51 protein-coding genes and 2 pseudogenes (1 of these 53 running past the window's edge) are annotated in these 57,671 nt (G+C 47.9%); 26 read left to right on the forward strand and 27 right to left on the reverse strand.

The features are described 5' to 3' along the window. The first annotated feature begins 155 nt into the window (after positions 1–155). Positions 156–812, forward strand: a complete 657-nt coding sequence (locus ACXAG2_RS11975) for a LysE family transporter (protein WP_474867266.1) — start codon at positions 156–158, stop codon at positions 810–812. A gap of 33 nt (positions 813–845) precedes the next feature. On the opposite strand, the pseudogene ACXAG2_RS11980 reads toward ACXAG2_RS11975, so the two are convergent. Beyond that, positions 846–1,440: pseudogene (locus tag ACXAG2_RS11980) on the reverse strand (IS110 family transposase); the annotation flags it as partial. 121 nt (positions 1,441–1,561) lie between these two features. On the opposite strand from ACXAG2_RS11980, the gene ACXAG2_RS11985 reads away from it, so the two are divergent. From ACXAG2_RS11985 to ACXAG2_RS11995, 3 genes are all read left to right on the forward strand, one after another. Next, positions 1,562–2,086, forward strand: coding sequence for a DUF8051 family protein (locus tag ACXAG2_RS11985; RefSeq protein ID WP_474867268.1), 525 nt, complete (start codon positions 1,562–1,564; stop codon positions 2,084–2,086). A 96-nt stretch (positions 2,087–2,182) separates the two neighbouring features. Beyond that, a complete protein-coding gene (locus ACXAG2_RS11990) occupies positions 2,183–2,461 on the forward strand; it encodes a type II toxin-antitoxin system RelE/ParE family toxin (protein WP_474867270.1) in 279 nt (92 codons plus the stop codon). Then, positions 2,461–2,754 carry a HigA family addiction module antitoxin gene (locus ACXAG2_RS11995; protein ID WP_474867273.1) on the forward strand — a complete coding sequence of 98 codons (294 nt, stop codon included), beginning with the start codon at positions 2,461–2,463 and terminating at the stop codon, positions 2,752–2,754. The genes ACXAG2_RS11990 and ACXAG2_RS11995 overlap by 1 nt, the downstream gene beginning before the upstream one ends. A 501-nt stretch (positions 2,755–3,255) precedes the next feature. On the opposite strand, the gene ACXAG2_RS12000 is transcribed toward ACXAG2_RS11995, so the two are convergent. The 4 genes from ACXAG2_RS12000 to ACXAG2_RS12015 all read right to left on the reverse strand — a co-directional run bounded on the left by ACXAG2_RS12000 (position 3,256) and on the right by ACXAG2_RS12015 (position 8,729). Continuing rightward, positions 3,256–3,585: a hypothetical protein gene (locus ACXAG2_RS12000; RefSeq protein ID WP_474867275.1), complete on the reverse strand. Its 330-nt coding sequence runs from the start codon at positions 3,583–3,585 to the stop codon at positions 3,256–3,258. 212 nt (positions 3,586–3,797) lie between these two features. Beyond that, on the reverse strand, positions 3,798–6,140 hold the full coding sequence (locus ACXAG2_RS12005; RefSeq protein ID WP_474867277.1) for a TonB-dependent receptor: 2,343 nt from the start codon (positions 6,138–6,140) through the stop codon (positions 3,798–3,800). A gap of 588 nt (positions 6,141–6,728) precedes the next feature. Beyond that, positions 6,729–7,268 carry a hypothetical protein gene (locus ACXAG2_RS12010; protein WP_474867627.1) on the reverse strand — a complete coding sequence of 180 codons (540 nt, stop codon included), beginning with the start codon at positions 7,266–7,268 and terminating at the stop codon, positions 6,729–6,731. Positions 7,269–7,511: 243 nt separating this feature from the next. Beyond that, on the reverse strand, positions 7,512–8,729 hold the full coding sequence (locus tag ACXAG2_RS12015; protein ID WP_474867280.1) for an FAD-dependent monooxygenase: 1,218 nt from the start codon (positions 8,727–8,729) through the stop codon (positions 7,512–7,514). A gap of 154 nt (positions 8,730–8,883) precedes the next feature. On the opposite strand from ACXAG2_RS12015, the gene ACXAG2_RS12020 reads away from it, so the two are divergent. Continuing rightward, positions 8,884–9,807, forward strand: coding sequence for a helix-turn-helix domain-containing protein (locus tag ACXAG2_RS12020; RefSeq protein ID WP_474867283.1), 924 nt, complete (start codon positions 8,884–8,886; stop codon positions 9,805–9,807). Between the two features lie 159 nt (positions 9,808–9,966). Here ACXAG2_RS12020 and ACXAG2_RS12025 read toward each other — a convergent pair whose 3' ends face one another. Then, positions 9,967–11,385, reverse strand: coding sequence for a sulfatase family protein (locus ACXAG2_RS12025; RefSeq protein ID WP_474867286.1), 1,419 nt, complete (start codon positions 11,383–11,385; stop codon positions 9,967–9,969). A gap of 128 nt (positions 11,386–11,513) precedes the next feature. Between ACXAG2_RS12025 and ACXAG2_RS12030 the strand changes: the two genes are divergently transcribed. The 5 genes from ACXAG2_RS12030 (at position 11,514) to ACXAG2_RS12050 (ending at position 16,578) form a co-directional block, all read left to right on the forward strand. After that, positions 11,514–12,443 carry a LysR family transcriptional regulator gene (locus ACXAG2_RS12030; RefSeq protein WP_474867288.1) on the forward strand — a complete coding sequence of 310 codons (930 nt, stop codon included), beginning with the start codon at positions 11,514–11,516 and terminating at the stop codon, positions 12,441–12,443. Positions 12,444–12,696: 253 nt separating this feature from the next. Then, entirely contained in the window at positions 12,697–15,264 is a 2,568-nt protein-coding gene (locus tag ACXAG2_RS12035) for a TonB-dependent receptor (RefSeq protein WP_474867290.1), read from the forward strand. Positions 15,265–15,556: 292 nt separating this feature from the next. Further along, entirely contained in the window at positions 15,557–15,730 is a 174-nt protein-coding gene (locus ACXAG2_RS12040; RefSeq protein WP_474867292.1) for a hypothetical protein, read from the forward strand. Positions 15,731–15,883: 153 nt separating this feature from the next. Beyond that, positions 15,884–16,183, forward strand: coding sequence for a hypothetical protein (locus ACXAG2_RS12045; RefSeq protein ID WP_474867295.1), 300 nt, complete (start codon positions 15,884–15,886; stop codon positions 16,181–16,183). Between the two features lie 95 nt (positions 16,184–16,278). Next, positions 16,279–16,578, forward strand: a complete 300-nt coding sequence (locus tag ACXAG2_RS12050) for a hypothetical protein (RefSeq protein WP_474867298.1) — start codon at positions 16,279–16,281, stop codon at positions 16,576–16,578. A gap of 24 nt (positions 16,579–16,602) precedes the next feature. Here the strand turns inward: ACXAG2_RS12050 and ACXAG2_RS12055 are convergent, their stop codons facing one another. Further along, positions 16,603–17,946 carry a M14 family zinc carboxypeptidase gene (locus tag ACXAG2_RS12055; RefSeq protein WP_474867301.1) on the reverse strand — a complete coding sequence of 448 codons (1,344 nt, stop codon included), beginning with the start codon at positions 17,944–17,946 and terminating at the stop codon, positions 16,603–16,605. A 211-nt stretch (positions 17,947–18,157) separates the two neighbouring features. Here ACXAG2_RS12055 and ACXAG2_RS12060 point away from each other — a divergent pair, with 211 nt between their 5' ends. After that, a complete protein-coding gene (locus ACXAG2_RS12060) occupies positions 18,158–19,009 on the forward strand; it encodes a MurR/RpiR family transcriptional regulator (RefSeq protein ID WP_119502659.1) in 852 nt (283 codons plus the stop codon). Positions 19,010–19,019: 10 nt separating this feature from the next. Here ACXAG2_RS12060 and ACXAG2_RS12065 read toward each other — a convergent pair whose 3' ends face one another. From ACXAG2_RS12065 to ACXAG2_RS12075, 3 genes are all read right to left on the reverse strand, one after another. Further along, positions 19,020–20,165: an exo-beta-N-acetylmuramidase NamZ family protein gene (locus tag ACXAG2_RS12065; protein ID WP_474867303.1), complete on the reverse strand. Its 1,146-nt coding sequence runs from the start codon at positions 20,163–20,165 to the stop codon at positions 19,020–19,022. Further along, positions 20,162–21,097 (reverse strand): N-acetylmuramic acid 6-phosphate etherase, encoded by a 936-nt coding sequence (gene murQ, locus ACXAG2_RS12070; RefSeq protein ID WP_474867306.1) that lies wholly within the window; start codon positions 21,095–21,097, stop codon positions 20,162–20,164. The genes ACXAG2_RS12065 and murQ overlap by 4 nt, the downstream gene beginning before the upstream one ends. A 74-nt stretch (positions 21,098–21,171) precedes the next feature. Beyond that, positions 21,172–22,764 carry a sodium:solute symporter gene (locus tag ACXAG2_RS12075; protein WP_474867308.1) on the reverse strand — a complete coding sequence of 531 codons (1,593 nt, stop codon included), beginning with the start codon at positions 22,762–22,764 and terminating at the stop codon, positions 21,172–21,174. A 132-nt stretch (positions 22,765–22,896) separates the two neighbouring features. On the opposite strand from ACXAG2_RS12075, the gene alr reads away from it, so the two are divergent. Further along, positions 22,897–23,970: an alanine racemase gene (gene alr / locus ACXAG2_RS12080; RefSeq protein ID WP_474867310.1), complete on the forward strand. Its 1,074-nt coding sequence runs from the start codon at positions 22,897–22,899 to the stop codon at positions 23,968–23,970. A gap of 20 nt (positions 23,971–23,990) precedes the next feature. On the opposite strand, the gene ACXAG2_RS12085 is transcribed toward alr, so the two are convergent. Both ACXAG2_RS12085 and ACXAG2_RS12090 read right to left on the reverse strand, forming a co-directional pair. Next, positions 23,991–25,274 carry a DUF819 family protein gene (locus ACXAG2_RS12085; protein ID WP_474867313.1) on the reverse strand — a complete coding sequence of 428 codons (1,284 nt, stop codon included), beginning with the start codon at positions 25,272–25,274 and terminating at the stop codon, positions 23,991–23,993. A gap of 354 nt (positions 25,275–25,628) precedes the next feature. Beyond that, entirely contained in the window at positions 25,629–26,672 is a 1,044-nt protein-coding gene (locus ACXAG2_RS12090; protein ID WP_474867316.1) for a LacI family DNA-binding transcriptional regulator, read from the reverse strand. Positions 26,673–26,878: 206 nt separating this feature from the next. Between ACXAG2_RS12090 and ACXAG2_RS12095 the strand changes: the two genes are divergently transcribed. Next, entirely contained in the window at positions 26,879–27,760 is an 882-nt protein-coding gene (locus ACXAG2_RS12095; RefSeq protein ID WP_474867319.1) for a glucosamine kinase nucleotide-binding domain-containing protein, read from the forward strand. Here ACXAG2_RS12095 and ACXAG2_RS12100 read toward each other — a convergent pair. The 3 genes from ACXAG2_RS12100 to ACXAG2_RS12110 form a co-directional block, all read right to left on the reverse strand. Then, on the reverse strand, positions 27,757–28,404 hold the full coding sequence (locus ACXAG2_RS12100) for a YitT family protein (protein WP_349589563.1): 648 nt from the start codon (positions 28,402–28,404) through the stop codon (positions 27,757–27,759). The genes ACXAG2_RS12095 and ACXAG2_RS12100 overlap by 4 nt on opposite strands. A gap of 194 nt (positions 28,405–28,598) precedes the next feature. After that, on the reverse strand, positions 28,599–29,102 hold the full coding sequence (locus ACXAG2_RS12105) for an O-acetyl-ADP-ribose deacetylase (RefSeq protein ID WP_474867321.1): 504 nt from the start codon (positions 29,100–29,102) through the stop codon (positions 28,599–28,601). A gap of 354 nt (positions 29,103–29,456) precedes the next feature. Beyond that, positions 29,457–29,630, reverse strand: coding sequence for a DUF3012 domain-containing protein (locus ACXAG2_RS12110; protein WP_119503495.1), 174 nt, complete (start codon positions 29,628–29,630; stop codon positions 29,457–29,459). 222 nt (positions 29,631–29,852) lie between these two features. Between ACXAG2_RS12110 and ACXAG2_RS12115 the strand changes: the two are divergent. After that, positions 29,853–30,467 (forward strand): annotated as a pseudogene (locus ACXAG2_RS12115) (RMD1 family protein); the annotation flags it as partial. 140 nt (positions 30,468–30,607) lie between these two features. Here ACXAG2_RS12115 and ACXAG2_RS12120 read toward each other — a convergent pair. Next, on the reverse strand, positions 30,608–31,978 hold the full coding sequence (locus ACXAG2_RS12120; RefSeq protein ID WP_474867324.1) for an aminotransferase-like domain-containing protein: 1,371 nt from the start codon (positions 31,976–31,978) through the stop codon (positions 30,608–30,610). 113 nt (positions 31,979–32,091) lie between these two features. Between ACXAG2_RS12120 and ACXAG2_RS12125 the strand changes: the two genes are divergently transcribed. The 3 genes from ACXAG2_RS12125 (at position 32,092) to ACXAG2_RS12135 (ending at position 34,517) form a co-directional block, all read left to right on the forward strand. Then, positions 32,092–32,688 carry a LysE family translocator gene (locus tag ACXAG2_RS12125; protein WP_119502647.1) on the forward strand — a complete coding sequence of 199 codons (597 nt, stop codon included), beginning with the start codon at positions 32,092–32,094 and terminating at the stop codon, positions 32,686–32,688. Positions 32,689–32,720: 32 nt separating this feature from the next. Next, on the forward strand, positions 32,721–33,194 hold the full coding sequence (locus ACXAG2_RS12130; RefSeq protein WP_474867327.1) for an Lrp/AsnC family transcriptional regulator: 474 nt from the start codon (positions 32,721–32,723) through the stop codon (positions 33,192–33,194). A gap of 210 nt (positions 33,195–33,404) precedes the next feature. Then, positions 33,405–34,517: an acyl-CoA dehydrogenase gene (locus tag ACXAG2_RS12135; protein ID WP_474867612.1), complete on the forward strand. Its 1,113-nt coding sequence runs from the start codon at positions 33,405–33,407 to the stop codon at positions 34,515–34,517. Positions 34,518–34,911: 394 nt separating this feature from the next. Here the strand turns inward: ACXAG2_RS12135 and ACXAG2_RS12140 are convergent, their stop codons facing one another. Both ACXAG2_RS12140 and ACXAG2_RS12145 read right to left on the reverse strand, forming a co-directional pair. Next, positions 34,912–35,901: a substrate-binding periplasmic protein gene (locus tag ACXAG2_RS12140; protein ID WP_474867330.1), complete on the reverse strand. Its 990-nt coding sequence runs from the start codon at positions 35,899–35,901 to the stop codon at positions 34,912–34,914. A gap of 192 nt (positions 35,902–36,093) precedes the next feature. Further along, positions 36,094–37,428, reverse strand: a complete 1,335-nt coding sequence (locus ACXAG2_RS12145) for a M28 family metallopeptidase (RefSeq protein WP_474867614.1) — start codon at positions 37,426–37,428, stop codon at positions 36,094–36,096. A gap of 446 nt (positions 37,429–37,874) precedes the next feature. Between ACXAG2_RS12145 and ACXAG2_RS12150 the strand changes: the two genes are divergently transcribed. Both ACXAG2_RS12150 and ACXAG2_RS12155 read left to right on the forward strand, forming a co-directional pair. Beyond that, a complete protein-coding gene (locus ACXAG2_RS12150) occupies positions 37,875–39,722 on the forward strand; it encodes a hypothetical protein (RefSeq protein ID WP_474867333.1) in 1,848 nt (615 codons plus the stop codon). 67 nt (positions 39,723–39,789) lie between these two features. Then, the gene (locus ACXAG2_RS12155) at positions 39,790–40,716 is read left to right on the forward strand and encodes a hypothetical protein (RefSeq protein ID WP_474867335.1); all 927 of its coding nucleotides are present in this window, start codon (positions 39,790–39,792) and stop codon (positions 40,714–40,716) included. Positions 40,717–40,733: 17 nt separating this feature from the next. Here ACXAG2_RS12155 and fre read toward each other — a convergent pair whose 3' ends face one another. Beyond that, the gene (fre, locus tag ACXAG2_RS12160) at positions 40,734–41,429 is read right to left on the reverse strand and encodes an NAD(P)H-flavin reductase (RefSeq protein WP_474867338.1); all 696 of its coding nucleotides are present in this window, start codon (positions 41,427–41,429) and stop codon (positions 40,734–40,736) included. 235 nt (positions 41,430–41,664) lie between these two features. Continuing rightward, a complete protein-coding gene (ubiD, locus tag ACXAG2_RS12165) occupies positions 41,665–43,134 on the reverse strand; it encodes a 4-hydroxy-3-polyprenylbenzoate decarboxylase (protein WP_474867341.1) in 1,470 nt (489 codons plus the stop codon). A gap of 238 nt (positions 43,135–43,372) precedes the next feature. Here ubiD and ACXAG2_RS12170 point away from each other — a divergent pair, with 238 nt between their 5' ends. Both ACXAG2_RS12170 and ACXAG2_RS12175 read left to right on the forward strand, forming a co-directional pair. After that, positions 43,373–43,618: a TIGR02647 family protein gene (locus ACXAG2_RS12170; protein ID WP_119502642.1), complete on the forward strand. Its 246-nt coding sequence runs from the start codon at positions 43,373–43,375 to the stop codon at positions 43,616–43,618. 115 nt (positions 43,619–43,733) lie between these two features. Further along, entirely contained in the window at positions 43,734–44,363 is a 630-nt protein-coding gene (locus ACXAG2_RS12175; RefSeq protein ID WP_474867343.1) for a tetratricopeptide repeat protein, read from the forward strand. A 6-nt stretch (positions 44,364–44,369) separates the two neighbouring features. On the opposite strand, the gene ACXAG2_RS12180 is transcribed toward ACXAG2_RS12175, so the two are convergent. Both ACXAG2_RS12180 and ACXAG2_RS12185 read right to left on the reverse strand, forming a co-directional pair. Beyond that, on the reverse strand, positions 44,370–45,968 hold the full coding sequence (locus ACXAG2_RS12180; RefSeq protein WP_474867346.1) for a cisplatin damage response ATP-dependent DNA ligase: 1,599 nt from the start codon (positions 45,966–45,968) through the stop codon (positions 44,370–44,372). Continuing rightward, the gene (locus tag ACXAG2_RS12185) at positions 45,968–46,993 is read right to left on the reverse strand and encodes a ligase-associated DNA damage response exonuclease (protein ID WP_474867348.1); all 1,026 of its coding nucleotides are present in this window, start codon (positions 46,991–46,993) and stop codon (positions 45,968–45,970) included. Before ACXAG2_RS12185 ends, ACXAG2_RS12180 begins: the two co-directional genes overlap by 1 nt. Positions 46,994–47,135: 142 nt before the next feature. Here ACXAG2_RS12185 and ACXAG2_RS12190 point away from each other — a divergent pair, with 142 nt between their 5' ends. From ACXAG2_RS12190 to ACXAG2_RS12200, 3 genes are all read left to right on the forward strand, one after another. Next, the gene (locus ACXAG2_RS12190) at positions 47,136–49,613 is read left to right on the forward strand and encodes a ligase-associated DNA damage response DEXH box helicase (RefSeq protein ID WP_474867350.1); all 2,478 of its coding nucleotides are present in this window, start codon (positions 47,136–47,138) and stop codon (positions 49,611–49,613) included. A gap of 17 nt (positions 49,614–49,630) precedes the next feature. Continuing rightward, complete coding sequence (gene pdeM, locus ACXAG2_RS12195; protein ID WP_474867353.1) at positions 49,631–50,368, forward strand: ligase-associated DNA damage response endonuclease PdeM; 738 nt, start codon at positions 49,631–49,633, stop codon at positions 50,366–50,368. Between the two features lie 117 nt (positions 50,369–50,485). Beyond that, the gene (locus tag ACXAG2_RS12200; RefSeq protein ID WP_474867356.1) at positions 50,486–50,773 is read left to right on the forward strand and encodes a hypothetical protein; all 288 of its coding nucleotides are present in this window, start codon (positions 50,486–50,488) and stop codon (positions 50,771–50,773) included. A 33-nt stretch (positions 50,774–50,806) separates the two neighbouring features. Here the strand turns inward: ACXAG2_RS12200 and ACXAG2_RS12205 are convergent, their stop codons facing one another. From ACXAG2_RS12205 to folM, 3 genes are all read right to left on the reverse strand, one after another. Next, entirely contained in the window at positions 50,807–51,700 is an 894-nt protein-coding gene (locus ACXAG2_RS12205; protein ID WP_119502635.1) for a carbon-nitrogen hydrolase, read from the reverse strand. Then, positions 51,693–52,763 (reverse strand): agmatine deiminase family protein, encoded by a 1,071-nt coding sequence (locus ACXAG2_RS12210; RefSeq protein WP_474867359.1) that lies wholly within the window; start codon positions 52,761–52,763, stop codon positions 51,693–51,695. The genes ACXAG2_RS12205 and ACXAG2_RS12210 overlap by 8 nt, the downstream gene beginning before the upstream one ends. A gap of 78 nt (positions 52,764–52,841) precedes the next feature. Beyond that, the gene (folM, locus tag ACXAG2_RS12215; protein WP_474867362.1) at positions 52,842–53,555 is read right to left on the reverse strand and encodes a dihydromonapterin reductase; all 714 of its coding nucleotides are present in this window, start codon (positions 53,553–53,555) and stop codon (positions 52,842–52,844) included. A 131-nt stretch (positions 53,556–53,686) separates the two neighbouring features. Here folM and folE point away from each other — a divergent pair, with 131 nt between their 5' ends. Continuing rightward, a complete protein-coding gene (folE, locus tag ACXAG2_RS12220; RefSeq protein WP_474852884.1) occupies positions 53,687–54,373 on the forward strand; it encodes a GTP cyclohydrolase I FolE in 687 nt (228 codons plus the stop codon). Positions 54,374–54,428: 55 nt separating this feature from the next. Here the strand turns inward: folE and ACXAG2_RS12225 are convergent, their stop codons facing one another. Continuing rightward, a complete protein-coding gene (locus tag ACXAG2_RS12225) occupies positions 54,429–54,638 on the reverse strand; it encodes a hypothetical protein (RefSeq protein WP_119502631.1) in 210 nt (69 codons plus the stop codon). A 290-nt stretch (positions 54,639–54,928) separates the two neighbouring features. Beyond that, positions 54,929–56,878 (reverse strand): alpha-amylase family protein, encoded by a 1,950-nt coding sequence (locus ACXAG2_RS12230; RefSeq protein ID WP_474867365.1) that lies wholly within the window; start codon positions 56,876–56,878, stop codon positions 54,929–54,931. A 357-nt stretch (positions 56,879–57,235) separates the two neighbouring features. On the opposite strand from ACXAG2_RS12230, the gene ACXAG2_RS12235 reads away from it, so the two are divergent. Continuing rightward, on the forward strand, positions 57,236–57,671 hold the 5' end (the start) of the coding sequence (locus tag ACXAG2_RS12235) for an MFS transporter (protein ID WP_474846309.1). Its footprint extends 785 nt past the window's final position; only the first 436 of its 1,221 coding nucleotides appear in the window; it begins with the start codon at positions 57,236–57,238; its stop codon lies off the right edge, out of view.

The following is a 57,671-nucleotide window of genomic DNA, read 5'->3' on the forward strand; positions in this document are numbered from 1 at the left end:
CGGTAATTTCTTTTTGGCGATTGATCTGATCGCAGAAATCACACTGAGTTCCCCTATGGGGTGCTCTACACTTAAGAACAGTTATTTAGCATTTCACAGGGAGTCATTGTGTCTATATTTCTTAAACATCGCCAGATTGATAACTCGAGGAATCCATGGAATTTAGCTTGATAAATATCTTCATTACCGTAGCTATCGCTCATTTTCTTGCACTTCTTAGCCCCGGCCCAGATTTCGTGCTAGTGGTAAAAAGTGCTTTAAAAGGAAATCGTAAAAATGCAGTCGGCGTTGCACTTGGCATCGCAACAGCTAATGCTGTTTATATTGGTTTATGTCTTATTGGAGTAGGTGCTATTCTTTCTGCTTCTGTTTCGCTGATGATTACTTTAAAAGTTATTGGCGCCTTGTTTCTGATATATATTGCATTTCATGCACTTAAGGCGCCTAAAAATGCTTATCAAAATATGGCTGCGGCATTAGGACAGTCTGCGGGGTTTTCCTTACTTTCTTTTTCAAAAGAATTCATAACCGGCTTTCTATCTGGCATTCTTAATCCAAAAAATCTACTGTTTTATTTTAGCCTTTTTACTGTAGCACTTACACCAGATGTAAGTTTTCAATTCAAAATAGTGCTTGGCGCTTGGATGACTTCTATAGTGTTTTTATGGGATGTAGCCATTATATGCTTACTATCGAGAAACAACGTACGCAATAAATTCACTAAAGCGGCTTTCTACGTAGACAAAATCACTGGTTTAATTTTAGGCGCTATTGGGTTTGGTATTCTTAAGTCTGTTTGGTCCAAGCAGTAAAATATAACAATCAAATTAAGTCACTCGCTCCGCGGTTTGCAGCTGTTCCTGCAAAACGATTTGCTGAGCAGGGTGAGGTAATATGAGTTCGGTGAGCCAGCGTAGATGTTTCTTCGATCAGTTGGCCGTGCCTTCGTAACGAATATTGTTTCGAAGCAGTAAGGCTTTAAGCTGGTACTTGGCTTCTTTTAAATCCTTCATTGCTGCTTCGCGCGCACGGGATAAATCCCTAACGGCTTCATCTTCCGGCTCAGGGACATAAATGGGTGTGAGGTCTTCAGACTTTAATGACTTCACCAGTTTCAATGCATCCCGGCGGTCGGTTTTAATTCGCTCCCCCGGACTTTTTAGGAATAAGAGAAGGAGCAACGACGTAACAACAGTGACCCAGACTTGTGATGAGCCGGTAAATCCAGTAGCCACAAGAACCTGCTTCATAGACAACGTGCAGAGTCGCGCCAGGATATTTAGATTCAAACTGGCGAAGTAATTTTTTAACGCTGACTTTGGAAGAGGGGATGCGGCCATAATGAACCGGGCTCGCCCCGCGTTGTTCTTCACAATATGCCACTTCATGGAATTCTTTGTGCGTATCCAAACCGATAAAAATCATGCTATGTTTGTTCATGCTAGCCTCCAAATGATTTAGTCTTAAGCAAACTAATTATGGCACTGGCTTTCAGCTAACCCACGAGAATGCGGAGGCTAGCATTTCACAGGGAGTCATTGTGTCTAGGCGAGGAAAAACTATGGAACATTATCTCGGATATGCTGTGGCAAGCTTGCTTGGACTATCAGCAGTATTACTTGGAATTCTTATTCCTGGCGGTCCAATTGAAAATAGAAATTTCTCGCATATATCTCCCATGACACTGGGAGTATTCAATGTGCTTCTCACGGTATTGGGGATTGGCAGTTTTATATTGGTCTATTTTGCATTTGTAGGCTCCAAGCTTGCAGTCATCGCTTCAGCACTTTGTGGAATTTCGTATTTTTTTGTGTATGCGCTGGATTTGGGAAAAATATTTCCTGTCTCGCCAGACAAAATGCCGAGAGCATTATTCTGGATTGAGCTGGTTGGGCTTATCCTGTCGATACCGCTAACACTTTTCTCATTTATTTACCTATTCATGCCAAAAGTAGGTGAAAACGCATCCGGGATTTCATCTGGAATCACATTTTTGATAGTGGTTGCAGTGATCGCCCTTGGTGTTGGAATAGTCGTATTCGCTACAAAATCGGCAATGAAAAAGTCGCCTAACAAGGCAAATTAACTCGGATGCAAATTCCGCTGCGCTCCATTTGCACCGGTTATTTGCGACGTTAGGCGTCAAGTTGCACCGCGTTGCGCAATACGCTACACTCTTGCCATGGTTAAGTCATTTAAACATAAGGGCCTGAAGCTGTTTTTCGAAAAAGGGAAAACTTCAGGCATACAGACTAAGCACGCGAAAAAACTTCGCATGCAGTTAGCTGCTATCCATACCGCACAAGATATTGATGACATTAATTTGCCCGGGTTTTCTCTTCACCAACTCAAAGGAGAAAGGTCAAATATTTGGTCGATATCAGTCAACGGCAACTGGAGAGTAACTTTCGAGTTCACGGATGGTAATGCTTACATCTTAAATTACGAGGATTATCACTAATGAATATGCATAACCCACCACATCCCGGTGAATTTATTGAGTCCATCTACATGGAACCACACGGCATAAGTTGTAGAGCACTTGCGACCCATCTTGGTGTTGCCGCTTCAACACTAAATCGTGTCGTTAAGGGAAAAAGTGCAGTAACGCCAGAAATGGCATTAAGGCTGTCAAAGGTATTAGGTCGCAGCCCTGAAAGTTGGCTTAGTATGCAAGACAACTATGAACTTTGGCAGGCAAAGCAAAACATCAACTTGGATAACGTGCAGCCAATAGATCTGCATGCCGCCTAACAATCACATTAAGTCGCTCGCAGGCTCGCTGGGACAGTAACACGTGGGCTCTGTCGCTTCGCTCGGATTTTAGCCCACGTGTTACTGCTCCTTATGTGGGTGTTGGTATGACTCCCTTTGTCAACCCCGAACGAGCGCTTCCCTGACACTCTTGCAGTCCATAATCAGTTGTATTTCTCATTAAAATTAAATGAGCTAACGCACCGGATGAGGCAGTAAATTAGTCGGTTGGTATGCTGGTATTCGTAGGTTACTTATTCGAGGAATAAGCAGAGCTGACCTTACTCAATCCGCCGTGGCACCTTCTCATCAGTCTATGCTCGTGGGTCAATCACGGTTAAGTGATTGCCATCATCACACCCTCGTAGGTTGTGCCACTTTCCGCGGCCCGATCCGAATGCGTTAGCTCAAACTCGTTTATCATGCGGGTACTCTGCTTAATCTGAGTTTTGGATTAACCGGAGTGAGTACCACTTCTTTTGCGATTGCCCAGATGTAGAACTAAGTTGTTGTGCTAGAAATAAGTATGTTGTGCCCTCGAATTCTATCTCCGGCGTCAGCTTCTTCATGTAAGCTTAGTCGGTCTATAGCGAACGTCGTCCCTGCTGCTCCGGGTACCTTGTTTTGCGCAATGCCAACTTGAAGACCGCCATCCTCCGTGTCCATTCCCGTGCCTCGAATCATGCTAATTTTTTCATCAATCGTCATCGCGTTCACAATGTCATCAACTGGCGCATAGCCAAGTTTCAATTCCGCTTTGGAGTCAGCTACACCCAAAGATGGGAGTGCAAACAAAACGATGAGAACTGAACATTTTTGTAAAAACTTCATATGCATTGTTCCATGTGATATACGCGTTTCACAATCTCAGCAGAGCTGGACAGACGCGACATTTTCAAAAAATATTGAATTAAATTTAGCAGAATACGGTAAAGGAATCGAAGACAGAGAAATAGTTGATTATTCGAATAAGAGTGTATTGCTAACCCCGATAGTTGAACGGTCATAAAAGACGCGCTAGACCGAAGTCTAGCGCACCATTCTTAGTAAAACTCCTTGGAAACCCTAACACCAATTGTTCTTGTGGAGTTAAGTCCCCACGTTTGTAAGGTGGTAGCGAATCCATTATTGGCCTCACCTGCACTAAACGAAATTGAAGCGGGATTCTTTTCGTCTGTACAATTGTTGCAATAAATAGACACGTTTAGGCCTTCATCAGTTGAAATACCTGCACTCAGGTTAAAGGTCGTAAACGCGTCAAGCTCTCGCATTGGCGATCCGATACCGAAAGCCGTCTTCGAACGATAGTATGCGGCAGCATTGAAGTACCCATACATGTTGTCTGACAGCTCTTTTTCGTAGTTGGCCTGAAGCGTTGACGTTACGTCTGGCGCCAAAGGTAATGTAAACCCAGAAGCATCAAAAAACGAATCATCCGGACCACACACTAAAGAATCAGGGGTACAAGACGCACCTTCGAAACTATCAAACTTAGCGTCTAAGAAAGACGTATCCCACTGAAGCGTGAGGTAATCCGTCGCCATCGCTTTAAATGAGACTTCGGCACCACGAGATGTTACGTTTGCAGCGTTTTGCAGAATGAACGATTCGGCATCCAAATTAAATGACTGTGACTGATAGTTGTCAAAGTCGGTATTAAATATAGAAACATTCAAAATCACTTTGTTGTCTAACAGTCTGCTCTTCACACCAGCTTCAAACGTTGTCGATATTTCATCTTCAACAGCAAAAGGAATGTTGGGGTCGCCCAAATTAGTCGTGTTAAATCCAGGCGCCTTGTAGCCTTGCCCTATTGAGGCATACAACATTACCTTGTTGGTGTAATCGTAGTTAACACCAAGCTTCCAACTAAGATTTGTATTGTCTACGGTCTCTTCAAAACGACCGCGTGGACCACCAATGTTGTTGAAGTAGTTGCGCTGTGACTGCAGAACATCTGTAGACACTTCGTCGTGCGTGATCCGTGCACCCACAACAGCCGTTAGTCTGTCAGTTAAGTAAAAATCAAACTGACCAAATACAGCAATACTTTCTTGTGTTAACTCAGTTTCACTGTCGTTGCCCAAGAAGACATCGTTACTATATGGACACCCAGGCGGTGGTCCAGAAATTTCAGCACCCACGCAAAATGGGAAGCCTATAGCAACAAACGGCGGTGGTCCCTGAACGTCAAACGTATTGGTTAAATCAGAGGTAGAGTTAAAATAGAACAAACCCACCTGCCCTGAATAATCTTCTGTTCTCGGCACGACTAATCTGAGTTCATTTGAGAATTGGTCATAATCGTTTGTACTTGGGTTGGCAACAATGTTTTGACTGGAGACAAAATCGTTGTGCAAGTTCACGTCGCTTTCAAAATATCGCCAAGCAGCAATGTTGATAAGCTCCATACCATTGTCAAATTCGTAAGTAAGTTCAGCCTGCGCACCACCCGTTTCAATATCGCTGAACATCTCGCCGTCTGAGTTGTTAGTCATATTTTCAGGACCGGGAACGATATTATCCGGTGTGAGAAAGTCCCAAAGCTCACTGTCTGGGTCCACACTTCTAAACGTTCTGCTATAGCGTTCTGCTGTTCCGTCATTGGTGTTGTAATCGGCAATGGCATAAAAGCTCCATGGACCATCTTCGTATAAATATTTAACTTTTATACCTGATTTATCCTGGCCCAAGTCAGTTCTCACATCGTCGTTTGGATAAATGTTGTCAATTAACGGGTCCTGAGAAGATGACAAAAGGTTTATGCGCATAGCAGAGTTGTCTGATACAGGCACGTTGAGGGTTCCTCTAATCACATGCCCCTTTGCATCTGTAGGAGTGGTATCTCTAACGTTATATTCTAATGCCACTTTGCCTGAAAACTCATCGAACTCAGGTCTGGCTGTTGTGATATTCACAAGCCCTGCCGACGCATTCTTACCGAACAACAGACCTTGAGGACCGTTCAAAACTTCTACCGAAGCGATATCATTAAAGGGTTGGCCTGCCAAAGAATTACGCCCTAAGCTGACGCCGTCTATGGCTAACGCCACGCTGGGGTCAATAGTTTCAGCAAATACCAGAGTACCGATACCACGAATGGCAAATGTATTGTCTTGCCCAAGCTGAAGTGTTGGCGCAAGCGCTGAAAGCTGAGTCAGCTCATTGATACTCTGTTTTTGCAAATCATCGGAAGATAATGTTTGCACACTGACAGGCACCTTTTGGATATCTTGTGATGTCCGTTGTGCCTTAACCATAATGACTTCAAAACCCTCTGATTCAGAGTCTTCATTTTGCGCTTGTTGCGCTATTACAGGCTGCGCGAATATTGTAGCAATCAGAGTGACCAACGCAGACCGTTTAAATGTTGTAATACTTTTCATGTGTCCCTAATCTTAGTTTGTGATTCGAGTGTTTATTCCATGTAACTTTTTACAAATTGAATTGAATATTCACTACCTTCCAAGTGGTGCCTATTCCGTTTTTTGTGCCATCAATTCGAGTTACAAGATTTTAACCAAATTGAAACTTTTAGGTACTTTAGTTTTGTGATACCCAACTATCACAAACTAAAATACATAGTAAAACTTATTGCAAGGTCGCTTTTCAGCCCATGTATTACAAGACCTTCGTTGTTGAAGTAGGGCCTTAAATACAATGACGTATTAATCTATTGAATATGTTGAAACCTACTATTGATAATTTAGATTTTTGACCAAACGGTCACATTTTTAACGATCACGGTTATCAGAATGTAAAAGCAGTACGCGTGAGTTCGACTAAGTTCGGGTGCAGTGCAAGGTATAGAAGTGTCAGATGGGCTCAATAACAAAAGAGGGCTTATGCTAAAGCCCACCTAACAGCCAAAGGGATTAAACATGCAGCAAGACTATGCCGTCGATTTGTGTTCGCCCGTCTTTATGATTAAGAAAGCCAATGCAATAACAATTCATGCCACGATGCCATAAACGCTAAATGCTCCCAACACATTGTCTTTCCCGTTCTGTATAGGTCCAAGCAGCCCAAGTACAAACGCGAAGCCTAAGGTCGATAAAAATTGGCCAATAGCATATGTCGATTGCCATATCCCTGTGCCTTTGCCTCGATAGGAATGTTTGAGTTTTGACACCGCCAAGGTGAGGAGAGTTGGCAACAAGTATTTCCGGTGATGTTGACATTGACATACCCAAAAATCCGAGGCCTATCAGCAGGAACTCTATCATCACCAATTTTTTGGTTGAAAACTTGCCGTTGGCGAATCGAAATAATACGGCACCGATAATGACTCCAATGCTCGCAACAGATAAAAACAAGCCTGTTTTCGCTGGGTCGTCAATGTTAAATGTGCCAAGTGATCCCCCCAACTGAAACCGCAATATCTGAGCTAATTGTCCGTAGTGTTGTTCGTCTTTGGCGGGCAAGGTTTGTAAAGTGAATACTTTTTTGCCCATATCTGGCCCCACAGCAATGCGATAACTAACCGAGGCCGCTTGTGCAAGGGCAATAAACAAGCTTTTCGCCCCGGCCCTGCCGCGACCATCGCACCATTAGAATATACATCGTTAATTTGGGAGACCTTGCTTGGATGGCTTTTCTGGGGCGAATCAATCGCTTTTTTAACCTTAGTAGGTGCGGCAATTATCATCGTCAGCGGTGTTTATATTATTCGCCAAGGAAGCCATAACTAAAGGGCTTTGTAATATCAAAACCCTCTTCTAGCCTCTAAAATTAGGCACTCAAGTTAGACTCACAAATTAACGAGCTAAGTGCAGGTCTTTCATAGACAAACACATCGACTCTTGAGAACCAAGATAGTCTTTATTTAGTTGCTTACTTAATAAAGGCGTATGGTCATAGACAAAATCACGAACTGTCGCCAACGGGTAAGGCATTTTGTGGAAGAGATTACCCAGTGTTCTCGCAAATTCCACCTGATGATTGACGTAATCGACACGTTCTTCTTCGAAGCTGGTAAAAGCCTGACGTACGTTGTTTATATCCTTCAAGTCCATGCCGCCTAAAAATTTCGCTAAGAAGTAACCATCTTCAATCGCCATCCCCATGCCGTAGGCTGCATAAGGAGAAACCGGATGCACCGCATCGCCAAGACAAACGACTCGACCTTTTGACCAATGTTTTAGTGATGGGCGATTATAGATGTCCCAGGGAAATATCTGGGTTTTAAAGTCCGTTGCGTCAATAAAGCGCTGCATAGGCGAAGCAAAGTCTTTGGCGATATTACTTAGGTAGGCTTTTGCATCTTTAGGCTCAGGGTCATTCTCTTTTCTGTGCTCCACGAACCACCATTCGAAGCCTTTCTTACCATCGTGCAACATTGGGAAATAACTGGCTTGATACTTTCGAGAATGCGCAATCACGCCACGATCATGCGGTAATCCATCAATAGGGTCACACCATGCTAGCCAAACACGCAGTCCAACATGAAATATTTCGGGATCGCCGAACGCTTGAGCGGACACTTTCGAACGCACACCGTCTGCACCTATCAGAATATCGGCATACTCCACATGCCCTCCGTCAAAGTGCAATTCTACCCCATCCGCTTGTTCAACATAATGGGAAAATACTTTGTCAGGAACCAACACATCCGCTGGTAACTTTTCCATCATCTTACCGAAGGCATTTTTTCTTAATACGCCGTAATGCCAACCTTCAATACCAAACGCTTCTTCAACGCGCGGATTCCAATCCAGCTTCGCGCGTACTTTTCCCTTGTGGTTATGAAACTCGACTTTTGTTTTACTGCCAAAGCTCTTTATATCAATATCATAGTGACGTAGTACGGCAAGAACAGGAACGCTCAACAAAACAGCGCCGCCGAGAGGCTTAGGCTCTGGATTTCGTTCATAAACTTTAACGGAATAGCCTCGTTTAATCAGTCCTAAAGCAGCGGAAACGCCGCCAGGGCCAGCACCAACAATAGCAACCTGTTTACCTGCATTTTCTCTCATAATCACCTCGAATTATTTTTATTGTTTTGATCATTCAATGAACAGGTTTATTATTAATAAATAATTTAGATGGAATAGACTTATAAATCCATTTTTTCGGATGATTCATCCAAAAATCATCATCCCAATAATAAAAATAAAAGATATGTAAATTATGGATGTGCTAAGCGGCCTGTTAATGGGTTTAAAAATTCGCTCCACTACGGTGTCACGCTGGACTCTACACAGAGGCTACGGTGTTGATGTCTGTCAATTCTCCCCTGGCTATTTTCTTACCGTGACCGCCGGCGAACCAATGCAGTTTCGTTTTAACAATGCCATTTATACTTTATGCGTAGGAGACAGCCTAATCGCATTGCGCGGTGCTGACTGTCTGATCGGTGATGAGAGTGTCACTCAGTTTGAAAACATTAGTGACCTAGACTGGCAAGGAGTACACAATCACTATGACATTGAGCAACAATATTCTTCCATCGTTAAAGTCGATGTCGGTATTGGAACTAAACACTCAGAAATAATAGGCATTGCGTTTGAATTCGAATCAGACACGCTAACACACGAATTACCAGAGGTTATCTCACTTCCTAAAGGTGAACACTCTACTTCTAATCTACTACAACAATCGACAGACTTTCTCGCCAAAGAAGAACAACCTGGGTACTTTGCGTTAGCACTACAAATTGCTGAATTCACCGTGACCAGCTCCATTCGCCAATACATATTAAGTAACGAAGCCTATGCTCCCGGTGTGCTTAAAGGCTTAAAAGATCCACAGCTAAGATACGCTCTCAAAGCGATACATCATTCTTCAGAGCAACAGTGGACACTTGAGTCTTTAGCTCAATTATCAGCCATGTCGCGCAGTGCTTTTGCGGCAAAGTTCTCTGAAACAGTTGGCGTGCCTCCAATTAACTATCTAACTAAGGTACGAATTCAAAAAGCACAACACTTGCTTCTCTCTACCGAGTTTCCCATCGCAATGATTGCTGACAAAGTGGGATTCCACTCGGACAGAGTATTTAGAAGTGCGTTCAAAAAATGGTTAGGTTTATCTCCGATGAGTTATCGGAAGCTCTAACCGTAACGCCTCAAAGGTTCGGGTGGGTCTTGAAAATGCTAGACGCCAAATGCTATTTGGCGATAGTAAAACGTTTGCGGACATGCAGTTGCCAACGAGTCTAAACCAGTATTTCAAGCACAGAAGTAGTGCGAGCCGAAGTGTCTCGCACGGCAATATTCAATAGCGGTCAGAATAGATGAGCTTAACTCCAGAACTAAACGAGTCCTCTGGGTATGGCATCATTCGTTCATTCCATTGCGCATATTTAGCTCTTAACTCCGCCGCTTTAGCTGGAAATTTTCGAACCAGGTTAGCCTGTTCTCGCTTATCGACTGAAAGATCGAATAAATATTCTTTCTCGCCGATAGTTAAATATTTCCAGTCTCCGTCACGCACAGCTCTTTGAGCATTATTTTTAAAGCGCCAAAAGAGCGTTCTTTGTTTTGTGTCTTCCTTTCCTGAAAGTACTGAAAATAAATTTTGACCATCACTGCCAGATACTTCATCACTATTGACTCCAGCTGCAGCTAACAAGGTCGGCATCCAATCCATAGATATCAAAACTTGGTCAGATATGGTCCCGGCTTCTATCGCTTTGGGCCACTTAATAATGGCTGGTACGCGGATACCACCCTCTAGTAATTCTCCTTTTTTACCTAAAAAAGGCCAATTGTAAGAAAAACGCTCGCCACCATTGTCACTTGTAAACACAACTATTGTGTTTTCTTCTAACCCCAGTTCTTCCAATGTGCCCAGTATGTTTGAAATATTGTTGTCAAGACTGTTGACCATCGCACCATAGGTGGCAAAATTTCCACCATCATTGTCAAAAATTGTAGTTAGCTCTTTAGAGCGAAGAACGTCATTTGGACCTTCCCACGGCCAATGGGGAGAATTAAAATGAAGGCTCAAAAAGAAGGGGTTATTTTGTTCAGAGAATTGCTTGATTATTGCTTGTGCTTCTTTAGCAAAAATATCTGTAGCATAACCGCTAACAGCAACAGGCTCGTGGCCATCCGGGGTACTTCTCCACAATCCGTCTTGTGGTGGCGCTTTAAAACCAGGAATCTTAACTTTCCCGTGATAAACCTTATGTTCAAAATAGTCTATTCCCCCTGGGAAAAAGCCGAAGAAATGTTCGTATCCACTTTCTCGAGGTGTGTGCTCTGGAGCGTAGCCCAAATGCCATTTTCCAATGAGTCCTGTGGAGTAGCCAGCAGATTTAAAGGCTCTCGCAATAGTTAATTCATTTTCTGGAATACCCAAATCATCAAATTTGCCTAAAGGTTCCTCCAACCCTACGCGATACCTGTATTGATACCGACCCGTTAATAATGCGGTGCGCGTAGGTGAGCACACCGCCGAATTGGCATAAGCGTTGGTCAACATCAATCCTTCGTCGGCAAGGCTATCTAGCGTCGGCGTTTCATAGTCAGGGCGTCCATACTTACCTATATCGCCAAAGCCCAGATCGTCAGCCAATATAAAAATTATATTGGGTTGACTCGTATTGGCTTGCACATTTGTAGCGCATGCACACAAACTAAGTAACATTACTCTCCAGGCAAACTGATAGGAAATCAATTTAGTTATCATGTCGCGTCCTCAAGTTTAGCGTTCCTATATGAGATAAGTTTGCGATAACTAAAACGTTAAGTATATTGAAACTAAATCAACGATAAGTTAACTTTTGTTTAACCTGTTTGAAATGCGTGGAACTAAAGGTGAGAATCAAGCAACTTGAAATTTTTATCGCTGTAGTCGATGAGGGGAGCTTTGCAAAGGCGGCTGAAAAAATGAATATAACTGTGCCTGCTGTTACAAAAAGTATGGCTTCAATGGAAGTTGAAGCCGGCGCTTTGCTTTTTGATAAGTCGGGTTATCGTGTTCAGCCCAATGAAGCCGGGAGAGGCCTACTAAAGTATGCACGTGTAATTGTCTCGGATTTTAAGGAAGCGCTGCGATATACCCAGCGTATTAGCAGTAATCAAGCTCACCGTTTAAACGTTTACGCTGGACCTGCCATTATTAGAGAGTTACTGCCAGTCGTAAGCTGTGACTTTGAGACGCGATATCCCGATGTACAGATTGTCGAATCAGGTACTTTTCGAGTAGATGATAGATTGTTAGTTTTTGATCAAATTCGAAATGGTGATATAGACTTGGCATTGTGTCCTATTCGATTAGACACTGATACTCGCGGGCTTCAATGGGAGCCGCTACTTAGAATGCATTTGCAACTGGTGGTTCACAATACACATCCGCTAACAGAGATTGAAAATATTACGTTTTCACATTTGCTACCCTACACGTGGATCGTTCCCTCAACTCTCAATTTTGTATATAAAGAAATTGAAAAAATGTTATTTGAGTTCGGTGTCAATTCACCAGATAGTGTTAAAAAACGCCCAGTACTCGCGCGTGAGTCGGTATTGAAGATGCTGAAATTACAGCCTTTTGTAGCGGTTCTTCCTCACAATGACAAAATTTATGCCCTTGATACCAGCGAGTTTACGATCATCGATATAGATGTAAGTAAATTTGGTTGGACAGTGTTTGCGATCACTCGAGAAACACGCGTTCATAACGACCACATTACTCATTATATCGAGGCAACAAAGCGCATAATCCAATCTGGCAGTTCAATCATTTAAACCCAAAAATACCCTGTAAGTTACCTAATTATTCGTAAGGTATTTCTGTTTTCGATTACTTATATTAAGAAAATTAATTTTTTCAATATTACTAATTCTCTTATCGTAGCCCCATTGTAAATGAAATGTTTACATAAAGGGTCCTGTCTTTACGAAGTATTAACACTTAAGTTATCAAAAATAACACTGTGTAGATAATATTTTAAGGCCATGGAAACTCACTGTCTCCCACTTAAAAATTTGGTAGCACACAATGAAACTTAGAAAACTCACCCTATTTTTCCCCGTACTTACAATGACTACGCTCTCGTTACAGTCGTTTGCTCAAGAAACGACAGTAGAAAATGACGAAAATAGTGACAATACCTATGGTATTGAAGTTATTAATGTTACTGCACAAAGAAAATCGGAGTCGTTACAAGATGCGGCTATTCCTATCAACGCAGCTTCTGGTGCTCGTTTAGAGCGACAAGGTATTGCTGACGCAGTGGGGCTTAATAAAATTGCACCAGCATTGTCAGTAGCCAATGGTGGGGGGGCAAATACAGCATTCTTTATTCGTGGTGTCGGTAATTTCACAAACAATGGTTTTACTAACCCTGCAGTATCTTTCAATATCGATGGCGTATATATAGGTCGTCCGTCCTCGACAATTTCATCTTTCTTAGACTTAGATCGCGTTGAAGTACTCAAAGGACCCCAAGGCACCTTGTATGGTCGAAACTCTACAGGGGGAGCGATTAATGTTATTTCAAAAGCACCCGTACTCGGTCAAAATAGCGGAAAAGTAACGCTGGGTGTTGGCAATTATTCAGCTTATAGCCTTACTGCGATTGGTAATTTTGAACTAACGGACGACTCTGCCATACGTATAGCAGGTATTGTCTCAGACAGAGATGGTTATTTCGATGACGGTACATCGGATGCTGACGACACCGCATTCAGATTGTCATACTTAAATGAAGTGAATGCTGATTTGTCAGTACGTGTTACCGCTGATTATTCATCTCAAAAAGGCGTCGGTGCTGGAACAAAAATTCACGGATATTACAGTTTTGCTCCGTTTCAAGGTGATTTACCCGTTCCTAACTGGGCATTTAATGAGCTTTCCGATTCGATCAACGGTGACTTTGTAGGGTTACACAATCCAGGGGTGCTTGACTACATTGCTGAAAACGTCGCTGGAGCGCCTGGCCATATGCCGTTCGAAGGTTACGCATATCCTAGTCGAAATGATACATTTTGGGGGATCAATGCCGAAATAAATTACGATTTAGACTGGGCTGAGCTGGTTGTTATTCCTGCTTACCGTGTATCAAATTTGGACAATATCTTTAACGGACCTCCGTTTAAAGCGGCAATAAACGAAGACGAAGCAAAGCAAACCAGTATAGAAGCTCGCCTTTCTGGAGAATACGAAGATATAGATTGGATTCTTGGTACTTTTTACTTTGATGAAAGCGTCGAAGGGGTTAACGCTTATAATCAATTCACTACGCTTACGTCAAACGCCTGGAAGTCGGGTACGCAATCAAGTTCGCTCTTTGCAAGAACAACGTATAATGTAAGTGAAGATTTGCGTTTGGTTGCAGGTATTCGCTATACAAAAGACGAGTATAGCCTGGACGCGTTACAAACTTCCACTGCGGCTGTATGTCTGGAAGCGCCTGAGGGTAGGCCACCATCATGTACGCAAATACCTTCCCTCCCTGTTGGTTTAACACTGCAAGATACTCTCGCAGCGCTTGACCCTGAACTGTTTCCAACAGGCTCTCCGCTAAATAGCGACGGCACTATTACCTATGGTGCACGCCCTTTTGGTCCGATCAATTATTTCGCCCCTGATCAGTTCGGCCCTGGTGCAATTTTAGCGATTACTCCAACCGCCACTGACCAAGAAGAAGATGATAGTCAAGTCACCTATCGTGCGGCGATAGAGTACGATGTTGCGAAACGCAATATGGTTTACGCAAGCTTTGAGTCAGGCTTCCGCGCGGGAGGATTCAACCAAACGCGAGGTAGGGAAACTTACGAACCAGAGCACATTGACGCTTATACAATAGGTTCCAAGAACCGATTCCTTGACAATAAACTCGAACTAAACTTTGAGGCATTTTATTGGGAATATGAAGATCAACAATTAGCCGCTTTGGGTCTAGATATAAATGGAAACAATGGTTTCTACACGCGGAATGTTGGCTCTTCAACTATCAAAGGACTTGAGGTCGATTTCCAATACGCGTTTTCTAACGAAACATTGCTAAGAGGTAATTTCCAGTTCCTCAACGCGAAGTACGATGAATATGAGTATGATCAAGTTGATTTATCAGACGCAGGGATTGATCCCCCTAATTTCCTAACACCGCTAAACACCTGTGAAAATACATTGGGAATATATCAGGGAGACACCCTTGTTCCTTATGATGCGGCGCTTGATGTCGTGGGGGCCAAGCGCGGCTTCACAGTTGATTGTTCTGGCAAAGATGCACTCAATGCGCCTGATCTTACCGTAACGATGGGCATTCAGCACACCATGGAATTTGACGGCTTTGCTGTTATTGGGAACCTGGATGCTCGCTATCGTGATGAACGTGAGTTAGGGTTCAACTATGTACCTGGAGGCCGTGTAGATAGCGATTTAACCTTGGATGCTACGCTAACATTTGTTTCAAATGACGGGTATTGGACGGTAAATGCTTACGTACGTAATATGACAAACGAAGCGATGGCCGCTACCTATCAATTGGGGGCAGGCAGTGTGGCAGGTTCAGCATATGAACCCCCGCGAACTTACGGCGTAAATGTAACTTACGAGTTCTAAGCCTGTATTCAGCGCCAACTAGCAAATAGAACCCCGGGCGTGTCCCGGGGAGTCTATAGCGGCCAGCGAATATACTTAAATCCTGAGCCTGACCACTCTTATGTCTAATACTACGCCCTAATTCGCAGTTTTCCATACCAAGATCCTGAGGTTTATGCCAATAGAATCAGGTTGCATGTCGATAAAACAGTAATAAGCCTAAGTTTATTGTTACTTGTCTGAATACCTCATTTATTTGACTCATCGGAGAGATGTTATTGCTATTTCCGTAACTGGTTACGGAGTTTTGAGTGTGAAATCATATAATCAATTAGGGCATATTCCGCTGGGAACGATGTTGCGACAGATGGCTGCCCAGGTATCTAAAGATGCTGAGAACACTTATCAGAAGTTTGATTTTGATATTGAACCAAAGTGGTTCCCTGTATTTTTCGTGCTTGCACGCTATAATCTGGCGGCGGTATAAAGGCGCGTATAACAATCACATTAAGCCGCTCGCAGGCTCGCTGGGACAGTAACACGAGGGCTCCCAGCGTTTCGCTTAATATTGTTGCCCAAGTGTTTTTTGCCCGCATGCGGGTTTTAGCTGATTAGTCCAACCGTTTATAAAGGAATATATATGCAAGATGCCATTCTAAAATCGATTACAGCCACAGTTCAAAATGGTGTTGCAAAAGCTGATGGGAAATTTTGGATTACTGAAACTGATGTTCATTTTACCCCATATAATAAAGATTTCGGGCCCAGGCCTCTCAAAATTGAAAGGAGCTCTATTTCAAAAGTAGAAAAATGCTCTGGTAAAGGCGCGGGTATTCTTCCTATCACATCTGATGCAATCGAAGTTTCATTACATGATGGCAGTACATACCAGTTCATAGTGTCAAATCCTGACGAGTTAATTGTACTCCTGAGCCAATAATCAGCTAACAAGGTGCTCAAAACTATAACAACAGGGACGGTCGCCGGGGCATAAACACGAGAGCTGAAAATGGATATGAAAATGGAGTTTCAACATTGAAAGAGATAGTGATAGACGTATTGTTTGTGGGCTTACTGATAATTCCTGTAGCGCTGTATTCCTCTGCGAACCTTACCAACAGAGTCGTTACTTACTGTGAAAAATCAATTGTCAAAAGCAAAAAACAATTACTGACTTTACCTGTATCGGTGTATCTCATTTATGAGCTACCATCGAAGGATAACTGGGCTGCACAAGCGGGTTTAGTCTTTGCGTTTTTTCTGTTCTTTATGATTTACGCCGCTGCAATATCTCAGTTAATTCAGCGGGCGGGCGCAGAAAGCAAATCGCTGTGACCGGCCATGTGCGCCCCCATTTGTTCAAAGAACAATCCGCTCACCAAGAATCACGGCCTCTTTGATCTCACCCATAGCCACATGCTGAAGAACAAAGTTGGGCACTTCCCCGGGCATAATTGCGGGGGCATTTTCATCGGTGTCTGACACCTGCACTGGCAGGGTTGTGTCGATATTAAGTAATGCCTTTTCATCGATAAAGTAACTGTAACCTTGTGACAGCAGGGCTTTATAACTCTGATTAGTCAGCGTCAGAGGTGACTGGACTTTGAAAGCTTTTGGCGGAAGGGTTGCCAGTCCTGTTGCGTCAATGTTTTCAAAGCCGTAAACCGTGCGCAAATCACCGATGGCTTCTATGCGGCTTTTTCCGGTTTTACGGTCGGTCACTATGCTGATGTCAGCTACATAAGGCTTGTCATACCCCAGCGTCACGTCATGTATTTTTACGTCGCACAGGCCGTCCTCACGGTTGTCCGGAATGCGGTAATAGTCTGCCAGCGAATATTGTGTGAACTGGTTGGTGAGCAGGCTTTCCAGCGCGGTTTGCAGTCCGATGACGTTCATCTTCCTTGCAATCTGCCGGTTGGGGTCGTTCATTGCTGCGCCGCTTTCTATCAGAATTGTGCTGGCGCCGGAAGCGGCGATATTGTCACCGAATGAGCGGAAGGAATAGGTGTCGTCATAGCGGCCTATGCACTGAGGAATAAAGTGTGAGAGTACACCGGCCATATGGGCGATAAGCTGTTTGGCACGAAGCCTCGGCCCGTCTACATGTTTATCTTCATGATACGCCGGGGCAAGAAATGCTATGGTTGCCGGGTTCGATGATACCCCGGTGGTGTAATAGGGGTTCTGATCATGCAGGTTAAAAGCAATATCCGGCGACAAGGTGGCTACCTGCTGTTGCAGGATCTGACCTTCAGGACTTTGCAGTGATCTGGCATCCCTGTTGATATCAATTCCCTGAGCATTAATCCGGGTGCGTCGCTGCGCGCCATCGGGATTAAGCATGGGAATGACGTGCAGGGTAACCTGAGATTGCCAGTTTGCCGGCAGCCCGTTTAACTGCCCGTTCAGTAAGATATGCAGCCAGTCGAGAACAGCGGCAGTGGCGGTAGCCTCATCGCCGTGCATTTGTGTCCAGGCCAGGATGACGCATTTTCCGGAGCCCAGCGTAAAGCGGGAAACCGGGCGACCCTCATAAGATTTACCTATCTGCGTCAGTGCAATACCGGATTGTTCCGCTATCTGGTTGATGACCGGCGAAATATCCTCTGCTGTCAGATGGGCTTTGTTCAGAGACGGCCAGTGCATTTCATCAAATTTTGCCGCTATGTCAGCAACTGGCAGATGAGGGTGTGCGGTCATGGTACGTCCTTATTTGTCGGTGAACTGAAGCATCTTACCCGTGGTCAGATTGATTCAGAGATAGCTATTATTTAATGGTATTTTGATATTCGCTTCAACTGGTTTATATTTGAATAATTAATTCTTTGAGACGAATGGCAACGTTCCTGATGCCCGTTTGTCGCCCTGTAATTCAAAGGTCAACAGACCCTGTTAAGAAGTGAAACTCCGGATGTCTGCATTTACTAAAATTAAGGCGATTAAACACGCGCTCTCTTCCAGTGAGTCTAAGCTGGCAACGTTTACTCTGGACTCGCCCAATGCGGTGCGGGACTTATCATCACAGGAACTGGCTAACGTCGTGGGTGTCAGCCAGTCAAGCGTGGTGAAGTTCGCTCAAAAGCTGGGTTACAAGGGGTACCCTGCATTCAAGCTGGCGGTGATTGATTCGCTGAATAAAGAAACGCCGAATACGCAAATTCACGGCAAAATCACACTATCCGATGGCTTTGAGCAAATGGCGGATAAGCTGGTGGCGAGTAAAATCAGTGTGCTTAATGAAACCCGCAATCTGAATGAAATGCTGGCTTTTGAGCGTGCTGTCGAGCTGCTGAAGAATGCGAGAAGGGTAATGATTTGCGGGGTAGGTGGTTCGGCGCTGGTAAGCAAAGATTTTGCTTACAAACTGCAGAAGCTGGGGATCTCTGCTATTGCCGAAGCTGACGGACATGTTCAGCTTGCTCTGGCTGCCACGTTTGGTGAAAACGACGTGGTTGTGGCGATCAGTGAATCCGGCACGACCAGCGAAGTGGCCAATGTGGTTACTGAAGCAAAACGTAATCACACCCCGGTTATTTCCATCACAAAGTACGGTCAGAACACCATCGCTGATCAGGCAGAAGTAAAACTGTATTCGGTGGCAGAAGAAGCTTCGTTACGACTGGCGTCGATTCTTGCCCGTACTGCGCAGGAGCTGATCATCGATATGTTATTTATTGCACTTACCCAGGCATCACGGCAGGGAAGAAAGCTGCTGGAGAAAACCAACGAAGCGGTGTCTGAATTTAAAAAGCAGCAGCACTGAGCGCTTTAAATTATTCGTCAGGATAAAGCAGATACGGACGTCTTTGTTGCTTAAACTCTGCTAACGCAGGCTGCCACATTGCTCTGATCTCCTGCTCAGAAAGGCCACTTTCAATGGCTTTTCTTAATGCGTCAGTACCGGCCAGCTTGTCAAAGAAATCTGGCCGGTCGATAAAGGTTTCGTCCTGTTGTTCAAACTGCTTTTTCGCCTTCAGGAGCAAAGCAATATCAAACCCCTCCGTATCAGAAGAACGTAAGTCCAGCCCCTTCAGTGTTTTGCCTTCCAGTTTCGGGTGAGGCGCGCTTTCGGGCAGGCTTTGCGGCGTGAAAGTAAATGTACCCAGCACCACCCGGTCATGTCCGGCAACCTGAAACGGAAAAGGTGTTCCGCGGCCGATACTGACAGTTGTTGCTTCAAATAAACACAGTGAGGGATACAACCGGATTGCCGTATCGTTTGGCAAGTTCGGGCTGGGAGGCACAGGCAGGTGCCATGGCATGGACTTCCGGTAGTCTTTAACGGGTATGACGTGCAAATCAAGTGACTCAGCCTGCTCAATCCAGGCTTCCCCTTTGATCATCAGTGCCAGTTCACCTGTGGTCATACCGTGCAAAAGGGGGATAGGATCCATACCTACAAAAGAGGTAAAGGCAGCTTCCCGCACAGGGCCATCCACAAATTTTCCGTTCGGGTTAGGTCTGTCGAGTACGATGACCGTTTTGCCTGTTTCAGCAGCAGCTTCCAGGACCAGATGTAACGTACTGATATATGTATAGAAACGTGCGCCTACATCCTGAATGTCGAAAATCAGCACATCCACATTTTCGAGCATGGTGGCCGTGGGCTTTTTGGTGCTGCCGTATAAGGACAGAATGGGCAGGCCGGTTCGGGAGTCCACGCCGTCGCTGATGGTTTCGCCGGCGCCGGCATCACCACGAAATCCATGTTCCGGCGCCATAACTTTGGTGATGTTTATGCCACGGGACAGCAGGTCGTCTACCAGGTGCTGACCTTTGGAAACCGACGTCTGGTTAACGACCAGCGCAACCTGTTTGTCTTTCAGTAATCCGAGGAAAGCGTCGGGTTGCTCAGCCCCTGTCGTCACCGCCAGTGCCTTTACAGAGATGAGACACAGCAGAAAAAGAACCTTCTTCATTGTTGCTCAACAGCGCGGCGTAAAAAGCCATTATGATCTGACAACATGGACTCTGCGCTGGCGGCATCGTTACCGGTGAGGATCATCATGATCGCCACTTTGGCTTTATGTCCGGCGGCATCGAGTGCAGCTGATGCCTCTTCCCCGGAGCAGTCTGTAGCCTGCATCACTATGCGGATAGCGCGGGCTTTTAATTTTTCATTGGTGGCGTTAACGTCGACCATCAGGTTCTGATAGGTTTTACCCAGGCGAATCATGCTGGCAGTGCTCAGCATATTCAGCACCAGCTTTTGTGCCGTGCCGGATTTCATCCGCGTGGAGCCGGTGAGGCATTCTGCACCAACCACCGGGCAAATCGCAATTTGTGCGGTGGTGAGCACCGGCGCGCCCGGGCTGCAGGCGATACCTGCGGTGACCGCGCCCAGTTCATTTGCATATTCCAGTGCACTGACCACATAGGGCGTCCGTCCGCTGGCAGACAAACCTACCAGTACATCCTTTTCACAAAGGTTCACGGCCTGTACGTCTTTGATACCCTGAGCGCTGTTGTCTTCTGCGCCCTCTACAGCATGCTGTATAGCTATTTCGCCACCGGCAATAATGCCCATCACAAGTGTATCGGGCACGCTGAAGGTCGGGCGACACTCTACAGCATCAAGAATACCCAGACGGCCGCTGGTGCCGGCACCGATGTAAATTAACCGTCCGCCCTGTTGCAGTTTTTCCACTATGGCATCCACTGCCCGGGCAATTTGGGGGATTTCAGTTGCCACTGCTGCGGCTACTTTGGCATCTTCCTGATTGATTTTATGCAGGATGGATTCCGTCGACAGCAAATCGATATCCATCGTGGCGGGGTTTCTGCCCTCTGACACAATTTTATTTAACTGTGCCAGTAAGTCTGACGCCCCGGTGATTGTTTTTGCCTGCATAATTTGCCTTAGTTCTGTTGCTCTGCTTTATTGCTTTGGAATGTTTTGTTGTTATTTTTAACGGCAGCGTTCTGTTACTGAACCGGTTCCGGTTGCTGTGTATCTTTATTATAGCCTGCGGGTGTATTACCCATAGCACAAATAAGCGTGGATATGAGCGTGCCGGCGACCAGTTGCCATGTGAACCCGAGTTCAAACTGCAGGCGGGCCGGCAAAATACTCTCAATAATATAGGGTTGCATGGACAAGGGTACCAGAAAACCGGTGATCAACGCTGCTATCACCGAACGCCGGCTTCCACGGCGGGAAAATAGCGTGACGAAATAAACGCCAAGTAAACCACTGTACGAGAAAACCATGACGCCAAGTGCAAATTGCAGCAGCGGCATGTCGGTATGTTGTTGCCAGTAATAGCACAGACACGCCATAAATCCTAATGACAATGCCATTAATAACATGGCGAAGCGTCCTGCTTTGACAAAGTGAGCATCGTTCTTTTGTGTATTCCGGCGGGCCAGCCAGGGGCGGTACATGTCCTGGATCAGAACACTGGACATGGAGTTCAGGCCGGAATTTAATGTAGACAGTGCGGCAGCCAGAATACCCACGGTGACCAGGCCGCGAACACCATCAGGAATTTCGCTGAGCACGTAGTACATGAATATTGTGACCGGTTCGCCGGCAAATACCGGAACGGGGTTTTCACCACTGCCGCCGGCCATTAAATCGGGACGCTGATAGTAAACGAACAGCAATAAACCGATGATTAAAAACAGGCACATCACCGGAATCACCATCACCACCGAAAGCAGCATGGCTTTGCTGCCTTCTTTGGCACTTTTGCAGGTCAGCACCCGTTGCGTCATATCCTGGTCGAGTCCAAAAGCGGCGATGTTCAGAAGCACAAATCCGGTAAAAACAGAGAACAAACTGAAAACGCCGGTGTTTGTGAAATCAAGCCGGGTATCAAACAACCTTAATTTTGAAGGTGTATCCGGTGCAGGATGCTGAAGGGCGTTAACGATATCGGCCAGAGAAGCCGGAATTGCATTTAACAGTGCGATAATCACGGCTACCGCGGCACAGATATACACCGCAGCCTGTAACACGTCAGAATAGATAACTGTGCGGATCCCGCCATAAACCGTATACACAAGCCCTGCGACTGTAATAATGACGGTGGCAAGAATGACGCTGGATGCATCAATGTTGCCGAACAGAATCATGGCGACAGCCAGTGCTGCCATATACAGCCTTGCGCCACTGGCGAACACGCGGCCGGAAAGGTACATGGCACCGGCCAGTTGTTTGGCCTGTTCACCAAAGCGCTGTTCCAGCAGTTCGTATACCGTGTAGACATTGTGTTTATAAAACCGCGGGATAAGAAAAGCGGCAACAAAGAAAGCAGCGATGAATGCGCCGATGTTGGTTGACAGGTAGGTCAGATCGCCCCGGTAACCCTGATCAGGGCCTCCCAGAAACGTGGCTGCAGACTGGGACGTTGCCAGTACAGAAATCGCCACAACCCAGACCGGCATGCTGTTTCCACCGAGGAAGTAATCTTTGGCTGAGCGGCTGGAGCGGTTAAACAGCCAGCCACTGGCGATAAGAAGCAAACCGTAAGCGGCGAAAACCATTAAGTCTGCTAACGCGTAATGCTCTAACATGCGGCCCTGTTACATTATTTTAATTCAATTGAAATCCAAGAATAGATTATTCCAATTAATTTGTATAGCTGGAATTATCCCGTCGTTGTAAGATAGCTTTCAGCGCAAATTTTAGATCAGGAGCCCCCGCCGTTGAGCAGACAAACCCAGGCTGTTATCCACGCCGACGCACTATTGCATAATTTCCGTGTACTTTCCTCTCTGGCCGGTGAAGGACAGAATATGGCGGTGGTGAAAGCTGATGCCTACGGACACGGGGCAGTCAATGTGGCGCGGATATTACGTAAAGTCTCTCCTGCGTTTGCGGTTGCTATTACAGAAGAAGCGCTGGCGTTACGGGAAGGCGGCATTCAGGCTCCTGTGGTTATCCTTGAGGGCCCTCACCAGGCGACTGAATGCGCTGTGGCTGCGCGGGAAAATTGCATTGTGGTTGTTCACAGCGAAGAGCAACTTCGCTGGTTAAAAGCGTGCCCTTCTGATCGTCGTCCCGCGATATGGTTAAAAGTGGATTCGGGCATGCACCGTCTCGGGTTTGCCTGTGATGAAGTATTACCCATGGTGGCGAAATACCGGGATATGTTAACTGACGATACCGTGCTGGTTACGCATCTGGCATGCGGTGATGAAACGGGCAGTCAGTCGGTACAAAAGCAGCTGGATGCCTTTGAGCAGGTTCGGGCAGCTACCGGATTTGCAGTCAGCATTGCCAATTCTCCGGGAACTGTGGGCTGGCCGCAAGCGCGGGGAAACTGGAACCGCACCGGTATTGCCATGTACGGCGCCGAGCCTCTGGACACACCCTGCGGGCTGGATCTGCGACCGGTGATGACACTTCAGGCAAGTATTATTGCACTGCGCACTATAGAAGCCGGTGAAACAGTGGGGTACGGCGATACCTGGCAAGCGAAGCGCCGTTCTGTGATTGCCACAGCGGGTATCGGCTATGCCGACGGGTATCCCAGACAATGTCCCAACGGTACGCCGGTATTGGTTAACGGACACCGTGCGGCACTGGCGGGCAGGGTGTCGATGGATATGATTACCATTGATGTGACTGATATTCCGGCTCCGGCGCCCGGTGACCGGGTGGAACTGTGGGGACATCAACTTTCAGTGGATGAAGTGGCCCGCCACGCCGGGACAATTTCTTACGATCTTGTCACCCGCTTATCCCAGCGGGTGCCCCGCATTGTTAAACACGTCTAGTGAATACCCGCCGGCGTCACTCAGGCGCCGGCAATCACTGACAATACCTTACCCACGGCAAGTCCTCCGGCGGTACCAACAATGTACCCCAGCATTGCCATCAACACGCCAACCGGAATGAGTGCTTTTGAGTATGAGGCTGCAAGCACGGGGGCTGAGGCAACACCACCAATATTCGCCAGTGACGCCAGGCCGCAGGTAAACAAATCCAGCCGGAAGAGTTTCGCCGCAATAACCATAATCACTCCGTGAATCAGTAAGATACAACCGCCGGCCAGTATATACACCGGCGCTTCCAGCAATTCTGAAAAACTGGCTCTGGATGCAATAAGCGCAATAATCAGGTTCAGCAGTACGGTAGCCACCACATCTGCACCGCCCACGCGGCGAAGGGGAGTGACAGCACCGGCGATCCCGGCCAGGGTGACCAGTGCAACAGTCCAGGCGGTAGTAGAAAAATAAGCAGAGGCCGGCAACATCGCCGCGAGCCACTGGGACAGTGATGAGACAACGCAGGATAAGGCCAGCAGCATCAGCACATTGCCGCCTGACACCTGAGTTTGGTTCGCCTTCGATTCTGCCAGCCTTGCACCCACATCATCCAGCGCACGGCTGTCGGCTTTTACCCAGCGGTTGAAATGAGCTGCATAGGGCACCAGTGCCAGTAATGCCATTACCCATATGGCATAATCAATGGAGTCAATCAGCAAGGTGTATCCCATAGCGGAGTCGGGCACATCCAGCGCCAGTTGTATGGCTGCGAGGTTACCTGTTCCCCCCATCCAGCTGCCGCACAACGCGGCGAAGGTTTTCCATGCGTTATCTGCCAGCCCGTGCTGAAACAGAGCAAACGTAACAATGAAGCCGGCGGCAATACTGAAACTGGCAAGCAGAAAGGCGAAAATCATCCGCCAGCCCAGCCGCTTAATCTGGCGCAGATCGGCTTCCAGCAACATCAGGAAGATCATCGCGGGCAGCAGGTTGTTCCTGAGCATTTTATAAGTATCATTGATGGCTGCGGTTTTTCCCCATAACCCGGCACTGGCACACACCATTACCACAAAGTACAGCAGCACAATGGCAGGCAGATACCTGAAAACACGCCACTTTCTGAAGGCTTCAAGATAGTAAAGCACGCCGGCGATAGCGAGCAGGGCACTGACGTATCCGAATGCGCCGGTGATCATAAAGAACCGGCTTTTGTTACCCGGCGATAATTTAAGCGGGTTGAACACATAGCGCTTGTGTTTGCTTCTGTTTGGCTGCAATATACCTCTGATATCGCAAGCAGGTAGTGATTCCACATTTTCATTTCCATCTTCCGGACTGCTTTTTTATTCTAATTATCTCCATTCTTTAGAATAAAGTATTTAAGATTCGTTGCAAGTTCTGTCTATTCTTCCTGCGGGTTGCGGTGTCAGCAAGGTTAGCCGAAAGGATTACGGCCAGGTTTGTTATCACATCGTATAGTTTATTTTCGATACATGCCGGATGCCTTGCTGGAGAAGGAGTCTGTTTCTGACCAATTAAGAGGTAAGTTATGAGGACAGGTTATAGTAGAGCGAGAGTGAACAGAGGTGCGTATTCACGTCCCGTTAATCAACAAGGATCTGCGCCAAAGTCGACGCCGCCTAAAGCGAAATGACACAAAGCCCGGCTCAGTTGCCGGGCTTTTTCGTTGTGGAATCTCTGATAATCAATTCCGGACAATAAAAAATACTGTCCGTCTCTTCAAACACCGGCTTAGCGTGTCGTTTGCTTTGTGAAATGGTGTCGATGAGCAAGCCGGCGGCCTTACGGGCTATGGCCACGGTATCCTGTTCTGCAGTTGTTATGGCCGGAGAAGTTTGCCGCGAAAAGGGACTGTTCTCAAAACCTGCTATCGCCATGTCCTGAGGGACCTGAATATTATTCAGTCTTGCTTCCAGCAAAGCGCCGGCGGCGAGTTCATCATTACAGGCAAACACTGCTGTCGGCGGGTTCTCCAGCGCGAGAAACTGCTTCATAGCCGATACACCACTTTCGAAATTGTACTCGCCGTCTATTCTAAGTTCCGCACTGGTATCCAGGCGATAATTTTCCAGTGCATCCAGATAACCCCGTTCCCGTTCCAGTGTAGAGCGGTGATTTCTGTTGCCTGAGATAAAGCCAATGCGTTTGTGGCCCTGGTGAATCAGGTGATTCACGATATCGCAGGCAGCCTGAAAATCATCAATACACAGCCATTTCCCCTGAATGCCGAAAGGGGCTACGCCTGAAACAATACCCACAAACGGCAATCCGGAATGAACTATCTGATTAAGTAATTCCGGCATTTCGGATAATGGCGGAGACAATATCAGGCCAGCCAGGTTTGAGCGGGTTGCCATTTGAAGAATATCGCTGACGACATCCTCATTTGAGGTTTCGCAAGGATGGATCAGCAGGTCGTAATCATTGTTTCTACATTCTCTTAACAAGCCCTTCTGCATATCAATAACGTAATAAGCGTTCGGATTGTCATAGACGTAGGCTATAGAATAGGACTTATCACTGGCGAGGTTTCTTGCAGCCGGATTGGGACGGTAATTCAGCTGCCTGATAGCAGCCTGCACTTTTTCAACGGTTTCTTCGCTCACGTTGGGTTCTTTGTTCACAACCCGTGAAACGGTTTTAAAGGATACGCCTGCGAGTTCAGCGACATCCTTGATCGTTGTTTTCAATCAGAAAATCCTGTCAGTCCGTTGGACATGAACGCCATCATGCCATAAAAAACGTTGTTGTATTGTTCTATAATGAAATTTAATCCTGAACGGGAACCTTGCAGTGACATTGATTAACGATAAATGGTAAATATCAAACCCAACCTTTAAATATTAGCCGTGGTGCCGGATTTCAGCGACCAGTTGTCAGGAGAATAATAATTAAAATGAATAACCAGCAATATATTGCCGGAGTCGATGGCGGCGGCACCAAGTGTAAGGCCGTTGTGTTTGATGAAAACGGTGAACCGGCAGGTGAGGGAATAAGCGGTCCTGCTAATGTGGCCAGGATTGGTAAAGAAGCCCTGCCGGCCATTATCCGGTCGGTTTTACTGGCCCTGCAAAATGCAGACGTTGCGATTAATGAGAATGACGCTGCGGTGCTCGCAAAGTGTCATGTGAGTGCGGGTCTGGCCGGTGCAACGGTGAAAGAAGCCGCAGAAATGCTCAGTCAATGGCAGCATCCTTTTGCATCATTTCGTTTCACCAGTGATTTGCATACTGCGCTGGTGGGGGCGCACGGTGGTGAGAGCGGTGCAGTTCTGGTTGCCGGTACCGGCTCCTGCGCAGCCGCACTGTGTGGCAAAGACTGTATTCAGTATGGTGGCCACGGTTTTAATATCGGTGATAAGGGCAGTGGTGCCTGGTTCGGTCGTGAAGCGGTGCGGCACACGCTGGAAGCGCTGGATGGTGTGTTGCCGGCCTCACAGCTGTCTGAAACGATCTGTGCACATTTCAGCGCAGGCACCACCCGGGAACTCGTGAACAAACTTAATTATGCGCAACCGGCTGAGTTTGCCGGCGCCGCCGGACTTGTGTTTGACTGTGCGGCCAAGGGCGATGTGTATGCTTCAGATATTGTCCGCTCCGGCACGGACTATTTATCATCAATAGCCCGTATTGCCATGGAAAAAAGCCAGGGAAAACTGGTACTGGCCGGCGGACTTGCCGGTACTGTAAGACCATTCCTGCCCGAAGATATCCGGACGAAGATCATTGAAGCTAAGTATGGCCCTGAGTGGGGGGCGGTGCACGTCCGCCAGGACTAACTGGCTTCGCCGGCCCCCGGCAGTTTATCATCCTGTTTGGATAATGACGGCAGAGTATACCTTTCCGGCCGGTGATTTAAGGACAGCACCATGTTCAGACAGAACGCCGCCAGCACCGACATCAGTACCAGACGCCAGTCGAGTACCAGCAGTGAAGACAGCAAAATAACGGTGTCTACTGACAGCTGAAAAGTACCGGCACGGATGGAGAAACGTTGCTGAAGATAGAACGCCAGAATACCAAGACCGCCCAGACTTGAGGTATGACGGAACATGATTAGCATGCCTACGCCAATGAGGATCCCGCCGAATATTGCCGTGAAAACCGGATTAGCACTGCTGACATCCACAAAGCGGGGGATAAGATCAGTAAGTACTGAGACGGTAGACACGGAGATAAACGTGTTTATAGTGAAACGTTTGCTGATGTGGGTCCACGCAAGGGCATAAAACGGCACGTTGATCAGGAAAAACAGCACCCCGAAGTCTACAGGCAACGCATAAGTTCCCAGCAGCGCAAGCCCTGCAGCGCCGCCGACCATCAGGTCCTGCGACTGAAATAAATAAACGCCAAAGGCAACGAACAGCCCTGCACTGACTAAAGCAAAAATATCTTCAACCACACTGTGTTTTGGTTTTTGCATGTGAAAGCCCTCCGTTTTTGAAGAGCGCGTATTATACGGAGGGGGAAAAGGGAAGTAAGGGGTTGTTTGTTATTTGTACAGTCTGGTGGGGCTGGTGCTGGTGCGCAATCTTTACGACTTTTAGCATTTGTGTGAATGCAATGTTACCACCGCGTGTTTTCCCCGGCGATTTTAGTCATACCAGCCAGTCAGGGTCAGCCCAGAAGCTGACGGAACCCTGATTTAACTTCTTCACCAAAACAAACCAGATAAATAGTGTGAGGCAGTGCTGTTCCGCTGGCATGAAAGCGGATGGAACCCAACGCAACTTCGCAGGCTGAATTCACCGGATATCCGTAAATGCCGCAACTTATCGCCGGAAAAGCAATGGTTTGAATGTTATGCTGACTCGCCAGCCGTAAGCTGTTCCGGTAGCACTTGGAAAGCAAGTCACTTTCATGGTTCACGCCGCCGCGCCATACCGGCCCCACGGTATGAATAATATACGGAGCCTTAAGATTAAAACCCGGTGTCAGCACTGCCTGACCGGTTTTACATCCGCCAACTGCTTTGCAATACTCAAAAAGCTCCGGCCCTGCAGCATGGTGGATTGCACCATCAACGCCGCCACCGCCCAGCAGCGACGGATTCGCTGCATTTACGACGGCATCCACTTCCAGTTGCGTAATATCGCCGTCAATAACCCTGATCCTTGCCATCGTGTCCCCAAATACCGTTCGCGGTGCTGTTTCCGTTCTGACGTTGTCGGTGTTTAGCGACACATGTCAGACAAACCGGAAAAAGATCTGCGCCGGTTACTGCAAAATATAAATTGTGATGCATAAGGCTAAGCCTTTGATTGGAATAAATAGTTTTCCGGAATCTGGTAAAAACGGTATTCAGAAATACTCATATTCCGGAGTAAATAGTCCACGAATCGTGCCAGAGTTAAGCATAGACAGAGAATGTAAGCGCAGGGGATAAGGCCGGACAGTGTCAGATACCGGCCCGGCAGGATGACATCGGATTGCCGGAGACCGCTCAGCAATCCGCTGGTTAAAGGGGATTAATGATTAATCGTCGTCGCTGAACAGACAGTGTTTGGCAAAGTCGCCGGCTTCGTTTGCCGTCCAGTCGCCTTTAGGTTTTTCTTTCATATCAGCACACCAAGCTTTTGAGCCAACTTCCGGGGCGCAACCGGCCAGGGTAAAAGTTAATGCAATCAATGCGAAAACAGCTTTTTTCATAATTAACACTCGTAATTTTTCAGGTATTTCATAGTAAGTCAGTGGCGGTGACAAAATCAATTATCTGAGAAAAAGGTGACCGTGCAATGAGGAGCCAGAGAAAGCATGCCAGATATGAGTTGTCATTATCGTAACTTTATGAAAATTAATGATTTATATTTCTAGGTGACAACTGAAATCAAGCGCATAATCAGCCCGTTTTTTAACCTGTCGGAAGCCAGTATGGATTTCTCAAATGATCGGGTTTCAGTGTATGTATTATCAGAATCTGACGCCACAACAATAAGCCAGTCTCAGCACGGAACACGCTACCGGGATGCTGTGCATTTGCCGCTGCCGGGTGGAGAAGGATGGCTGTTTGACTACGGCGTGCTGGTATTTTGGGGCGTGGACGAAGACGAACGTCTGGCGTTCTTGCATCGCCTGCAAATCAGCAGTGATGCCCTTTCCTGTGAGCATCAGGAGCATGTGCGTTTTAACACCGGGGCTGAGTCACTCAAATTGCAGGGCGACCTGATTTCCCTTCCGGCCGGTGAGGCATTGATGCGACTGGCTGTCAGTCATGCGCTGGCGCAGTCGACCAAACTGAATCAGTATGAATATCAGGCGGAAAAGACTATTCAGCAATATGCATATTTGCCTAAGGCACTGGCTGAATCAGGTAAAATTACTCTGAGCAGACAGAAGCTGGCCAGTATTCGTGGTCATCTTTTCAGTACCAAAAGCGATATTTTTCTGCACTATGGTTTGCTGGATACGCCGGAATTTTTCTGGGAATACCCTGAGTTCGAAGACGCCTATAATGCCACAATGAAATATCTGGATATTCGTCCGAGAGTCGATTTACTGTCGAACAAACTGAATGTGATTCATGAATTGTTTGAGATGCTGGCGGGTAACTGCACTATTTTGGAGCCCGGGAAAGTCCGGGGAACAAACTGGACAATACTGGCCAGTGATGCTACTGCAAACGGCGATCAGATGATTGCCCGTTCCGGCAAGGACGGGTTCAGCTCTCTGGCAATAATCTCCAGACCTTGTTGTAAGTTCTCAGGATTGAGATTGCCCAGACAAAGACGTAAATGCGCCGAAGACGTTTCTGTCACATGGAAGAACACCGATGGCAGTGCATCTACACCCAACTGGTTCAGGCGGCTGATCACGGCGGCATTATCAAGCCGCGGAGAATGTTTCAGCCAGATGTGCAAATTCACCGGGTCGTACTGAATACGTCTTTCGCCCAGAATCCCTTTGGCCAGCGCAATACGCTCTATGCAGTCTTCCCGCCTGGCCTGCTCAATGGTAACGGCATCGCCGCTTGCATGAAGCCTGTGAGCCAGTTCGGTAGTTACCGGTGGTGTAAACCAGTTCTGTGCCTGTATCACCCGTGCCAGACTACCGGTAAATTGTGGCGGGCAAACCAGCATGCCGGCCCTTAACGCCGGTGCGACACACTTGGAAAACCCCGATACGTGAAAAGTGCGCTCAGGCGCAAGCTGTTGCAGTGACAAAACCGGTTCTGCATGCAAATAAATATCGTCTTCCACCAGATAAATGTCGTATTTACGGGCAATTTTCACCAGCTTTTCCCGGTGACTTTGAGAGAGGGTCTTTCCGGTGGGGTTGTGCGCTGTCGGCAGAATAACCAGCACCTGGCTGGTGGCTTGCTTGCACCGTGCTTTGAAGTCGCTGAGATCGAGTCCGCACTCATCCATGGCCACTGGCTGCAATTGCAATCCAAGCAGTGTTGCCACAGCACGGATCCCGGGGAAAGTGGTTTCCTGAACCATGACCGTGTCGCCCTTATTGCATAACAACATCAGGGAAGACAACAAGCCCTGCTGGGCTCCGGCAAGGAGGAAAAGATTCTCCGGGTCAGCGTTATTTCCCCTCAGATTCAGCCAGTCCGCCATACTCTGCCGGTGTTCCGGCAGTCCGCGGGTATCGCCATACACCGACCACAGGCGGGGATCATTTTGACGGGCAAGGTTCTGAAGGTGGGTTGAAAGAATGGGTTCAATGTTCAGGCAGGCCGGCTGATTCAATGTGAAGTCGAAAACATCTTTGCGTCCGGGCAGCATCGCTGCACTGATCGTCCGTCCTTGTTTTTGCTGTTTTACAAACGTCCCTTTTCCCTGTGTTTTCTCAATGATTCCCCGCTGCACTCCTTCATCAAAGGCACGGTTTATGGTTCCCGGTGTAACATTCAGCAGCGCTGACAGTGCCCGTACGGTGGGAAGCTGCTCGCCCCGCTTCAGCTCTCCGCTGACAATAGCCTGTGCCACACCGTCGCAAATTTGCAGGTAAAGCTTTTTGTCGCTGGTGGCATCAATTGTCGGTTTCCACATTTTCTGCTCTCACATTGATAGGGTAACAATTCATATTTTTGTGTTTATTGATTGCTCAATCAGTATATCAATCACGTTGGTAATGTTAAGTACGTTGTTTAAGAGAAAAGAAAATGGAATTGCAGAATCTGAGTTTGCTGGTGGTGTTTGCTGTCAGTATGACGTTTACCCCAGGACCGGCTAATCTGACCTTGCTGGGCACCAGTGTGCAACTGGGCATACGCAGCACGCTGCCGCTAATGGCAGGGGTGGTAACAGGGTTTGTGATTAATGCTCTGGCGATTTGCGTCGGGTTAGGCAGTGTTTTTCAGCAGTTTCCTGTGATGGTGACGTTCATTAAAGTGGCCGGTACGTTCTACATTCTTTATCTTGCTTACAGCTTATGGCGTGTCAGACACGCCGAAGCCCGCAGGGCCAGCGCTGTTGCCCCCGGATTCTTTAAAGGCATACTGGTGCACCCGCTGAACCCCAAAGCCTGGCTGATGTTGATCACCGCCTACAGCCAGTTTGTGTCACCCGACCGTGTGGTCACAGACAGTCTGGCCCTCATCATTGTGTTTTGCTTAAGCGGACTGGCAGCAAACAGCTTGTGGACGGTACTTGGCAGCGTGATCCACGAATATCTGCAAGTCCCGAAAATGCGCTACAGCTTCTTTACTTCACTGGCAGTGATGCTTTCAGGCTTGGCAATTGCGCTGTGGTTGACATAATAGGCGAAAGCAGCGCATACGGGACGCCACAGATGATAAAAGCAGTACTGGATAAAACCGACAAGGCCATTTTAGCGGCGTTACAGAATAACAGCGAAACACCGGTAAGCGATATTGCAGAACAGGTGGGGCTGACGACGACACCGTGCTGGCGCCGCATCCAGAGACTGCAAAACGACGGGCTGATCAGCAAGCGTGTGGCACTGCTCAGTGCTATGCATCTTGGCTTAACCATGACAGTGTTCGTGCAGGTAAAGGCATCCCGTCACGATGCGCAGTGGCTGGACAAGTTTGCCCGCCATGCTTCCTCTTTTGAAGAAGTGGTCGAATTTTACCGCATGTCCGGCGAGTATGATTATCTGCTTAAAGTGCTGGTTACTGATATGCAAAGCTTTGATCACTTCTACAAGCGGCTGGTATCCGGCATCGATTTGAGCGATGTCACCAGCAGTTTTGCTATGGAACAAATCAAATATTCCACTGAAATGCCCCTGACTCATCTGTGAGCGTAGGCTGACAACGTGCAATACTTTGTGTTGTATCAGGTTGACAGCAATCAGATCCTTCTTTCATTTCACAGGTGATCCGTTGCTGTCAACCGTGTGATACTGTGTGCAGGTTCAAATGCACAACAGGAATTCACCGTGACAGCCTCTGCCAATCCTCACTGGAATGATATTTTTCATCTTGAAACGCAGTTAACCGGCGAGGAGAGAATGCTCCGTGATGCAGCAAGAGATTTCTGCCAGACGGCACTGATGCCGGGCATTGAAAACGCAAACCGCACTGCTACTTTCGATACGTCAATCATGCGTCAGTTCGGTGAGATGGGCCTGTTAGGTGCAACCATAGATGGCTATGGCTGCGCCGGGGTGAATTATGTCTCCTATGGATTGATTGCCAGAGAAGTGGAGCGGGTCGACAGCGGCTACCGCAGCGCCATGAGCGTGCAGTCTTCGCTGGTTATGCATCCCATTGCGACATTTGGTACCACTGAACAGAAAGAAAAATATCTGCCCAAACTGGCCACCGGTGAATTTATCGGTTGCTTTGGTTTAACCGAGCCGGATGCGGGTTCGGATCCGGCGGGAATGAAAACCCGCGCGGAAAAAGTGCCGGGTGGTTACAGACTGACAGGCAATAAAATGTGGATCACTAATTCACCGGTAGCCGATGTCTTTGTGGTATGGGCTAAAAATACCGGTGAGGACAATGAGATTTGCGGTTTTGTGCTGGAAAAAGGCATGGCTGGTTTGTCGGCACCGGAAATCAAGGGCAAGTTGTCACTGAATGCCTCTGTTACGGGGGAAATCGTTATGGACAACGTATTTGTGCCACAAGAGAATATGTTTCCTGAAGTGCGTGGCTTAAAGGGGCCATTCAGTTGCCTGAATATGGCCAGATACGGTATTTCCTGGGGAGCCATGGGGGCGGCAGAGTTTTGCTGGCACGCTGCGCGGCAGTATGGCCTCGACAGAAAGCAGTTCGGCAGGCCACTGGCACAGACTCAGCTTTTCCAGACCAAGCTGGCGGATATGCAAACGGAAATTGCGCTGGGCTTGCAGGGGAGCTTGCGGGTGGGGCAACTGATTGACGACGGCGCATTTGATCCCGTGATGATTTCACTGGTTAAACGTAATAACTGTTCAAAGGCGCTGGATATTGCCCGTAAAGCCAGAGATATGCACGGAGGCAACGGGATTGCCGGTGATTTCCATGTTATGCGGCATATGCTGAATCTGGAAACAGTGAATACTTATGAGGGCACTTACGATATTCACGGGTTAATTCTGGGCAGGGCGCAAACCGGACTGCAGGCGTTCTTTTAATTTTTTCCGGCACAAATAAAAACAGGCCTTGTGAACAAGGCCTGTTTATCGGGTGTTGACGCTAGTGATTTGAGTCAGCGAGTAGCTTGGATTTCTTCTTGATCTTGCAATCAAAAATCTTCTCAGCATTTTTCCTTCCAATATAGTATGCAACTGTATATGGATGGCTCCGCTCAAAAAACCGCGTAAATGACTTGGTTAATGCATGCATATTCATGAGCCCTCCTGTGGTTTACCCGTCACTATCATATAATTATGACAGTAATATGTCTAACGTGTTACGGAGAAATTTAGTTCACCACGATAAAATAAATTTATCGGGTGACTCCCTTTAAATATAGGCGTTCCGTTAGAATTTGCTAGTTTAATTTTTTATAGAATAAAATGTTTCTTACTACCACTGCCGGATAATTTTTTTGTATATATCGGCATCAAGCAGGCTGAGCTGCGTCGCCGCCGGTGTCAGTGACTGTAACACGTTTACTGCATCCTGCCAGTTATCGTAACGGTTGCCGTCAATTATATAGACACTGGCAGCGGCGGGGCGGGTTGAGTCCAGTGGATACGCCGTTGCGGCTGAGGGCGGGGTGGTATCGTGGAAAACCGATTCTGACGTAATGTAATCGGCAATGCCGTCGTTGTTGATGTCTTTACTCAGCCAGCTCTTTCCTAACAGCGTGTTGTAGGTACCGTCAGATTGCATGTGTGAAATGGTGTCGTTAAATGTTGAGATCAGGCCTCTGTTAGCGGCTGTATCCTCTGCCAGCATCAGGTGGAAGCCGCTGGTGATGAGGGCGTCAGCCGAGCGGGAGACCAGTTCCTCATTATCTGCCAGCAGTAAAAGGTTAAATTCATCAATCAGTAAAGCTGAAGTCATCAGCAGGGGCGTACGATCATCAGCAAATTGTTTAAAGGCATCGAATGTAGTGGGCGTACGGGACCATTTCACCTCGCGCACGGCGCGGATCTGCGTGGTATTAGCAAAACGGTTCTCAATAGCAATGCGGCTGTCCTGCAACTGAGGCAGCAGTTTAATTTCTTTTACCGCGGGACGTTTGCTGGCTGCATACAGATATAATGGCAGATACGGAGTTGAATAGAGGGCATTACTCTGTTTGTCATCAAGACTGATAAACGCATATTCTCCGTCAAGCTGGCCGGTAGTCAGTGCACCGCCTAAAAAGGCCCTGCGCATCACTTGCAATGTCACGTCCGTATCCATACGCCTGAAGGCCTCGGTGACAATACTGTTCAGCCTGGCAGGCTCACCTTCGTTATCAATGTAAGTGGCGAGAGGAGAGGCGCCCAGTTTGATTTCTGCCTGTGCCGGGGTCGTCAGACAAAACAGGCCCGTCAAAATTAAACCGCTAAATACCTTTATCATCAAATACTTCCTAAATACGTCTGCCAGTACGGAGTATTTCGGGCAGAGTCGTCTACCGTAACCGGCTTTGTTGTAAAAGTGTAGCGTCCCGGGGGGATTAATACAGAAAAAGCGTGACAACCTGTCACGCTTTTAACCTGAGGATAGTGTGCGTACAGCTTGCAATGACGGGTGGCAAGCTGTGTTTCAGGCTTATTCGCCGAAACTGCCGGCTGCGCCCGGGTAGACCACCGGACTTTCAATGCCGTCCTTGCTGACACTGGCAACACCAAAGAAGTAGTTGTCGATGACAATATTTTCCAGAGTGGCTTCAGTGACATCACCAACAAATTTGCTGTATTGCCACTGCGGTGCATCGGTGTAGCGCCAGTACACCTTATAACCGGCTAACTGAGGATTTTGTTTGCTGTCGGCGGCTTTCCACTTCAGCGTGGTGGAAGGTTTTACCGCTCCTTCAATGGATACCTCTGCCGGTGGTGTCGGTGCCCAGGACATAGCAGCCAGACTCACTGCATTCAATCCGGTCAGTTTGGCTGCATAGTCGAAGTCAACGCCGTCAAGGGTGTCGCCGTATACAATGCCGTCTTCCGTGCGTAAGTCCTGATGCTGGCGGGTGTAATTCTCGTTGGTTTCCATGATGCGGATACCGGGATAGCCTAAATCATTGAATGGCCGGTGGTGTCCGCCGCGGCCGAATCTGTCGAGCCGGTAGATCACCATGGTGTCTAAATTTTCGATGTATTGATCAGCAATTTTATCAATATAACGGGCGAGATTACGGCTGGGAGAATCCACTTCTCCGCCGGTGAAGCGCCGGGTACGGGCTTCTGACTCAGTTTCAGTGACTCTGGTACCTTCAGCGAACAGGCGGGCGGTACTGTTATTGATCACGCCGTTCACCCCTTCGATATTGCCAATCATATCGTTATTCAGCACCGCCTTTATGCGCCAGCCTTCTTTCTGTGCTTTTGCGGCGAGAATTTTACCGCCGAATAAACCCTGTTCCTCACCGGAAAGTGCGGCGTAAACAATGGTGCCGTTAAACTTGTACTGGCTGAGTACCCGTGCTGCTTCCAGTGTACCGGCAACACCTGAGGCGTTGTCGTTTGCGCCGGGACTGTCTGATGTGAAATCCATCACATCTGATACCCGTGAATCAATGTCACCGGACATGATCACGTAGCGGTCCGGATCGGTGGTTCCCCGTTGAATAGCAATAACATTGACCACCTCCACCGGATCGGGAATTCGCTTTTCACCACTGATAGTGTCTCTGACCGTAATAACCTCAAGGCAGCCGCCGCATACAGCGGAGATTTGTTCGAATTCTTTCTGGATCCAGCGACGGGCCGCACCAATGCCACGGGTGTCTGATTTGGTTTCAGACAATGTGTGACGGGTACCGAAATTCACTAGTGTAGTGATGTCTTTTTCAATGCGGTCTGCAGAAATTGCTTTAGCAATATCGTGCAGGCGCGGATCGTCGTTAGCGGTGGGGGCTGCTATCGCTGAAGTGGACAGCAGCATGATAGTAGCAACCAGTGTGCGTGGTAGCATAAACACTCCTTCAAGCCTGTTGTAAGTGCCACGCTTATGGTTGCATGGCTGTCGGGATATCGGTTTTACATGCCCCGATACTTTTAACTCTTATTCATATTGATTCTACTATGTAACTGAAAAGGTAACACAATGCACGACCGTCTAAGCCTTTAATTCATCGAATATTTTGGTAAGGCAACTTAAGCTTATCTGGTTCAGTCGGGTAAGCCACTCTGTAATCCTGAGGAGCGGGAAACCACTTGAGTCCATCAGTCTATTTATGTAAAGAAGCGAATTTACAATTTTATTGATGAATTAAATACATTGAGAATCACGATTTCATACTTTTTGTCACTTCGATAATAGTAGTTTTGCGATTAATTTTTACGCGAAATTAACTTTTTATTAAAGAATGGTATTGCGGAGCGATAATAATGAAACACTCAATTCATCGATACACGGCAGTATATATTTCCACACTTCTGGCTCTTTCTGCATGCGGCAGTGATTCTACCGAAGATAATAATGAAAACACTGTCGAAGACGTAACTTTGACAATAGCTAGTGGGGAGTCCGTGGAGATTACCAAAAGCACTTCATACGATGTGCTGATAATAGAAGAGGACGCAAGTGTAACTGCGCCTGAAGGAAAGTCGCTCACATTAACGGTAGATTCTGTGGAGACAGCAATAGCAAGCGGTGAGTATTCCGGAGACGTTGTTTTAAGTGTTACAGACTCAATTCCGGTAGTTTACAGTGACAGCATTACCAATTATTTCAGAACAGCTGTTTATATTGAGGACGGCGCTTATGTAGCTGAGAAATCTGTATTGGCAGCTCTGGCTCAGGGGGAAGTTGATGACGCAACTGCAAGTGACTTGGTTATCTCATCTACCGGAGCAAATTTCAATGGCATTGTGGTGACGAGTAGTGCTGAAAGTACAGATTCTTATGACTATCTGATAGATAGCCCGACTATGGATTTTACCGGAAACGGTGGTAACGACTTTTCCGGATATGGCGCAGCTATTATGTCTTCAGGCTACGCCAATGTGCAGGTAAACGATGCTGTGATTACAACTAATGGTGCGATACGTACCGCAGTGTTTGTTGGCGGAAATAGTACAATGACAGTCAACAATGCGGTTATAGAAACCTATAACGGCACGCTACCCGAAGATTATACGTTCAATGTGGATTTGGGACGGATGATGGAAGCGCCGTGGATGCTTGGTATTACCGGCAATGTCAGATCAACGAACCTCGTAGGAAATGGTACTGCTTACTACATCAATTCTGTTATCACATCACAGGGATGGGGAGTGCTATCGACCGATGATACCAGTGACAGCCGGCTTTACTGCATTAATTCAGACATCAAAACTATCGAGAGCGGTTACGGTGCTTATTCCATCGGTAATAATCTGGATTATTTCAGCGGTTGTAATATGGATGTTGTGGACTATGGCGTCATTATGGCTGCTCCCGGTGACACTACATTCACAGATAGCTCCTACGTAAAGTCTGCCAGAATTGGTGTCATGTTGCATAGTGGAACTGGTGAGCTACGGATTGAGAACGGTACTGTATTTGAAACACAGGAAGCTGTCATTCAGGCAAAAAGTTCGTTTCCCACCATTGTTATTGATAACGCTACATTAGTTGCTTCAAATAATGTTCTTCTGGAAATGATTGAAAACGACGATCCCTACGGTGCCTACCTGCAAAGCCTGAATACTGGTAGCGAGAGCGGAGGTGGAAATCAACCTCCTGAGGGTGGGGATGCTTCTCAACTCAATGATGGAGGAGCATCATCTGAACTTGTTGCAACGTTATCGGACGTGACGCTAACGGGTGACATTATCAACGGTAACGCTGCGAACGGCTCGCTTTCGCTGACATTAGAAGGAGCGACATTAACTGGTGCAATTACAACATCTGAAGCGACGCCGGGTTATCTGGAGTTTTACGATGATGCGGTTTCTTTCTTTACCGATGTTCTTGAATCTGACGGTTACGTCAATTACAACCTGATTGGAAAGGTTGTTCATGAATATACAGAAGTGGAAGCTGAAGATACGATCTCAGTTTTCATGGACAGCACATCCAGTTGGACAGTGACAACTACCTCTTATATTTCATCACTCAACATAGAGGACGGCGCAACACTAAGTGCACTGGATGGTATGAATTTAACTTTGCTAGTAGATGGTGTGCAAGTTGATATTGAGCCCGGTATGTATAGCGGTAAAGTGACTTTACAGGTAACCGACAGCGAATAATTTCTATGAATATGGGCGTCTTTTGTCGCCCATTTTTATGACATATGCGGAGGTTTGGAGATTTAGTGTGAATTCATTGTGTAAAATTTTAGCGTTCTTTATTTTTATACAGGCCCCATGCCTGGCTGATGATCAGGAGAATAGTAAACCCGTAATAACTATGCTTGGGTTGCCGCTCTACCAACCCGAATATAGTTTCTGGCAGCGCTATGTGAGTAGAATAATGAAAAGTAACGGTCAGGAGATTAGTGAGGAGCTTGTCCGAACGGAAGCATTAGCTCTGGCTTGTTACGAAAGAAGTGTTAATGTTTATGCTGAGTCATCAGGAATATCATTGACGGACGCTGACAGAAACTACCTCTCGGAAAAAAGGGAAGCGAATATTCGAATATACGGGAATGCTACGGAATATCTTCGCATCATAGCAAGGCATTACGTGAACGAGTCGGTATATAGCTATCTACAGGAAACGGAGCTTAAAGCTGCACAATTGTTTAATTTGTGGTTCGGAGAAAAAGGTCAGAACCTGAAAAACAAAGATTTAAAAAGCTATCTTGCCGAAAACCCTCTGTACAGCGGTTTCTATTTAAAATTGCCTAAGACTGTAAACGGGCATGATCAGTACAAAAAGATTGCAGAGTTGAGAAATTCTATACTGCAATCCAAAGACAAATATCAAAAAATTCGAGAATTTATCAGAAGTGAAACACGGGACATAAAACAAGCCAACATGCGCCAAGGACGACAATTCGTTCAGGGAACTTTGCCTTCAAATGTGGAAAGTGCTTTTTCTGAAGTTGCCGTAGGAGAATTGAGCAGTGTAGTGACTACCAATGATGCTTATTTCGTCATATTACCAACTTCGCTGGGAGCAGATACACTTATAAATAATACAGGAAAAACACTTCGGTACTGGGTGGCATATGACGGGCTCTTCAAAGCTAAAATTAAAGCTCCCTGTAATGAGGAGCTTCTGAAACATACGTTGGCTTGATGAGAAGGCCCGCGTCTTTATATGAAGGCGTAGGCGTCACCGAAGAGTTTACCGGTGGACAGGCCACATGCTGCAAAGTCATCCCGTGCCACTTTGGCCATTTCGAAACGCCCTGCAATATAAACCTGTTTGTCAGATAAATCCGGATAGTCAGTCATCACAGCTTTGTGAACCCAACCGGTTTTACCCTGCCAGCCTTCTTCAGGAAATTCTACTACCGGAGCGAAGGTGAAATTGTCATGCTTAGCCGCTAATGCTGTCAGTTCATCGAATAGATAGAGATCTGACTGATTGCGTCCGCCCCAGTAAAGGGTCACCGGCGTGGTTGCATGATCTTTCAGTGCCTGCTGCAAAATAGACCAGGTATAAGAAAAACCGGTACCACCGGCGATAAGAATCATGTCTGAACCATCACTTTGTAATGATGCTTCTCCGTGACCGCCACTTAAGGTGACTTCACCTTCATTACGCATTTTGTCGAGGACTTCGGTGGCGTAAGCGTTTTTCTCATTTGCACCAATGTGCAATTCGATTCGGCCATTGTCATAAGCCGGATTAGCGATGGAAAACGGACGCTTATCTTTTCCGCCCATATGCACCATGATGTACTGACCGGCTTTAAAATCCACCGGCTGCGCAGGCGTTAACTCAACTTTATAAACGACCTCAGTTAACGGCGTGATGGCCGTAACCTTACACTGAAATTCCGACATAGTTACTCTTTGATTGGTTGAAGTTCTGACGCAGGCTGAGAGGGGAGCGCATATGCAATTAAAACACGCGGTAAACCCATCCATGGGCGCTCCACCGCAGCATCCCTGCTGCGGAGGGTTTTAATTGCACACACATTCCCCGCTTTCCCGCCTGCGTCCGGCATTATGCAAAAAAATTGTTTGCGGAGAGAAGAAATAATGAGCGTTTTAATTTCGCACACACGCTCCGCGCTAATCAGTCCATAATACCAAGACTGTCCCAGATGTCATCCACGCGCTGTTTCACGTTTTCATCCATGACGATAGGCGTGCCCCACTCGCGGTCTGTTTCACCGGGCATTTTATTAGTGGCATCCATACCCATTTTAGACCCCAGACCAGAAACCGGAGAGGCAAAATCCAGGTAATCAATGGGTGTGTTCTCAATAAGAACGGTATCTCTGGCCGGGTCCATTCTTGTAGTAATGGCCCAGATCACGTCTTCCCAGTTGCGGGCATCCACATCGTCATCACACACAATCACAAATTTGGTATACATGAACTGACGCAGGAACGACCAGACGCCCATCATCACCCGTTTGGCGTGGCCGGGATACTGCTTCTTCATGGTGACGACCGCCATGCGGTAAGAACACCCTTCCGGCGGCAGATAAAAATCGACGATTTCAGGGAATTGCTTTTGCAAAATAGGCACGAACACTTCGTTCAGTGCTACACCCAGAATCGCAGGCTCATCCGGCGGACGGCCGGTATACGTAGAGTGATAAATGGGTTTTTGACGGTGGGTGATATGGGTGACAGTGAATACCGGGAAAGAATCGACTTCGTTATAGTAGCCGGTGTGATCGCCATAGGGACCTTCCGGTGCTACTTCGTCCTGAGCGATATAACCTTCCAGCACGATTTCAGCACTGGCCGGCACCTGCAAGTCATTACTGACTGATTTAACCACTTCCGTTTTGCTGCCACGTAACAAGCCGGCAAAGGCATATTCCGAAAGCGTATCCGGCACAGGGGTTACGGCACCTAAAATGGTGGCCGGATCGGCGCCAAGCGCTACAGACACCGGATAAGGTTCGCCGGGATGGGTTTGACACCATTCACGGAAATCCAGTGCACCACCACGGTGGGATAACCAGCGCATAATGACTTTGTTTTTCCCGATCACCTGCTGACGGTAAATACCCAGGTTCTGACGTTTTTTGTGCGGACCTTTGGTAACCGTTAATCCCCAGGTGATCAGTGGCGCGGCATCGCCCGGCCAGCAGCGCTGAACCGGCAGCTTAGATAAGTCGACGTCATCACCGCTGAGCACCACTTCCTGACATGGCGCCTTCTTCACTTCTTTGGCCGGCATGTTCAGAACCTGTTTGAACACCGGTAATTTTTCCCAGAGATCCTTCAAACCCTTAGGCGGCTCGGGCTCTTTTAAGTAGGCGAGTAATTTACCTACTTCCCGGAGCGCCGATACTGATGACTGGCCCATTCCCAGTGCTACACGTTCCGGCGTACCAAACAGGTTTGCCAGTACCGCCATGTCTGACCCTTTCGGGTTCTCAAATAACAGGGCCGGACCTTTGGCCCGCAATGTACGGTCGGCGATTTCCGTCATTTCCAGGTCGGTGTCGATTTCCTGTGTAATGCGTTTCAGCTCGCCTCTGGCTTCAAGTTGCTCAATAAAATCCCGTAGATCTTTGTATTTCATCGTTTCCGTGTTTATTGCATCCTGAGAATGGTAGCCGGAGTATATCACTTAACGGCCGGATCCGTTTCAGGGGATGCCGGTTTGTGTCATAAACTTAATTGAGCAGCAGGTTGTTGATATAAATTAATCTGGACAGCGGCTGCAAATGGTAGTGTTATAGCGGATGTACCCGCAGTATTTGCCTTACAATTAACTCTGCTGTGGTGCACTCAAACAATAACAGTGTCAGGAGAGTGTAATGGTGTTAGTAGATCAGGATATGGTCGACGAGTTAAATCTTCTTCTTAAATTTCCGGCGTCCAGTCTCATGCAGGGACTGAAAATTCATCACGACGCCAGCCAGTCAGTTGTTCACGCCGCAGAACGTCTTTACTCAAAAGGGATCATTACTCAGCCTGATGGCGGCTATCTTACCGACCTGGGCGTAGACCTGGCAGAGCATGCCCGGCACATCCAGTCAGCATTATCGATGAAACTGAACTAAGCTTGCAGCTTAAGCTTTACCGTACCCCGCCGATAAATTAAACATAGCGGTGCGATGCCTGTTATTGACGGCATCGTTCACCGGCACCGGGGTTAATGACAGTTCAGGTTTTCACATGAAAAATAGCATAATTCTTTTGTTTACATCATTGCTGTGTGTTGCCGGGCTTAATGTGTCTTCTGCTCAGGAGATCAAAGCCGTGCAACTGTACACACAGGATGAACTTATCAACATGATCAACAAAAATGAGCACCTTACACGGGTGGTCACCGATCGTTGTCAACTGGTACAGGATATTGAAGCCCACGCAGAAGTGCTGAAGGAGCCCGCTTATCAGTTTCTCTGGGGCGATATGCTGGCCTGGGGGGTCTGTGTGGATGCCGAACCTGAGCGCGGGATTGGGTTTATCCGTGATGCATCGGAACAGGGATTGCCAGCTGCGCTTGAGCAACTGGGCCGGTACTATGCCAAAGGCACCCTGGTGCAGACAGATAAACAGCGTGCAGTCATTTATCTCCGTGAAGCCTCAGCACTGGGTAACTTAAAAGCACAAATGCAACTTGTGCAGCTGTTTCTCGATGGTCACGGCAGCCCTTACGATTATGAAGATACCTATCACTGGCTGTATAACGCAGTGACAGATGACAAAAAAACGCACAGCGACATCGCCGGATACTTGTCGGAACTGGAAAAGCTGATGCACCCGAAAGCGGTAAGAAACGCCAGACGGCCTGCTGATTCCTGACAGTATTTACTTTGGTTGCTCAGGGGCTTTCTCAATCAGGCCCTTGAGGGTTTCCAGCGTATCGGCCTCTGCGGCAGGTTTATCCCAGCGGATACGGTGAATGCGGGGGAAGCGTAAAGCTACCCCTGATTTATGCCGGCTTGAGGGATGTACAGCATCAAACGCGACTTCTACCACCAGCTCCTTTTTTACTGCCCTTACCGGACCAAAACGACCCGTTGCATTGCGGCGTACCCAGTTATCCAGCTTCTTGAGTTCTTCATCAGTGAAGCCGGAATAAGCTTTGCCCACCGGGAGCAGTGTATCGCCCTCCCGGGCACCGAAGGTGAAGTCTGAATAAAAGCTGGAACGTTTGCCGTGTCCGCGCTGGGCATACATAACGACTGCATCAATTAACAGGGGATCCCGTTTCCATTTATACCACAGCCCTTTTGGGCGGCCGGGTACATAGGTACTGTCTTTGCGTTTCAGCATCAGTCCTTCAATGGAGGTGTCTTCTGTGACATCCCTGTGCAGTGCCTCAAGTTCAGCCACATCACTCACACTGTAGGTGGGAGATAAATGCAGGCGCTCCCCCGGATATTTTTTAATGTAATCCGCCAGGCGCTGACGACGCTCAGTTAATGGCAAGGCCATCAGTGACTCGCCATTAAGTTCCAGCAGGTCATAGGCCATGATTGCTACCGGCAGTGATTGCATAAGTTTTGCGGATGGTTTCTTCTTATTTAATCGTTGCTGTAATTGATTGAAGGTATCGACCTTATCGCCGTGCATCACCAGTAATTCACCATCGAGTACCAGGTTATGATCGATGGTGTCCAGCAGATCCGGAAACGAACCACTGATATCGTCACCGGTGCGGCTGAACAGGGCTTTGCCCGCAGGAGCCGATACCAGTTGCACACGGATGCCGTCGAACTTGGGTTCAATCTGCCATTCGCCCGCGGCAAGTTTTTCCCGTGTATCATCATCGATAGGGTGGGAAAGCATCACAGTATGAAAGGTAACCCGGTCAGAAATATCCGGCTTCGGCCCTTTATTTTCCAGCCAGTTCAACAATTCAGTGTAAGGTGGCTCGACGCCATGCCAGAGAGCTTCAATTTCTTCTACAGGCACTTCACCGTAGCTGGCAAGGATTTGCTTAATGCTGCGGGCAGAAACCCCTATGCGCAATCCCCGTGTACCCAGTTTTATCAGCGCCCAGCGCTGAGAGGCTGTCATGTTATCGAGAAGGGCAGTAAGCAATGGTTTTACTTCTGTCCGCTTCGCCTCGCGGAATGATTCGACAATCTCATTCAGACCGGGCAGCACAACATCGCCTGAGGGCTGAGTTTCAGGTTGCCACAGGTGCGCCACCGTTTCGCTCATCTCGCCTACGTAGTCGTAGCTCATGGCAAAAAGATTTTCGTCGATGCGTTCAAGCATCAAGGTTTTTATTGTATTGCGCTTAAAAAAATCGAATCTGAGTTCACCGGCGATGGCCGCGATTGCCCAGCCCCTGTCCGGATCCGGAGTGGTAGCAATGTAATGGGAAATCAGCGCGGCTTTGGCGTTGGTGCCGCTGGTAAAATAAAGCTGTTCAAGTAAATCACTGAATGCTTCCATCAGCCGGTTTCCTCATCGTCATCGTAGCCGACCATAGAAAGCGCTCTGGCTTTAAAACCCATCAGATTTGCCTGATACATCAGTGCATCTTCGCGGCCATGAGTCACCCACACTTCTTTAGGAGAGACTTCTTCGATGGTTTGCAGTAACTCCGGCCAGTCACAGTGATCGGAAATAATCAGGGGCAGTTCAACTTGGCGTTGCCGGGCGCGGGCACGAATCTGCATCCAGCCTGATGCCATCACGGTGCGCACATCAGGCAGGGAACGGGACCAGCGGTCAGCCAGTGCTGAGGGCGGGGCCAAAACAATTTCGCCGGCAAGAGAGGTCTTATCCTCCACGTCACTGACCGGAATCAATTCTCCCAGTGCTATACCCTGTTGCTGATAGAGCTCGCATAATTTGAGCAGTGCGCCATGCAGATAAACAGGTTTGTGATAGCCAGCTTCCCGCAAACCAATAAGCACCCGTTGGCATTTCCCCAGCGCATAAGTGCCGACCAGATGGCATCGGTGAGGGAAAACGCTTAGTGATGTATGTAACTTATCGATTTCATGACTGATTGGCGGGTGAGTGAATACCGGCAGACCGAAGGTGGCTTCAGTAATGAACACATCGCAGGGCACCACTTCGAAGGGCGGACAGGTAGGATCGTGACGACGCTTGTAATCACCGGATATCACCAGGCGGCTTCCGCGATACTCCAGCAGCACCTGCACAGAGCCAAGAATATGACCGGCAGGATAGAGGGTCATAGTGACGGGATCTGCACTGTCTCCCAGTGATACAGGAACGCCCGGCTTAAGCGCAGTGGTGCGTTCTGCCATCTCCTCACCGTAGCGGGTTTTCATAATCGCCAGGGTTTCAGCTGAAGCGAATACATGTTGATGACCTGCGCGGGCATGATCAGCATGCCCGTGGGTAACCACGGCGTTTTCCGCCGGTTGCATCGGGTCGATGTAAAGCTTCGCAGGATGACAATATAATCCTGCCTCTTCTACCGATATCCAGTCTTGTGGGTGCACCCTATACTCCGTAAACCTGTTTGGTTTAGTTGTACGTACAGGGCGCTTAAACAGATGTGCGGTGAGCAAAGCAGAACATGACATTGATTTAATACCGGGCGACTGAAACCACCAGGGCTGTTCATGCGTAACTAACTGGTTTATGGCAAAAAGACTTCCACCTCCTTTTTATCAGTGGCTACGAAGTAAAGGCTGGCAACTGCGCGACTATCAACGTCGTATGCTGCCGGCTGTCGCGGACAATAACGCCACACTGCTGATTGCTCCTACCGGGGCAGGAAAAACCCTGTCCGGTTTTCTGCCTTCTCTGGCTGATTTATACCGCCATCCCGTAGCAGGATTGCACACCTTGTATATGTCTCCTTTGAAAGCCCTGACAAACGACATTCAGCGCAACCTGATGGCACCGGTGGAGGCCATGGATCTGCCGGTAACTATTGAGACCCGTACCGGAGACACCCCATCCCATAAACGCCAGCGTCAGCGGCGCAAACCGCCGAATATTTTGCTTACCACACCTGAATCACTGATGCTTTTGCTGTCGTATGCCGATGCACCGGCCATCTTCAAAAACTTGAAGACGGTGATCATTGATGAGGTTCACAGCCTGGTTGCCAATAAGCGTGGCGATTTCACTTCTCTTGCACTGGCAAGGTTACAAACCCTTGCGCCTGATATGCACCGTGTCGGGTTATCAGCAACGGTTGCACACCCTGAGGTTATTGCCGGCTGGCTTGGCCGGACGGGGGAACCGGCTGAAGTGATTCAGGTACCGCAGGCGGTGAAGCCTGAAATTACCCTTCTGGAATCAGAGCACCGCATGCCGTTCGGCGGCTTTATGGCACGCTACGCTATGGAAGAAGTCTATACCGCGATTAAACAGGCCGGCACCACACTGGTGTTTGTGAATACCCGTGCACAGGCTGAACTGGTATTTCAAATGCTGTGGGAAGAAAACCGTGAAGGTTTACCTATTGCGTTGTACCACGGTTCTTTATCGAAAGAGCAACGCCGCAAAACCGAAAGCCTGATGGGACAGGGGAGTTTACGGGCTATTGTCAGTACCTCAGCGTTGGAGTTGGGGATTGACTGGGGTGATATCGACCTGGTTATACAGATTGGCGCACCCAAAGGCGTCAGCCGGCTACTGCAACGAATTGGCCGGGCAAATCATCGGCTGGATGAACCCAGTAAGGCATTACTGGTGCCGGCTAACCGGTTTGAAGCGGTGGAATGCAGGGCGGCGATGAATGCCATTGCCACAGGTGAACTGGATGGCGAGCCACTGCTCCCCGGGGCGATGGATATCCTGCCGCAATTTATACTCAATTGCGCCTGCAGTCAGCCCGCAGACCCGGAGGATATTTACCGGCAGGTACTGGATGCCGCACCGTATCAAAGTATCGATTACGCCGATTTCATGAAGTTGTGGCAGTTCACCGTTGACGGCGGTTATGCGCTGCGGGCCTACGAACGTTACCAGCGGATGGAAAAACGGGAGGACGGCACGTACAGCCCTGCATCCAAACGGGTTATTCAGCGTCACCGGCAAAATATCGGCACCATAGTGGAAGCCGGACGGTTGAAGGTGAAGCGCATCCGCCGGGGCAATCAGGGCAAAATTATTGGTGAAGTGGAAGAGTACTTCGCCCAGCAGCTGGTGCCCGGCGACACCTTTATGTTTGCCGGAGAAATCCTTAAATTCGAAGCTATCCGGGACATCCAGTTGCACGCAAAGCCCGCCAAAGGCGGTGAGCCGAAAATCCCTTCCTACGCCGGCGGGCAAATGCCTATGTCTACTTTTCTGGCAGAGGGCGTAAGGCAGATTCTGGATACGCCGGCAGACTGGTCAACGCTGCCGGCACAGGTACGGGAGTGGCTGGAATTACAGCAGGCATTCTCGGCCCTGCCCGACAAAACGCGGGTGCTGATTGAGCAGTTTCCTTACCGCAAGACAAACTACCTATTGTTTTATACCTTCGAGGGCCGCAAGGCGAACCAGACACTGGGCATGCTGATGACGCGACGCATGGAAAAAATGCGTTTAAAACCGCTGAGCTTTTCTGTCACGGACTATGGTTTGTCTGTATGTTTGCTGGAGAAGGTGACAGAAGCGCAACTGGAACAATTGTTCCGGCCGGATATTTTGGGTGACGAACTGGAAGACTGGATGCTGCATGCACCGATGCTGAAACGGTCATTCAGGCAGGTTGCCGTGGTCAGCGGCCTGACAGAACAACGCTATCACAGCAGCAACAAAACCATGAAGCAGGTCACTTTTTCCACTGATCTGATTTACGATACCTTGCGGGAGCATGAACCCGACCATATTTTACTGACTGTTACCCGTGCGGACGCAGAGAGGGAACTACTGGATTTGAAACGGCTGGCTGACATGCTGATCCGGTTTTATGACAAACTTCACTTTGTGTCGTTACCCAAAGTGTCTCCCATGGCCATTCCCATTGTGCTGGATGTGCGTAGCGAACAGGTGAAAGGCGCCGGTGCACATGCAGTGATAGAGCAGGCCAGTTTGTATCAGGAAGCAGAAGACATGATGGCAGACATCAGAGCCTTGTTAAGTGGTGACGCGCCGGGTGAAGCAGGGAGAAACAGATAGAAAGTGCAGGATATTGAGTGGCAATAACAGAAGAACAGCTTAACCGTCTGGTAGCGCACAACAGGGCAGTGCCGGTAAGGTTTGCGCAGCAGGTGTTTATTGCCGATGGCAGGGGCGTGCTGTATTGCCCGGCCAGGGACGCGCTGGTGGTATCCGATCTGCACTTCGAAAAGGGAAGCTATCTGAGCCGGTTTGCCAACCCGTTGCCACAACTGGACAGTCTGGCGACATTGCAGCGCTTGCAGAAAATACTGTCAGACTATGCGCCGGCACAGGTTATCTGCCTTGGGGACAGTTTCCATGATGCCGGTGGCTTTGATCGCATGGGCATTGCAGAAAGAAAGCTGCTGGCTGGTTTAACGGCACAATATAAAGACTGGGTATGGATAGCCGGCAACCATGACCCTGAGATCCCGGCCGGTGCCGGTGGCCGCACAATCGATGTTTTGCACTGGGGCAATATCAGGCTGCAGCACGAACCGGATGAATCCGCAGACACGCCTTCCGGTGCAAGAACTCCGGCCGCGCAAATCATCGGCCATTTTCACCCTAAAACCCGCACCTGCGTTGGCAGAAAACGTTTCTCCGGTAAGTGTTTTGTATGCGATGACAGCCTGTTTATCATGCCTGCCTTCGGGCAGTACACCGGTGGTCTGGATGTCAGTAGCGGGGTGCTCACTGCGTTGCTGAAGCCAGGTGAAAGGCAATGTTTTTTACTGTACGAAAATAAAATATATCGCTGTAAACCTGACTGAAAGTACAGTTATCCTTTTGTATCGGGTGTACTACACTGGCACGCAGTTATCTACCGGAACGCTGCCACTATGTACACGCATCGTCGCTGTCCCTGCTGCAAAAGCCGCAGTATTTGCATGAAAGCCCTCGCCACCAGCGGTAAGTTTATGTGCCGTGAATGCTGGCAACCTGTCAGAGTCAGCCGGTTATGGCGATACGGTGCAACCTTGTTTATGCTGGTAAGCACATTCCTGCTGTTTCAATTTAAATTTCGTTTCGCCGGGGCAGTATTATTTTTCCCTTCTCTGATGCTGCTTGCAGGGAATGATATCTATGCGGTGAGGTGGTTTCCGCTGACCAGATTTAAAGACAGCGATTATGTGGGGGATGAGCTGGATAAGCGCACAAGCCACCGTTTGCGCTGAAGGCAAGACGGCAGCCTGCGGGCTGGCGGAAGCTTAATCCCGCCAGCGTTTAGTTAAATCTTCATAGGCGTCAATGCGACGGTCACGGAAGTAAGGCCAGATGCGTTTTACCTTTTCAGTTCTTTCCATATCCAGTTCTACCGCCAGCGTTTCCTCTTTGTCGGCGGAGGCCTGTGCAAGCACTTCACCTTGGGGGCCGGAAATAAAACTCTGTCCCCAGAACTGAATGCCCGGGTCGCCTTCTACCGGAGAGGCTTCAAAACCGGTACGGTTTGCCACAATGACAGGTAACGAGTTGGCAACAGAGTGAGCGCGCTGAATCGTATGCCAGGCACCGTGCTGGCGCTGACGCTCTTCTTCCGTATCGGTCATATCCCATCCGATAGCGGTGGGGTAGAACAATAAATCAGCACCGGCCATCGCCATCAGGCGGGCTGCTTCCGGATACCACTGATCCCAGCAAACCAGCACACCGAGTTTGCCCACACTGGTTTCAATTGGCTTAAAGCCCATGTCGCCCGGCGTAAAGTAAAACTTCTCGTAAAAACCGGGATCATCAGGAATATGCATTTTGCGGTATTTGCCGGCAATTTCTTTGCTGCGGTCAAACACCACGGCGGTATTGTGATACAGCCCTGAGCCCCGCTTTTCGAACAAAGAGGTTACCAGCACAATATTGTGTTTTTCTGCCAGCTCGCCAAAGAAGTCTGTAGCCGGTCCCGGAATGGGCTCTGCCAGATCAAATGCATTCGTGTCTTCTTCCTGACAGAAATACAGTGTTGAATGCAGCTCCTGTAATAAAATACATTCGCAACCTTCAGCGGCCAGCTTAGCAACCTGCTCTGCACTCTTGTTCCAGTTGGTGGCTTTATCGTTGCCGGCAACGGCCTGCTGAACCAGGCCTACTTTAAGGGATTTCTTAGGCATAGAGGGTCACTCCTTTATTCAGTTGAGCCAGTACAGAAGGCTTCAATGTGTTAACCGGAACCTGCATGGAAATACAATGCAGACTGCCGTATTGTCGTACCAGGGTGTCACAATTCACCGGTACGATGGTGTGATCAGGGAAGGCGGCCTGCGTGACGGCAATGGCTTCTGCGTCCTGAGGCTGCTGATAAACAGGCAGTAAAACCGCATCATTGCAAATCAGGAAATTCGCGTAGGATGCAGGCAGGCGATCACCGTCATCGTTATACATTTCCGGTAACGGCAATCTGAATTGCTCGTGGGCAGGGAACGCATCTTCGCACTCTTCACACAACGCAGCCAGACCGGCAAAATGACTGTCTTCAGGGCAGTTATCCGCGGCCTGAATAACCAGACCTTGTGACGGTGTAAAACGCACCAGTGTATCAATGTGACCGTCGGTATCGTCGCCTTCAAGGTGTCCCTGATGAAAAATGGTCACTGCAGTGCAATCCAGCATCTTGCGGAATTCATCTTCATATTGTGCCAGGGGCATTTTGCCGTTGCGCTCAGGATTTTGCAGGCACTGTGCAGTTGACAGCAGGTGGCCGTTCTCATCAATTTCCAGTGCGCCGCCTTCGGCAACGATATCGCTGGTTTTCAGCGGAAGCTGACACATACCCGCCAGATAACGCTGGTTTACCCGATTATCCAGTGACGCATCGAATTTATTGCCCCAGCCGTTAAACTGAAACTCGACGGGTTGTCCCGGGCTGGTTGTATCGCCCGCGGCTCTGCATGTTAAAAAAGCATAGTCCCGTGCCCACGTATCATTGAATTCAGCAGACACAATTAATACCCGTGCACTGGCAGGTAAGCGGCTTTGCACGCCGGCAATATCACTTTCACGGCACAGCAGAATGACACCGGCTTTGGCGGCATTCACCTGCTCAATCACCTGCAGATAAGTGGCTCTTGTTTCTTCAAGCCAGGGAGCCCAGTCAGTCTGGTCATGGGGCCAGGCGAGGATCACAGCATCGATAGCTTCCCACTCAGGAATAAGTGGTGAAGGTGTGTTCGTCATTGCGGTTCCGTTGAATCAGTTAGTAGACGGCGCAAGTATACCCCGTCCCAAAATGGCGATAAATAAAAGACGTTGAAATCAGTTGAATTTAAGATGGCGTCCGCCATTGACCAGCAACGCCTCTCCGGTCACATACGATGCATTGAGCAGATAGTTCACTGCATCCACCGCAGCCTGAGCGCCGGGCTCACTCTGCATCAGCGACTTCGCCAGCGCTTTTTGCTTATAGGCTTCATCGTCGCCTTCGTTAAACATCAGCAGTGCCGGTGCAATGGTGTTTACCTTTACATCCGGCGCGAGCATTTGTGCAAATGATAAGGTCAGGTTATGCAGTGCCGCTTTACTGGCAGCGTAAGCCAGGTGTTTTTCACTGCCAATGTCCTGCACAAAATCGGTTATGTGGATGATATCTGTTTTTTCTTCTGTGGTTGTCAGTAACGATTTCAATCCCATATTCATCAGATAAGGTGCTTTCGCGTGGATTTGCATCATGGCATCAAACAGGGCCGCATAATCTTTGCTGTGTTTTTCTGAGTCCCATGATGATGCATTGTGAATGACCGCCCGCAGGCTGGTTGTGTGACTTTTCACCGCTTCAATACATCGCAGGATGCCGTCATCGGTGCTAAAATCTGCACAAATTGCCACCGCACCGGCTTTTTCAAGGTGCTCAATGGAAGCTTTATGAGTACGGTATGTTACAATTACGGGATAGTTGTTTGTGAGCAGGTTTTCGGCGATGGCAAGGCCAACGCGCTGCGAAGCACCGGTTATCAGCACTGGACTGGGCAAAGCAAACTCCTTGGATGATCAGGTTAACGCCCCTGGTTTCATCATTAAATTTTTATCATCTGACGAAAAAAGTGGTCTGTAAGTATAGCCTTTTTCGTTAAATGAAAATCAGGTTGTTCGGAATTTTTCTAATGTTATCAAATGAAGCAGTAGTTGTACGTGACGCAATCGAACCCGGATTGTCCCCTGCGGCAATTAAGGTAAGAAATGCACTTGAAGCGAAAGGACTGGAAACACCCATGGTGCGCAATGGTCTGTCTGATGATGAGAAGCGCGCACGCATTCAGGCGGCGATGACAGACATCATGGATACGCTCGGGTTAGATCGTACTGATGACAGTCTGGCTGAAACACCGGCGCGCATTGCGAAAATGTACGTTAATGAAATATTTGGCGGTCTGGACTACCGGAATTTTCCTAAGATCACTGTGATTGAGAATAAGATGCAGCTCAATCAACCCGTACAGGTTACAGATATCAGCCTGACAAGTACCTGCGAACACCACTTTGTCACCATCGATGGCACGGCAAGAGTATCTTATATCCCGAAAGATACGGTGATTGGTTTGTCTAAACTGAATCGTCTGGTGAGCTTCTTTGCCCAGCGACCTCAGGTGCAGGAACGACTCACGCAGCAAGTGCTGGTGGCTATCCAGACGCTGGCGGGCACTGAGGATGTGGCGGTATCTATTAATGCAACGCATTACTGCGTAAAAGCCCGCGGGATCAGAGATACCAATTCCTACACGAAAACGTCTGCTCTCGGCGGACAATTCACTACCGATCCGTTACTCCGTCAGGAATTCTTCAGAGACTAGTTAAGGTTAAGAAAACTGCCTGCGCACACAGGCAGTTTGCATGTTTCAGAGAAGATTATCGCAGCGCGATATCAGAAGACGCTAAAGAGACAATAAGATTGATTTTCTCGCCGATACCATCGGCAGGTACCACTTCCAGATGAGAACCGCACTTGTCACAGGTGGTGTACTTTTCACGGTACATTTCACGGTGCGTATCCAGTTCAATGGCATTGATATGACTACAGTGCGGGCAAAGATACTCTTGCTCCAGGGTAGCATTCATAACGTTTCCTTATTTTAAAGTGAAGTCGCGATTTCTGTTCCATAGAAATCGATAGATCAGTCGCATCTGCAACTAACAGTGTTATTAACAGCTAAATTCTCCACGTCTGTTGCCGGGACTTCTAAAACCGCAAAAGACATATTAGGAGGATAAGATGAAAGCACTAACGGGATTATAGTCCAATTACAGAATTGTAAAGAGCTATTCACCACCGGTTTTCAAATAACTACGATGAATAACTTAAAAAGGTTTGAAAAAGCGCCGGCATAGGGGAAGCCGGCGCATGAGGGTCAGATAAGCCACCAGCTTAACTGATAGGGACGCAGTGAAATAACCTGTTCGTGACCAGTGAGCTTGCTGTCACTTAACAAGTCACGGGCCGGTTTATGTTCGATAGTATTCAAAATATTGCCGCTTACCTGCTGTGCATGCTCGCTGAAATTGCACAGGCCGAGCATTTTCTGGCCCTGCTGGTTGTAGCGGACAAAACCAAAGCAATGATGATTACCGGTATCCAGGATTTCCGTACGGGCATCACCGAAAACAGCATGCTGCCTGCGGATATCCAGCATTGTTTTCAGACCATTAAAGACTTTTCGTTGGCAGGCTTCATTAAGGCCGGCCGGCGCATTGTCCTGGTTCATCACATTTTCAATATGCGCATCAGTAACCGCTATACGGTTTACCCAGCGGTCATCATGACGCTTCGCCGGGTTGTCGCGGTAGCTATAGTCGTTCAGTAAACCGAGTTCATCGCTGGAATAAATAAGCGGAATACCGCCGATAGAAAAGGTAATGCCGTAAAGCAACAGCATACGTTCTATGGCTGTGTCGATGGCATTCTGATCCATGCTGACCAGTGCTTTTTCCAGTCCGCAAAGTGAAGCCAGTGAACCACATACACGACAGTCACCATTCGACGGATTTTCTGCAAAAGGAACACCTGACGAAAACGAACCGTCAAAACGACCGGTGAAATACTGGTTCAGGAAGTAACGGTGATCATAAGGGTTAACACCAATCTCATGCGCTACGCCGTCATCGAATGTCCAGCCAATATCATCGTGACAACGCACATAGTTCACCCATGTGGTGTCGTCAGGAATAACAAAGCTCTTCTTCAGAGATTGTGTCAGCAGGCGTGTTTTTCTTGTGGCGAGACTGTTCCACAATAATGCCATTAATAACGGGTTATAAGACAGCTGGCACTCTTTCTTATCGATGTACTTCACCACCTCGTCAGGATGCACAATCGCTTCTGATTTGAATACAACGGCCGGCGCTACGATTTGAAGGCAGGCGTTGAATGCCTGGATCAGGCGGTGGGCATTGGGCTGATTTTCGCAATTGGTGCCCATGTCTTTCCAGATAAAGGCGAGGGCATCCAGACGCAGTCCTGCACAACCTATGTTTGCCAGAAACAGCATTTCTGAAGTGATAGCGTTAAACACTTCCGGATTACTGTAATTTAAATCCCACTGGAAACTGTTGAACGTCGTCCACACCCATTTTTCCATGGTGTCGTTGTAGGTGAAGCTGCCCCTGCGAACCTGAGGGAAAATTTCCCGTAAATCCCGCTCATATTGATCAGGAATGGTACGGTCATCAAACAGGTAATAATAGTTCTGACAGGTTTTATCCCCCGCCAGCGCAGCCTTCGCCCATGCGTGTTCGTCTGAGGTGTGGTTAAAAACGAAATCCAGCACCAGGTCTATGCCTTCTGCCTGCAACGCATCTGACAGAGCTTCAAGATCTTTCATATTACCCAGTGACGGGTTCACTTTGCGGTAATCGGAAACTGCGTAGCCGCCATCACTGTCACCTTCGGGTGAATCGTACAGTGGCATTAAATGAATGTAGGTGATCCCCAGCGCTTTATAGTAGGGGATTTTATGATGCAAATCTTTCAGTGTCGGACCCATGAGATCGACGTAACAGGCGAGTCCGGTTTGTTCCTGACCTTTATACCAGCGGGGATCCTTCAGCTTGGCAGCATCCTGCTGTTTTAACTTTGGCTTACGGGCTTTCAGTCCGTCTCGCAGCAGCTCTACCAGTTTTTGCAGATGGTAATAACAGTCATACTGATGACCATACACAAAGGTATAACGTTGGAATAACGTCGGGAAGTGGGCTTCCAGACGACTGACAAAGGTTGCACTGTCGCGCTTACTGAGCATGGACAGATCCACAGAAGCCAGAATACGGCTTAAACACTGTTCACTGTCTGCGGCATAATTCATTTTATACTCCTGCCTTTCACTGTAAACACCGGAAGATGGCGGTTTGGAATTCACATTTGATTCACAATGATGTTTACAGAGTTTGTACGTTCTGTTACTTTATCTTAAACGATTAAGTGATTTTTGCAAAACATTCTGAATGACTTATTTCTAGTGTCTCAGGAGAAATTGTCTACACTTAATCGAAAAAGTCTCACACGTTTAAATGGTTAAGTTTAGACGAGGTGATGATAAAAAAATGTTAATAGTTGAAATTTAATCCTCAGGTGAGGGGCCACAGGTTGCCTTATCTGCAGTTTATGAGGCAGCCGTATGCAACAGTCGAACAGCCAGTTCATTCGATGGCTTACGTACTTAATGTTTATGATGTTCGCAATGACATCAGATTCTGTGGGCGAAATAATTAAAGAAGTGAAAGTGGCGTTTGATGTCACTAATGCTCAGGCAAGTTTGATGCATTCTCTGCCCATGCTGGGTATTGCAATGTCTGGTTTGTTACTGGGGTTTCTTGCTGACCGCCTTGGTCGTAAAACCACCATCATAATCGGGTTAAGTGTATTCGGTCTGGCGTGCTACAGCTTCTTTATCGCCAACAACTTTGTTTTTATTGTCAGCCTGATGACCTTATCCGGCATTGCGGTGGGTATTTTTAAAACAGGTGCGCTGGCGCTTATCGGTGATATTTCCTCATCAACGAAACAGCATACCGCTACCATGAACGGTGCTGAGGCCTTCTTTGGAGTGGGTGCGATAATCGGCCCGCTGATCGTTGCCTGGCTTATTCATAAGGGTG

Source organism: Alteromonas sp. ABH4_456 (assembly GCF_056160645.1).

What these genes read in the sequence shown, in the direction of transcription:
- ACXAG2_RS11975 (WP_474867266.1), top strand. Translation starts at nt 156, where the DNA reads ATGGAATTTAGCTTGATAAATATCTTCATTACCGTAGCTATCGCTCAT.
- ACXAG2_RS11985 (WP_474867268.1), top strand. Translation starts at nt 1,562, where the DNA reads ATGGAACATTATCTCGGATATGCTGTGGCAAGCTTGCTTGGACTATCA.
- ACXAG2_RS11990 (WP_474867270.1), top strand. Translation starts at nt 2,183, where the DNA reads ATGGTTAAGTCATTTAAACATAAGGGCCTGAAGCTGTTTTTCGAAAAA.
- ACXAG2_RS11995 (WP_474867273.1), top strand. Translation starts at nt 2,461, where the DNA reads ATGAATATGCATAACCCACCACATCCCGGTGAATTTATTGAGTCCATC.
- ACXAG2_RS12000 (WP_474867275.1), bottom strand. Translation starts at nt 3,585, where the DNA reads ATGAAGTTTTTACAAAAATGTTCAGTTCTCATCGTTTTGTTTGCACTC.
- ACXAG2_RS12005 (WP_474867277.1), bottom strand. Translation starts at nt 6,140, where the DNA reads ATGAAAAGTATTACAACATTTAAACGGTCTGCGTTGGTCACTCTGATT.
- ACXAG2_RS12015 (WP_474867280.1), bottom strand. Translation starts at nt 8,729, where the DNA reads ATGAGAGAAAATGCAGGTAAACAGGTTGCTATTGTTGGTGCTGGCCCT.
- ACXAG2_RS12020 (WP_474867283.1), top strand. Translation starts at nt 8,884, where the DNA reads ATGGATGTGCTAAGCGGCCTGTTAATGGGTTTAAAAATTCGCTCCACT.
- ACXAG2_RS12025 (WP_474867286.1), bottom strand. Translation starts at nt 11,385, where the DNA reads ATGATAACTAAATTGATTTCCTATCAGTTTGCCTGGAGAGTAATGTTA.
- ACXAG2_RS12035 (WP_474867290.1), top strand. Translation starts at nt 12,697, where the DNA reads ATGAAACTTAGAAAACTCACCCTATTTTTCCCCGTACTTACAATGACT.
- ACXAG2_RS12045 (WP_474867295.1), top strand. Translation starts at nt 15,884, where the DNA reads ATGCAAGATGCCATTCTAAAATCGATTACAGCCACAGTTCAAAATGGT.
- ACXAG2_RS12055 (WP_474867301.1), bottom strand. Translation starts at nt 17,946, where the DNA reads ATGACCGCACACCCTCATCTGCCAGTTGCTGACATAGCGGCAAAATTT.
- ACXAG2_RS12060 (WP_119502659.1), top strand. Translation starts at nt 18,158, where the DNA reads ATGTCTGCATTTACTAAAATTAAGGCGATTAAACACGCGCTCTCTTCC.
- ACXAG2_RS12065 (WP_474867303.1), bottom strand. Translation starts at nt 20,165, where the DNA reads ATGAAGAAGGTTCTTTTTCTGCTGTGTCTCATCTCTGTAAAGGCACTG.
- murQ (WP_474867306.1), bottom strand. Translation starts at nt 21,097, where the DNA reads ATGCAGGCAAAAACAATCACCGGGGCGTCAGACTTACTGGCACAGTTA.
- ACXAG2_RS12075 (WP_474867308.1), bottom strand. Translation starts at nt 22,764, where the DNA reads ATGTTAGAGCATTACGCGTTAGCAGACTTAATGGTTTTCGCCGCTTAC.
- ACXAG2_RS12095 (WP_474867319.1), top strand. Translation starts at nt 26,879, where the DNA reads ATGAATAACCAGCAATATATTGCCGGAGTCGATGGCGGCGGCACCAAG.
- ACXAG2_RS12100 (WP_349589563.1), bottom strand. Translation starts at nt 28,404, where the DNA reads ATGCAAAAACCAAAACACAGTGTGGTTGAAGATATTTTTGCTTTAGTC.
- ACXAG2_RS12105 (WP_474867321.1), bottom strand. Translation starts at nt 29,102, where the DNA reads ATGGCAAGGATCAGGGTTATTGACGGCGATATTACGCAACTGGAAGTG.
- ACXAG2_RS12110 (WP_119503495.1), bottom strand. Translation starts at nt 29,630, where the DNA reads ATGAAAAAAGCTGTTTTCGCATTGATTGCATTAACTTTTACCCTGGCC.
- ACXAG2_RS12120 (WP_474867324.1), bottom strand. Translation starts at nt 31,978, where the DNA reads ATGTGGAAACCGACAATTGATGCCACCAGCGACAAAAAGCTTTACCTG.
- ACXAG2_RS12125 (WP_119502647.1), top strand. Translation starts at nt 32,092, where the DNA reads ATGGAATTGCAGAATCTGAGTTTGCTGGTGGTGTTTGCTGTCAGTATG.
- ACXAG2_RS12130 (WP_474867327.1), top strand. Translation starts at nt 32,721, where the DNA reads ATGATAAAAGCAGTACTGGATAAAACCGACAAGGCCATTTTAGCGGCG.
- ACXAG2_RS12135 (WP_474867612.1), top strand. Translation starts at nt 33,405, where the DNA reads ATGCTCCGTGATGCAGCAAGAGATTTCTGCCAGACGGCACTGATGCCG.
- ACXAG2_RS12140 (WP_474867330.1), bottom strand. Translation starts at nt 35,901, where the DNA reads ATGATAAAGGTATTTAGCGGTTTAATTTTGACGGGCCTGTTTTGTCTG.
- ACXAG2_RS12145 (WP_474867614.1), bottom strand. Translation starts at nt 37,428, where the DNA reads ATGCTGCTGTCCACTTCAGCGATAGCAGCCCCCACCGCTAACGACGAT.
- ACXAG2_RS12150 (WP_474867333.1), top strand. Translation starts at nt 37,875, where the DNA reads ATGAAACACTCAATTCATCGATACACGGCAGTATATATTTCCACACTT.
- fre (WP_474867338.1), bottom strand. Translation starts at nt 41,429, where the DNA reads ATGTCGGAATTTCAGTGTAAGGTTACGGCCATCACGCCGTTAACTGAG.
- ubiD (WP_474867341.1), bottom strand. Translation starts at nt 43,134, where the DNA reads ATGAAATACAAAGATCTACGGGATTTTATTGAGCAACTTGAAGCCAGA.
- ACXAG2_RS12170 (WP_119502642.1), top strand. Translation starts at nt 43,373, where the DNA reads ATGGTGTTAGTAGATCAGGATATGGTCGACGAGTTAAATCTTCTTCTT.
- ACXAG2_RS12175 (WP_474867343.1), top strand. Translation starts at nt 43,734, where the DNA reads ATGAAAAATAGCATAATTCTTTTGTTTACATCATTGCTGTGTGTTGCC.
- ACXAG2_RS12180 (WP_474867346.1), bottom strand. Translation starts at nt 45,968, where the DNA reads ATGGAAGCATTCAGTGATTTACTTGAACAGCTTTATTTTACCAGCGGC.
- ACXAG2_RS12190 (WP_474867350.1), top strand. Translation starts at nt 47,136, where the DNA reads ATGGCAAAAAGACTTCCACCTCCTTTTTATCAGTGGCTACGAAGTAAA.
- ACXAG2_RS12200 (WP_474867356.1), top strand. Translation starts at nt 50,486, where the DNA reads ATGAAAGCCCTCGCCACCAGCGGTAAGTTTATGTGCCGTGAATGCTGG.
- ACXAG2_RS12205 (WP_119502635.1), bottom strand. Translation starts at nt 51,700, where the DNA reads ATGCCTAAGAAATCCCTTAAAGTAGGCCTGGTTCAGCAGGCCGTTGCC.
- ACXAG2_RS12210 (WP_474867359.1), bottom strand. Translation starts at nt 52,763, where the DNA reads ATGACGAACACACCTTCACCACTTATTCCTGAGTGGGAAGCTATCGAT.
- folE (WP_474852884.1), top strand. Translation starts at nt 53,687, where the DNA reads ATGTTATCAAATGAAGCAGTAGTTGTACGTGACGCAATCGAACCCGGA.
- ACXAG2_RS12225 (WP_119502631.1), bottom strand. Translation starts at nt 54,638, where the DNA reads ATGAATGCTACCCTGGAGCAAGAGTATCTTTGCCCGCACTGTAGTCAT.
- ACXAG2_RS12230 (WP_474867365.1), bottom strand. Translation starts at nt 56,878, where the DNA reads ATGAATTATGCCGCAGACAGTGAACAGTGTTTAAGCCGTATTCTGGCT.